Origin of the sequence: Bradyrhizobium sp. CCBAU 45389 (genome assembly GCF_028128625.1) — a bacterium.
In the GTDB taxonomy this organism is placed as follows: Bacteria; Pseudomonadota; Alphaproteobacteria; order Rhizobiales; family Xanthobacteraceae; genus Bradyrhizobium; species Bradyrhizobium liaoningense_B.
Window position 1 is genome coordinate 1 of sequence record NZ_LBIY01000087.1, and the last position, 56,212, is coordinate 56,212.

The 56,212-nt window shown below is 65.2% G+C and carries 52 protein-coding genes and 1 pseudogene (1 of these 53 cut by a window edge); 26 read left to right on the forward strand and 27 right to left on the reverse strand.

Annotation, left to right across the window (positions count from 1 at the left end; genetic code table 11):
* Window positions 1-325 (reverse strand): annotated as a pseudogene (locus tag XH79_RS16890) (hypothetical protein); the annotation flags it as partial.
* A 37-nt stretch (window positions 326-362) separates the two neighbouring features.
* Window positions 363-1,655, reverse strand: coding sequence for an adenylosuccinate synthase (locus XH79_RS16895; RefSeq protein ID WP_212345201.1), 1,293 nt, complete (start codon window positions 1,653-1,655; stop codon window positions 363-365).
* 425 nt (window positions 1,656-2,080) lie between these two features.
* Between XH79_RS16895 and XH79_RS16900 the strand changes: the two genes are divergently transcribed.
* The 3 genes from XH79_RS16900 to XH79_RS16910 all read left to right on the forward strand — a co-directional run bounded on the left by XH79_RS16900 (window position 2,081) and on the right by XH79_RS16910 (window position 5,323).
* A complete protein-coding gene (locus XH79_RS16900) occupies window positions 2,081-3,013 on the forward strand; it encodes a DMT family transporter (protein ID WP_271582339.1) in 933 nt (310 codons plus the stop codon).
* A gap of 165 nt (window positions 3,014-3,178) precedes the next feature.
* The gene (locus tag XH79_RS16905; RefSeq protein ID WP_271582340.1) at window positions 3,179-4,114 is read left to right on the forward strand and encodes a DMT family transporter; all 936 of its coding nucleotides are present in this window, start codon (window positions 3,179-3,181) and stop codon (window positions 4,112-4,114) included.
* A 234-nt stretch (window positions 4,115-4,348) separates the two neighbouring features.
* Complete coding sequence (locus XH79_RS16910) at window positions 4,349-5,323, forward strand: Bug family tripartite tricarboxylate transporter substrate binding protein (protein WP_212345192.1); 975 nt, start codon at window positions 4,349-4,351, stop codon at window positions 5,321-5,323.
* Between the two features lie 39 nt (window positions 5,324-5,362).
* Here the strand turns inward: XH79_RS16910 and XH79_RS16915 are convergent, their stop codons facing one another.
* Complete coding sequence (locus XH79_RS16915; protein WP_271582341.1) at window positions 5,363-6,157, reverse strand: Crp/Fnr family transcriptional regulator; 795 nt, start codon at window positions 6,155-6,157, stop codon at window positions 5,363-5,365.
* Between the two features lie 579 nt (window positions 6,158-6,736).
* Window positions 6,737-8,422, reverse strand: a complete 1,686-nt coding sequence (locus XH79_RS16920) for a methyl-accepting chemotaxis protein (RefSeq protein WP_271582342.1) — start codon at window positions 8,420-8,422, stop codon at window positions 6,737-6,739.
* Between the two features lie 252 nt (window positions 8,423-8,674).
* Here XH79_RS16920 and XH79_RS16925 point away from each other — a divergent pair, with 252 nt between their 5' ends.
* From XH79_RS16925 to XH79_RS16945, 5 genes are all read left to right on the forward strand, one after another.
* On the forward strand, window positions 8,675-9,718 hold the full coding sequence (locus XH79_RS16925; protein ID WP_212345184.1) for a C-terminal binding protein: 1,044 nt from the start codon (window positions 8,675-8,677) through the stop codon (window positions 9,716-9,718).
* A gap of 82 nt (window positions 9,719-9,800) precedes the next feature.
* Window positions 9,801-11,141 (forward strand): ABC transporter substrate-binding protein, encoded by a 1,341-nt coding sequence (locus XH79_RS16930; RefSeq protein ID WP_271582343.1) that lies wholly within the window; start codon window positions 9,801-9,803, stop codon window positions 11,139-11,141.
* A 156-nt stretch (window positions 11,142-11,297) separates the two neighbouring features.
* Window positions 11,298-12,257, forward strand: a complete 960-nt coding sequence (locus tag XH79_RS16935) for a carbohydrate ABC transporter permease (protein WP_212345178.1) — start codon at window positions 11,298-11,300, stop codon at window positions 12,255-12,257.
* Window positions 12,250-13,152: a carbohydrate ABC transporter permease gene (locus tag XH79_RS16940; RefSeq protein ID WP_212345175.1), complete on the forward strand. Its 903-nt coding sequence runs from the start codon at window positions 12,250-12,252 to the stop codon at window positions 13,150-13,152. Before XH79_RS16935 ends, XH79_RS16940 begins: the two co-directional genes overlap by 8 nt.
* Before the next feature lie 85 nt (window positions 13,153-13,237).
* Window positions 13,238-14,593, forward strand: a complete 1,356-nt coding sequence (locus XH79_RS16945; RefSeq protein ID WP_271582344.1) for an esterase-like activity of phytase family protein — start codon at window positions 13,238-13,240, stop codon at window positions 14,591-14,593.
* Window positions 14,594-14,791: 198 nt separating this feature from the next.
* Here XH79_RS16945 and XH79_RS16950 read toward each other — a convergent pair whose 3' ends face one another.
* The 6 genes from XH79_RS16950 to XH79_RS16975 all read right to left on the reverse strand — a co-directional run bounded on the left by XH79_RS16950 (window position 14,792) and on the right by XH79_RS16975 (window position 20,176).
* Window positions 14,792-15,622, reverse strand: coding sequence for an energy transducer TonB family protein (locus tag XH79_RS16950; RefSeq protein ID WP_271582345.1), 831 nt, complete (start codon window positions 15,620-15,622; stop codon window positions 14,792-14,794).
* A complete protein-coding gene (gene exbD, locus XH79_RS16955) occupies window positions 15,622-16,068 on the reverse strand; it encodes a TonB system transport protein ExbD (RefSeq protein ID WP_271582346.1) in 447 nt (148 codons plus the stop codon). The genes XH79_RS16950 and exbD overlap by 1 nt, the downstream gene beginning before the upstream one ends.
* A gap of 3 nt (window positions 16,069-16,071) precedes the next feature.
* The gene (gene exbB / locus XH79_RS16960; RefSeq protein ID WP_271582347.1) at window positions 16,072-16,848 is read right to left on the reverse strand and encodes a tonB-system energizer ExbB; all 777 of its coding nucleotides are present in this window, start codon (window positions 16,846-16,848) and stop codon (window positions 16,072-16,074) included.
* Window positions 16,849-16,871: 23 nt separating this feature from the next.
* Window positions 16,872-17,375 carry a heme utilization cystosolic carrier protein HutX gene (gene hutX, locus XH79_RS16965; protein WP_271582348.1) on the reverse strand — a complete coding sequence of 168 codons (504 nt, stop codon included), beginning with the start codon at window positions 17,373-17,375 and terminating at the stop codon, window positions 16,872-16,874.
* Between the two features lie 25 nt (window positions 17,376-17,400).
* Window positions 17,401-17,736: an antibiotic biosynthesis monooxygenase family protein gene (locus tag XH79_RS16970; RefSeq protein ID WP_271582349.1), complete on the reverse strand. Its 336-nt coding sequence runs from the start codon at window positions 17,734-17,736 to the stop codon at window positions 17,401-17,403.
* A gap of 97 nt (window positions 17,737-17,833) precedes the next feature.
* The gene (locus tag XH79_RS16975) at window positions 17,834-20,176 is read right to left on the reverse strand and encodes a TonB-dependent hemoglobin/transferrin/lactoferrin family receptor (RefSeq protein WP_271582350.1); all 2,343 of its coding nucleotides are present in this window, start codon (window positions 20,174-20,176) and stop codon (window positions 17,834-17,836) included.
* Window positions 20,177-20,437: 261 nt separating this feature from the next.
* Between XH79_RS16975 and XH79_RS16980 the strand changes: the two genes are divergently transcribed.
* Genes XH79_RS16980 through XH79_RS16995 form a run of 4 tightly spaced genes read left to right on the forward strand, consistent with a single transcriptional unit; the run spans window position 20,438 to window position 23,489 of the window.
* Window positions 20,438-20,644: a hemin uptake protein HemP gene (locus XH79_RS16980; protein ID WP_245003978.1), complete on the forward strand. Its 207-nt coding sequence runs from the start codon at window positions 20,438-20,440 to the stop codon at window positions 20,642-20,644.
* Window positions 20,645-20,650: 6 nt separating this feature from the next.
* Window positions 20,651-21,601 carry a heme/hemin ABC transporter substrate-binding protein gene (locus tag XH79_RS16985; RefSeq protein WP_212345151.1) on the forward strand — a complete coding sequence of 317 codons (951 nt, stop codon included), beginning with the start codon at window positions 20,651-20,653 and terminating at the stop codon, window positions 21,599-21,601.
* Window positions 21,598-22,689 carry a FecCD family ABC transporter permease gene (locus XH79_RS16990; RefSeq protein ID WP_271582351.1) on the forward strand — a complete coding sequence of 364 codons (1,092 nt, stop codon included), beginning with the start codon at window positions 21,598-21,600 and terminating at the stop codon, window positions 22,687-22,689. Before XH79_RS16985 ends, XH79_RS16990 begins: the two co-directional genes overlap by 4 nt.
* Window positions 22,686-23,489 (forward strand): heme ABC transporter ATP-binding protein, encoded by an 804-nt coding sequence (locus XH79_RS16995; RefSeq protein WP_271582352.1) that lies wholly within the window; start codon window positions 22,686-22,688, stop codon window positions 23,487-23,489. Before XH79_RS16990 ends, XH79_RS16995 begins: the two co-directional genes overlap by 4 nt.
* Before the next feature lie 47 nt (window positions 23,490-23,536).
* On the opposite strand, the gene XH79_RS17000 is transcribed toward XH79_RS16995, so the two are convergent.
* On the reverse strand, window positions 23,537-25,216 hold the full coding sequence (locus XH79_RS17000) for a mucoidy inhibitor MuiA family protein (protein ID WP_271582353.1): 1,680 nt from the start codon (window positions 25,214-25,216) through the stop codon (window positions 23,537-23,539).
* A 167-nt stretch (window positions 25,217-25,383) separates the two neighbouring features.
* The gene (locus XH79_RS17005; protein WP_212345140.1) at window positions 25,384-26,004 is read right to left on the reverse strand and encodes a response regulator transcription factor; all 621 of its coding nucleotides are present in this window, start codon (window positions 26,002-26,004) and stop codon (window positions 25,384-25,386) included.
* Between the two features lie 200 nt (window positions 26,005-26,204).
* On the opposite strand from XH79_RS17005, the gene XH79_RS17010 reads away from it, so the two are divergent.
* The gene (locus XH79_RS17010) at window positions 26,205-27,242 is read left to right on the forward strand and encodes an AraC family transcriptional regulator (RefSeq protein WP_271582354.1); all 1,038 of its coding nucleotides are present in this window, start codon (window positions 26,205-26,207) and stop codon (window positions 27,240-27,242) included.
* A gap of 3 nt (window positions 27,243-27,245) precedes the next feature.
* Here the strand turns inward: XH79_RS17010 and XH79_RS17015 are convergent, their stop codons facing one another.
* Window positions 27,246-28,457: an NnrS family protein gene (locus tag XH79_RS17015; RefSeq protein WP_271582355.1), complete on the reverse strand. Its 1,212-nt coding sequence runs from the start codon at window positions 28,455-28,457 to the stop codon at window positions 27,246-27,248.
* A 129-nt stretch (window positions 28,458-28,586) separates the two neighbouring features.
* On the opposite strand from XH79_RS17015, the gene XH79_RS17020 reads away from it, so the two are divergent.
* On the forward strand, window positions 28,587-29,297 hold the full coding sequence (locus XH79_RS17020) for a Crp/Fnr family transcriptional regulator (protein ID WP_271582356.1): 711 nt from the start codon (window positions 28,587-28,589) through the stop codon (window positions 29,295-29,297).
* Window positions 29,298-29,405: 108 nt separating this feature from the next.
* Here XH79_RS17020 and XH79_RS17025 read toward each other — a convergent pair whose 3' ends face one another.
* Both XH79_RS17025 and hemN read right to left on the reverse strand, forming a co-directional pair.
* Complete coding sequence (locus XH79_RS17025) at window positions 29,406-29,603, reverse strand: DUF1858 domain-containing protein (RefSeq protein WP_212345129.1); 198 nt, start codon at window positions 29,601-29,603, stop codon at window positions 29,406-29,408.
* A gap of 192 nt (window positions 29,604-29,795) precedes the next feature.
* Window positions 29,796-31,148, reverse strand: a complete 1,353-nt coding sequence (gene hemN, locus XH79_RS17030; protein WP_271582357.1) for an oxygen-independent coproporphyrinogen III oxidase — start codon at window positions 31,146-31,148, stop codon at window positions 29,796-29,798.
* A gap of 158 nt (window positions 31,149-31,306) precedes the next feature.
* On the opposite strand from hemN, the gene XH79_RS17035 reads away from it, so the two are divergent.
* The 3 genes from XH79_RS17035 (at window position 31,307) to XH79_RS17045 (ending at window position 33,763) form a co-directional block, all read left to right on the forward strand.
* Window positions 31,307-31,513 carry a hypothetical protein gene (locus XH79_RS17035; RefSeq protein ID WP_212345125.1) on the forward strand — a complete coding sequence of 69 codons (207 nt, stop codon included), beginning with the start codon at window positions 31,307-31,309 and terminating at the stop codon, window positions 31,511-31,513.
* A 225-nt stretch (window positions 31,514-31,738) separates the two neighbouring features.
* Entirely contained in the window at window positions 31,739-32,833 is a 1,095-nt protein-coding gene (nirK, locus tag XH79_RS17040) for a copper-containing nitrite reductase (protein ID WP_212345123.1), read from the forward strand.
* Window positions 32,834-32,887: 54 nt separating this feature from the next.
* On the forward strand, window positions 32,888-33,763 hold the full coding sequence (locus XH79_RS17045; RefSeq protein ID WP_271582358.1) for an SUMF1/EgtB/PvdO family nonheme iron enzyme: 876 nt from the start codon (window positions 32,888-32,890) through the stop codon (window positions 33,761-33,763).
* 201 nt (window positions 33,764-33,964) lie between these two features.
* On the opposite strand, the gene XH79_RS17050 is transcribed toward XH79_RS17045, so the two are convergent.
* The 3 genes from XH79_RS17050 to XH79_RS17060 form a co-directional block, all read right to left on the reverse strand.
* Window positions 33,965-34,600 (reverse strand): GNAT family N-acetyltransferase, encoded by a 636-nt coding sequence (locus XH79_RS17050; protein ID WP_271582359.1) that lies wholly within the window; start codon window positions 34,598-34,600, stop codon window positions 33,965-33,967.
* Between the two features lie 22 nt (window positions 34,601-34,622).
* Window positions 34,623-35,273 (reverse strand): 3-oxoacid CoA-transferase subunit B, encoded by a 651-nt coding sequence (locus tag XH79_RS17055; protein WP_211407130.1) that lies wholly within the window; start codon window positions 35,271-35,273, stop codon window positions 34,623-34,625.
* 68 nt (window positions 35,274-35,341) lie between these two features.
* The gene (locus tag XH79_RS17060; protein ID WP_027573157.1) at window positions 35,342-36,049 is read right to left on the reverse strand and encodes a CoA transferase subunit A; all 708 of its coding nucleotides are present in this window, start codon (window positions 36,047-36,049) and stop codon (window positions 35,342-35,344) included.
* 325 nt (window positions 36,050-36,374) lie between these two features.
* On the opposite strand from XH79_RS17060, the gene XH79_RS17065 reads away from it, so the two are divergent.
* From XH79_RS17065 to XH79_RS17085, 5 genes are all read left to right on the forward strand, one after another.
* Window positions 36,375-38,315, forward strand: a complete 1,941-nt coding sequence (locus XH79_RS17065) for an AsmA family protein (protein ID WP_271582461.1) — start codon at window positions 36,375-36,377, stop codon at window positions 38,313-38,315.
* A 217-nt stretch (window positions 38,316-38,532) separates the two neighbouring features.
* Window positions 38,533-39,918: an ABC transporter substrate-binding protein gene (locus XH79_RS17070; RefSeq protein ID WP_212026833.1), complete on the forward strand. Its 1,386-nt coding sequence runs from the start codon at window positions 38,533-38,535 to the stop codon at window positions 39,916-39,918.
* A 94-nt stretch (window positions 39,919-40,012) separates the two neighbouring features.
* On the forward strand, window positions 40,013-40,885 hold the full coding sequence (locus tag XH79_RS17075; RefSeq protein ID WP_232953877.1) for a carbohydrate ABC transporter permease: 873 nt from the start codon (window positions 40,013-40,015) through the stop codon (window positions 40,883-40,885).
* Window positions 40,882-41,733 carry a carbohydrate ABC transporter permease gene (locus XH79_RS17080; RefSeq protein WP_018641536.1) on the forward strand — a complete coding sequence of 284 codons (852 nt, stop codon included), beginning with the start codon at window positions 40,882-40,884 and terminating at the stop codon, window positions 41,731-41,733. The genes XH79_RS17075 and XH79_RS17080 overlap by 4 nt, the downstream gene beginning before the upstream one ends.
* Window positions 41,734-41,849: 116 nt before the next feature.
* Window positions 41,850-42,836 (forward strand): hypothetical protein, encoded by a 987-nt coding sequence (locus XH79_RS17085; RefSeq protein WP_271582360.1) that lies wholly within the window; start codon window positions 41,850-41,852, stop codon window positions 42,834-42,836.
* A gap of 36 nt (window positions 42,837-42,872) precedes the next feature.
* On the opposite strand, the gene XH79_RS17090 is transcribed toward XH79_RS17085, so the two are convergent.
* The 7 genes from XH79_RS17090 to XH79_RS17120 form a co-directional block, all read right to left on the reverse strand.
* Window positions 42,873-44,900, reverse strand: a complete 2,028-nt coding sequence (locus tag XH79_RS17090) for a methyl-accepting chemotaxis protein (protein WP_271582361.1) — start codon at window positions 44,898-44,900, stop codon at window positions 42,873-42,875.
* 14 nt (window positions 44,901-44,914) lie between these two features.
* Complete coding sequence (locus XH79_RS17095; RefSeq protein ID WP_442869955.1) at window positions 44,915-45,898, reverse strand: TRAP transporter substrate-binding protein; 984 nt, start codon at window positions 45,896-45,898, stop codon at window positions 44,915-44,917.
* 101 nt (window positions 45,899-45,999) lie between these two features.
* A complete protein-coding gene (locus XH79_RS17100; RefSeq protein WP_212345112.1) occupies window positions 46,000-46,812 on the reverse strand; it encodes an ABC transporter permease in 813 nt (270 codons plus the stop codon).
* A gap of 4 nt (window positions 46,813-46,816) precedes the next feature.
* Complete coding sequence (locus XH79_RS17105; RefSeq protein WP_271582362.1) at window positions 46,817-47,731, reverse strand: ABC transporter permease; 915 nt, start codon at window positions 47,729-47,731, stop codon at window positions 46,817-46,819.
* A complete protein-coding gene (locus XH79_RS17110; protein ID WP_271582463.1) occupies window positions 47,728-48,900 on the reverse strand; it encodes an ABC transporter ATP-binding protein in 1,173 nt (390 codons plus the stop codon). Before XH79_RS17110 ends, XH79_RS17105 begins: the two co-directional genes overlap by 4 nt.
* 75 nt (window positions 48,901-48,975) lie before the next feature.
* On the reverse strand, window positions 48,976-50,436 hold the full coding sequence (locus XH79_RS17115; RefSeq protein ID WP_271582363.1) for a glycerol-3-phosphate dehydrogenase: 1,461 nt from the start codon (window positions 50,434-50,436) through the stop codon (window positions 48,976-48,978).
* 131 nt (window positions 50,437-50,567) lie between these two features.
* Window positions 50,568-53,255 carry a sensor domain-containing protein gene (locus XH79_RS17120; protein WP_271582364.1) on the reverse strand — a complete coding sequence of 896 codons (2,688 nt, stop codon included), beginning with the start codon at window positions 53,253-53,255 and terminating at the stop codon, window positions 50,568-50,570.
* 202 nt (window positions 53,256-53,457) lie between these two features.
* On the opposite strand from XH79_RS17120, the gene XH79_RS17125 reads away from it, so the two are divergent.
* Entirely contained in the window at window positions 53,458-54,561 is a 1,104-nt protein-coding gene (locus tag XH79_RS17125) for an NAD(P)/FAD-dependent oxidoreductase (protein WP_271582365.1), read from the forward strand.
* 113 nt (window positions 54,562-54,674) lie between these two features.
* Here the strand turns inward: XH79_RS17125 and XH79_RS17130 are convergent, their stop codons facing one another.
* The gene (locus XH79_RS17130; RefSeq protein ID WP_025034152.1) at window positions 54,675-54,854 is read right to left on the reverse strand and encodes a YdcH family protein; all 180 of its coding nucleotides are present in this window, start codon (window positions 54,852-54,854) and stop codon (window positions 54,675-54,677) included.
* Between the two features lie 329 nt (window positions 54,855-55,183).
* Between XH79_RS17130 and XH79_RS17135 the strand changes: the two genes are divergently transcribed.
* The 3 genes from XH79_RS17135 to XH79_RS17145 all read left to right on the forward strand — a co-directional run bounded on the left by XH79_RS17135 (window position 55,184) and on the right by XH79_RS17145 (window position 56,009).
* Window positions 55,184-55,390, forward strand: a complete 207-nt coding sequence (locus tag XH79_RS17135; protein ID WP_018641547.1) for a YdcH family protein — start codon at window positions 55,184-55,186, stop codon at window positions 55,388-55,390.
* A 127-nt stretch (window positions 55,391-55,517) separates the two neighbouring features.
* Window positions 55,518-55,736 (forward strand): hypothetical protein, encoded by a 219-nt coding sequence (locus tag XH79_RS17140; protein ID WP_212345103.1) that lies wholly within the window; start codon window positions 55,518-55,520, stop codon window positions 55,734-55,736.
* Window positions 55,737-55,757: 21 nt separating this feature from the next.
* Window positions 55,758-56,009 carry a hypothetical protein gene (locus XH79_RS17145; protein WP_018641549.1) on the forward strand — a complete coding sequence of 84 codons (252 nt, stop codon included), beginning with the start codon at window positions 55,758-55,760 and terminating at the stop codon, window positions 56,007-56,009.
* A gap of 109 nt (window positions 56,010-56,118) precedes the next feature.
* Here the strand turns inward: XH79_RS17145 and XH79_RS17150 are convergent, their stop codons facing one another.
* Window positions 56,119-56,212 carry the final stretch of a GGDEF domain-containing protein gene (locus tag XH79_RS17150; protein WP_212345102.1) on the reverse strand. 614 nt of this gene lie beyond the right edge of the window, so the window shows 94 of its 708 coding nt (coding positions 615-708); the start codon falls outside the window, past its right edge — the gene reads right to left on this strand; it ends in the stop codon at window positions 56,119-56,121.

The following is a 56,212-nucleotide window of genomic DNA, read 5'->3' on the forward strand; positions in this document are numbered from 1 at the left end:
CGGGCGGGCCGGCCTCGGTGGCCCGGGTGCTGGCGCGACGGAAGGCATCGCCGCTGCCGCCGGTGCTGCGGCCGCCGCCACCACCGCCGGGGCGCGAGGCGTCGCGGGCACGCTGGGCCGCCTCTGATTCGACCTTGCGGACGGCCTCTTCCAGCGACAGCCGTTCGCGGGTGATCTCGGATTCGGAGAGCGGCGGCTGCACGCTGCGCAGCTGCGCGATCAGTGCCGTGCGCGCCCGCTCATAGAGCGCGCGACGGCTTTCGCCGGGAGCGTTGGGGTCCAGGGCGGCAATAGCGCGGGCGATCAGCGGATAGTAATCAGCCATTTCTACTCAACTATACGCGCGTCCCGGTAAGATATCGTTAAGCCTCAAACGGATTTTGCACCAGGATAGTATCTTCGCGTTCGGGGCTGGTGGAAAGCAGCGCGACCGGGCACCCCACCAATTCCTCGATCCGGCGGACATATTTGATGGCCTGGGCCGGCAGTTGGGCCCAAGACCGTGCATTGGCGGTCGGCTCCTTCCAGCCCTCGATGGTCTCGTAGATCGGCTCGACCCGGGCCTGGGCGCCCTCGCCGGCCGGGAAATGGTCGATCTCCACGCCGTCGAGCTTGTAGCCGGTGCAGACCTCGATCGAATCGAAGCCGTCGAGGATGTCGAGCTTGGTCAGCGCGAGGCCGTTGATGCCGCAGGTGCGGACCGCCTGGCGGACCAGCACGGCGTCGAACCAGCCGCAGCGGCGGGGCCGCCCGGTGTTGGTGCCGAACTCGCGGCCGCGCTCGCCGATCTTGCGGCCGATCTCGTTGTCCTGCTCGGTCGGGAACGGACCCTGGCCGACGCGGGTGGTGTAGGCCTTGCACAGGCCGAGCACGTAGCCGACGGCGCCCGGCCCGAGGCCGGCGCCGGTCGCGGCCTGCGCCGCCACCGTGTTGGACGAGGTGACATAGGGATAGGTGCCGTGGTCGACGTCGAGCAGCGCGCCCTGCGCGCCCTCGAACAGCATGCGCTTGCCGGCGCGCCGCTCGATGTCGAGCAGGCGCCACACCGTCTCGACATAGGGCAGCAGCTGCGGCGCCAGCGCGCTCAATTCCTTCAGGATCTCCTTGCCGTCGAACTCCGGCAGGTTGAGACCGCGGCGCAGCGCATTGTGGTGCGCCAGCAGCCGGTCGATCTTGTGCGGCAGGGTGTTGAGGTCGGCGAGGTCCATCAGGCGGATGGCGCGACGGCCGACCTTGTCCTCGTAGGCCGGGCCGATGCCGCGGCGCGTGGTGCCGATCGCGGTTGCCGCATTCGCGGATTCGCGCAGGGCGTCGAGCTCACGGTGCAGCGGCAGGATCAGGGTGACGTTCTCGGCGACGCGCAAGTTTTCCGGGGAGACCGCGACGCCCTGCGAGCGCAGCTTGGTGACCTCGTCGAGGAAGGCGGCGGGATCGAACACCACGCCGTTGCCGATCACCGACAGCTTGCCCTCGCGCAGCACGCCGGAGGGCAGCAGCGCAAGCTTGTAGGTCTTGCCGTTGATGACCAGCGTGTGGCCGGCGTTATGGCCGCCCTGGAAGCGGACGACGATGTCCGCCTGCTCCGACAACCAGTCGACGATCTTGCCCTTTCCTTCGTCGCCCCACTGGGCGCCGACGACGACAACGTTGGCCATTCGCGGGTAATCCCTGTTCAATCTGTCTTCAGGAGGCATGATCCTCGCGGAAAACCGGTGCCCACTTTTCCGGGATCATGCCTGACGCCCAGCCGATCCGCGGCCCAGGACCGCTCGCACGCAAGGCAGCCAACCGGATAAAGGAAGCGGCCCCTCTAGGCAAGCAAGAACGGGGCTTTTTCGAGGTCCCGAGGCCGGTCCAAGCCCTTGATATCCCCTTAAAATCTCGCAACCTTTGGGGCCGGCGCCGGGGCTTCGACCAAAGCCTGAGAAGCCGCCTCCGCCGCTGCATGGTCGCGATGCATCCGCCCCCCGTTGATGCAACCGCGATTTCCGTGTCTTTGAGCCAGGCCGGGCGATTGAAGCCGGCCCGGACATCGCCGGGCCGGGGCCTCGGCGCATGATGCGGGGCCATAACAACCACAATGTCCGCCACCGGCCAGACCACGAGCGCCGACACATCCGGTCACAACTGGGTCGCCAACCAGCCTTACCTGCTGCTCAGCATCACCGCGCTGTGCTGGGCCGGCAACGCCATCGTCGGGCGGCTCGCCGCCGGCCACATCCCGCCGGTGACACTGTCGTTCCTGCGCTGGCTGTTCGCCTTCCTGCTGGTCCTGCCGTTCGCCTGGAAGCATCTGGTGCAGGACTGGCCCGCGATCCGTGGGCGGCTCGGCCTGATGGTCACGCTCTCGATCACCGGCATCGGCGCCTTCAACACGCTGCAATACTGGGCGCTGGAGCATACGCAGGCGCTCAACACGCTGCTGCTGCAGTCGGCCGCGCCGCTGCTGGTGGCGCTGTGGTCGCTGGTCATCCTCGGCATCCGCCTCACCGCGGCGCAGGCCTTCGGCGTGCTGCTGTCGATGTGCGGCGTGCTGACCATCCTCCTGCACGGCGACTTCACCACGCTGTCGAACATCGAGTTCAACAAGGGCGATCTGATCTTCCTGCTCGCGCTTCTGATCTTCGCGCTCTATTCGGTGCTGAGCCTGAAGCGGCCGGCGATGCACGGCCTGTCGTTCCTCGCCTTCACCTTCGGCGCCGGCGCCGCGTGCCTCATCCCGCTCCAGATCTGGGAACTCTACGCGCGTCCGGTGATGAAGCTCGATGCGCCGAACCTGCTCACGCTGTTCTATGTCGCGGTGTTCCCCTCGACCCTCGCCTATCTCTGCTTCAATCGCGGCGTGCGCCTGATCGGCGCCAACCGCGCCGCGCCGTTCTTCCACGTGGTGCCGGTGTTCGGCTCGATCATGGCGATGGTGTTTTTGGGCGAGCACCCGCAGGTCTTCCACTTCATCGGCTTCGCGCTGGTGCTGTCCGGCGTGTTCGCAGCGTCGAGGAAGCAGGCGAGCTAGTTTATTCCCTCTGCCCGTGGGAGGAGCGAAGCACGCACTGCATCAAGGACGCGTCCAACATATTAGCCGCGGGCGCCGCTCCTCGGCCTGCTCGCGCATTGTAGCATTGCGGCGGCGTGACTTGTGTCATCACGACAATCCGGCGCAAGCTCGTATCCGACGCCAATGACGATTGCTTCGCCCGCGCCACCGGCCGCCAATCCGGCCAGCTGGCTCAACAACCAGCCTTATCTGCTGCTCAGCCTGAGCTCGCTGTTCTGGGCCGGCAACATCGTGCTCGCGCGCCATGTCGGCGCGCATGTGCCGCCGCTGACGATGACGACGATCCGCTGGTTCGGCGTGTTCCTGATCCTGTTGCCGTTCGCCTGGCCGCATCTGAAGCGCGACTGGCCCGCTTTGCGCAGGAGCCTGCCGCTGATGCTGTTCCTGTCGCTGGTGGGATTCGCCTTCAACAACGCGATCTCGTACTGGGCGATGCAGTACACCGAGGCGCTGAATGCGCTGCTGATCCAGTCGGCAGGCCCCCTGTTCGTGGCGCTGTGGTCGCTGGTGCTGTTCGGCGTGCGGCTGACCGGCGGGCAGCTCGCCGGCATCGCGATCTCGCTGCTCGGCGTGCTGATCATCATCCTGCGCGGCGATCTCGCGGCGCTGGCCAGCATCAGCTTCAACCGGGGCGATCTCATGTTCGCCTACTCGCTGATCGCGTTCGGCCTCTACTCCGCCTTCATCCCGCGCCGGCCCAAGATCCACCAGCTGTCCTTTCTGTCCTTCACCACCTGCTGCGGCGCGATGATGCTGCTGCCCACCGCGATCTGGGAAGCAATGAGCGGCCGCGTCCTGCATTTCGATGCGCTGACGCTGGCAACGCTGGGCTACATCCTGATCTTCCCGTCGACGCTGGCTTATCTCTTCTTCAACCGCGGCGTCGCGCTGATCGGCCCGAACCGGGCCGCACCGTTCTTCCATCTGGTGCCGGTGTTCGGCTCGGCGATGGCGATCCTGCTGCTCGGCGAAAAGCTGCAGCCGTTTCACCTGATCGGCTACGCCCTGGTGCTCGCCGGCGTCGTGATCGCCTCACGCCAGGGTTCTGCTGCGAAGTAAATTCCGCAAGGCGGACACGCGATAAGTCTCGTGTCCCGGACGCGATGCAACGCGAAGCGGTGCAGCGCAGAGCCGGGACCCAGTCTGCCGCAAATGTGGGCCCCGGTTCAGCAGCGCATCACTAACGTGCTGCGCTGCGCCCGGGGCACGAGACCTCGCGACAAACTCCCGCCTTCCGATTCCAGCGAAGAGAAGCTAGGTTCCCCGCCAACGAAAAAGAGGGAACGTCCAGACATGCTTTCAGCGTTGATTCGAAACCTGCGCATCATCGGCACGGCCGCGCTCTGCCTCGCCGCGTCCGCCGCTCAGGCCGACAATTACCCCAGCCGCAACATCACGCTGGTGCTGCCGTTCGCGGCCGGCAGCGGCACCGACACCACGACGCGGCTGATCTCGCAGCATCTGTCGCAGGCGCTCGGCGTCGGCATCGTGATCGAGAACAAGGCCGGCGCCAACGGCATGATCGCCGCGACCTTTGTCGCGCGCGCCGCACCCGACGGCTACACGCTGCTGGTGACGACCAACACCACGCATTCGGCCAACCCCTATCTGCTCAAGAGCCTCACTTACGATCCGGTCAAGGATTTCACCCCGATCGCGCGCACCGGCGATCTGCCCTTCATGCTGGTCATTCATCCTGACGTCCCCGCCAAGACCGTCGGCGAGCTCGTCGCCTACGGCAAGGCCAATCCGGGCAAGCTGAGCTACGCCTCTGGCTCGTCCTCGGCGATCGTGTCGGGCGCGACTTTCGCACACAATGCCGGGCTCGACCTGTTGCACGTGCCCTACAAGAGCTCGCCGCCGGCGCTCAACGACGTCATGGGTGGCCGCGTCTCGATGATGTTCGTGGACATCCTGACCGGCCTGCCGCACGTCAACGGCAACGCGCTCCGCGCTCTCGCCGTCACCACCAAGGACCGCTCGCCGCTGGTGCCGAACCTGCCCTCGATGCAGGAGGCCGGCGTGCCCGATTTCGACATCTCGTCATGGCAGGGCTATTTCGGTCCCGCCGGCATGCCGAAGGAGATCGTGACGCGGCTCAACGCCGAGATCCGCAAGATCGTCGAGAAGCCGGAGATCAAGGCGCAGCTGGCGACGCTCGGCATGGACGCCTTCTCCGGCACGCCGGAGCAGCTCGGCACGTTCGTGAACGAGCAGCTGGTGCTGTGGGAACGGCTGATCCGGGACGCGGGGATCGAGAAGCAGTGAAAGCAGGATGGAAAGCTTTTGAGGCGACGCGCAAGCGCCTCATATGGCGTCACTCCGCTCGCTTGGCCATATGCCCTTGCGCACCCGCGACGCAGGGGTCGGGCCAGGCGTCGAGAAGATCTGCTCGACTTCGCGGCGCATCGTATCGTGGCATTCGCAGGCCGCGGCCGCGAGCCGCAGCCGGTCGACCTCGATTTGCCCCCGTCGCTCCGATCTAATCGCTCCGGACGCACGCAGATTGCGCATCAGCAGCGTCACCGTCGTACGTCGGACACCGAGTATCTGCGACAATGCCTCCTGCGTGAGGGGGAGAACGTCATGATCGAGGCGGTCGCGAAGGTGGAGCAGCCAACGCACCATGCGGGCCTGGACCGGATGCAGCGCATTGCAGGCCAGCCCGAACTGAAACTGGACCAGCATCGCCTTGACGTGAGTCTGGACCGCGTGGCGGATCGCGGGGCTCTGATTGAAGGCGGCGTGAAAGCGTGTCGCGGGCATCCGCGAGGCGATGCCCGCCGCACGAACGACGGCGGTAATCGCCGAAGGCGACGATCCCAGCACGGAGAGACTCCCCACAGCCCCCTCGCGCCCGACCGCTGCGGTGGCAACCGTCTGCCCGTTCGCCATATCGATCATCAACGAGATGGCCCCGCTATGGGGGAAGATGACGTGGTCGACCCGATCACCCGGTCGCGACAGCACCGCATCCTGATCGAGCGTGACCACCTCAAGCTCGGGCGCGAGTAGATCAAAGTCCGCCGACGGCAGTGAGACCAAAAGGCGATTGCGAACTTCGCCGGAATGAATCACTGCGGCCGACTCGCTGGGAGGCATCCAGCGCCTTCGCCATTCGAGGCGGCGCGGAACGGCAGCCCTATCATTTGCTTGAAACTACCTTCTGTACGCACAACAACATGCAATTCACCCAGAGTCGCTTTTCCTCATCGTCGGCCTCGCGATACGCGCGAGCAATGCCCAACTCGATTTGGATGCAGGCGCGCGCGACAAGAAACAATTGCAAAATGCGTATGGGTAACACCGTAGTGCGGTGCACAAGTTCCAATTTCCAGCATGCGGCAAAAGCTGCTGCCATCCCGAAAGGGAGTCGAATTGGCCCGCAGCACATCGTAATCGTTCGACAATGCACGCAAGCGGGCATCGAGAAGCAGTGAGAGTCACAGGACGCCGTCATCGTCCGCCTTGTGCGCAATAGCGCGCCGGGGCGGGCGATCCAGTATTCCAGAGACAGCGAGGCTAGAGCCGAGAGGCCGCGGCGTACTGGATGCCCCGCCCCCGTGCGCAATTGCGCACCAGGCGGGGCATGACAGACGACAAATTCAGACAAACTCAAAAGAAAAAGGTGGGCACGACGCTTTCGCGTCTTTGCCCACCCTGCGAATTCAGCGCGAGAATTTACGCCGCACGGACCTTGGCGAGGAAGCCGTCCACCGCGTTGCGCAGCGCGCCGGACTGACTGTCCAGCTCGCGGGCGTTGGTGAGCACGGTTCCGGCCGCGGAGCCGGTCGCTTGCGCGGCCGAGGTGACGCTGCCGATATTGGCGTTGATCTCGCTCGAGCCGGCCGCGACCGACTGGATGTTGCGGGCGATCTCGCGGGTCGCTTCGCCCTGCTGCTCGATCGAGGCGGAAATGCCCGCGGTGATCTCGCTCATCTCGGCAATGGTCTGGGTGATACCGCCGATCGCGGCGACCGCATCGCTGGTCGAGGTCTGCATCGCCGCGACCTGGGCCGAGATTTCCTCGGTGGCCTTGGCGGTCTGGTTGGCCAGCGCCTTGACCTCGGAGGCGACGACGGCGAAGCCGCGGCCGGACTCGCCGGCGCGTGCCGCCTCGATGGTGGCGTTGAGCGCCAGGAGATTGGTCTGCGCCGCGATCGAATGAATGAGCTTGACCACCTCGCCGATCTTCTCGGCGCCGGTGGAGAGCTCCTGCACGGTGGCGTTGGTGCGCTCGGCATCGCTGACGGCACGGCTCGCAACCTCGGTCGAGCGCGTCACCTGGCGGGAGATTTCCGCAACCGAGCTCGATAGCTCCTCGGCGGCGGCCGCGACGGTGCCGACATTGCCGGAGGCCTTTTGCGAGGCAGCGCCGACCGTCGCGGCTCGCGAGGAGGCATCGCTCGCGGTCGCGGTCATCGATTGCGCCGTGGTCTGCATGCCGGCTGCGGCCGAGGAGACCGAGCGGACGATGCCGTTGACGCTGCGCTCGAAGTCGTTGGCGATCTCTTCCATCGCGCTGCGACGCTCCGCCGCGGCGCGCTCCTTGGCGTCCGCCTCGGTCTTCTCGAGGTCGCGGATGCGGACCGCATTGTCCTTGAAGATCTGGACGGTCGCGGCCATCGTGCCGACCTCGTCGCCGCGGCCGACGCCGGGAATCTCACCCTCGAGCTTGCCGTCGGCGAGATCCTTCATGCGGGCACCGAGCAGCGCCAGCGGACGGCTGATGCTGCGACCGATCATCCAGGCGACGCTGCCGGCGACGATGACGATGCCGAGCATGGCAAGGCCGAGCAGCCAGTAGACCGGGCCCATCTTCTGGTCGATGTCCTCGAGATAGGCGCCCGTGCCGAGATACATCTCGAAGCCGGGGACGGCGACCGCGTAGCCGAGCTTGCGGATCGGCTTGTCCTGGCCGGGCTTCATGTATTCGTAGAACAGCAGGATGTCGCCGTTGGCCTTGACGCCGTCCATGATCTCACGGGACAGCTTGCGGCCGTTCGTCTCCACGTCCATGCGGTTGGCGCCGATCTGCTTCGGATCGGGCGCGAGCTGTGTGACGCCGTCATAGGTGGTGCCGAACAGATAGCCCGAGCCCTTGTCGTAAGTCATCGCGTTGCCGTAGCGGCGCAGCTCCGCGAGCGCGGCGTCCTTGGTCATCTCGCCGGCATTGACCCGCTTCATCAGCGTCGCGGCATAGTTGCGAGCCAGCTCGACGATCGCCTTGGTCTGGTCGATGCGCGCATTCACCATCTCGCGCTTCATCAGATAGCCGGCGAGAACACCGGAGATGCAAAGGCCGAACAAGGTGACGCCGACAAGGATGCCAAGCTTGGGGGCGATCTTCAGATTGCTCAACTTCACGGGATAGCTCCGGCAAAAAAAGGGATACGGGCACGCGAGTGAATCGATCGAAATTGAAACAACTTTTAGGGAGGGACCCTTAGCAAGTTACTTACGCGCCTCCGTAGAAGCCCTGACGCTGCCGACAAAACCGGCAATATTCGCAGGTCCGGACAACCGGCAATTGTACGCACCCGCCTCGATTTCGCGTAAAAGACGCAAAGGCCCGGGAGAAGGCCGGGTCACAACAAGAAACCAAATCGGGAGCAGAGAATGCCGAAATACAGGGTGGTGACGCCGAAGGGTGCGAGCTTCACGGTCGCGGGCAGCGATTATTCCTACGAGCGCGAAGCGCTCGATCCGATCGATGCCGAGATCGTCGAAGCCCCCGCCAACGAGGCCGAGTTCATCGCCGCCGCAAAGGATGCCGACGCCATCTACGCCAAGGGCATCCCGATCACCAAGACCATCATCGACAGCCTGCAGAGCTGCAAAGTCATCACGCTCGGCTCCGTCGGAGTGGACAGCGTCGACGTGAAGGCCGCCACCGCCCGTGGCATTCCCGTCACCAACATTCCCGACACCTTCATCGAAGAAGTCGCCGACCACGCCATGATGCTGCTGCTCGCAGGCTTCCGCCGTCTGGTCGAGCAGGACCGCATGGTGCGCGACGGCCGTTGGGCCGAGGGCCGGCCGGCGCTGCTCAAGATCCCGAGGCTGATGGGCCAGACCCTCGGCTTCATCTCGTTCGGCCGCGTCGCGCGCGCGGTTGCGAAACGCGCGGCGCCCTTCGGCCTGCGCATGATGGCCTACGATCCCTTCATCCAGGAGACGCTGATGTACGACCACGGCGTCATTCCCGCGACGCTCAACGAGGTGCTGTCGCAGTCCGACTTCGTCTCGATGCACGCACCCGCGCGGCCCGAGGTGCACCACATGCTGACCGAGAAGCACTTCCGGCAGATGAAGAAGGGCTCGGTCTTCATCAACACCGGCCGCGGCGCCACGGTGGACGAGGAGAGCCTGATCAAGGCGCTGCAGGAGGGGTGGATCGCGCACGCCGCCCTCGACGTGCTGGAGAAGGAACCTCCGTCGCACAACAATCCGCTGCTCGGCATGGAGAACGTGACCCTGACCGCCCATGTTGCCTCGGCCTCGGCACGGTTCGACGAGGCGCGCAAGCGCCGCGTGGGCTACGAATTGTCACTGGTGCTTCAGGGCATGTGGCCGGTAAGCTGCGTCAATCCGTCGGTGCTGCAGAACACCGCGCTCCGCCGCTGGCAACCCGTCAGCATGGATCGCGGGCCGAACAGCTAGGCGGCCGGCGCGACAAGCGCCGGAACCGGAAGACCCTTCACCGGCGATCAACGCCGGGAAGGGAACATATAGGGAGGTACTGATGAGGAACGACATCACACGTCGTGATGCCTTGGCGCTGGGCCTGTCCGCTGCATCGCTCGTGGCCACCGGTGCTGCAGCGCAAACATCCAATATCAAAGCTGCCGACGTTTCGGCACCCAAGCTCGAGATCGAGAAGGGCGCATCGCTACGCATGCTGCGCCCGGTGCGCTTCGTCCAGGCCGACGAGGACGTGTTCCGCGCCAACGCAGCGAAGTTCACCAAGGACACCGGGGTCGAGGTCAAGGTCGACTTCGTCGGCTGGGAAGACATCAACCAGCAGACCGCGGTGACCTCGAATTCCGGCGCCGGCCCCGACATCATCATCGGCTTCTCCGACGCGCCTCATATCTACATCGACAAGCTGATCGAGCTCACCGACGTCGCAGACTATCTCGGCAAGCGCTATGGCGGCTGGCTGCCGCTGGCGCAACGCTACGGCAAGAAGAACAAGAGCGAGGCCTGGATCGGACTGCCGTTCGGCGCGACCGCGGGTCCGCTGATCTACCGCAAGTCCGCCCTGCAATCGGTCGGCTTCGACAAGGTGCCGGAAGACCATGCCGGAATTCTCGACCTGTGCCGCAAGCTGCACAAGGCCGGCAAGCCGGCCGGTTTCGCGCTCGGCAACGCCAAGGGCGACGGCAACGGCTTCGCCAACTGGGCGCTGTGGTCGCACAACGCCTCGCTGCTCGACGAGGAAGGCAACGTCACCATCAACAGCAAGGAGACGATCGCCGCCCTGAACTGGGTCAAGGAGGTATACCCGACCTTCATCGCCGGAACGCCGTCATGGAACGATGTCAGCAACAACCGCGCCTTTTCCTCGCAGGAGATCTTCCTGACCGCCAACGGCGTCTCGCTGTATTTCTCGCTGAAGAACGATCCGGCGACGAAGGCGATTGCCGAGGACAGCGAGCATCAGCTGCTGCCCAAGGGCCTCGCCAAGGTCTCTCCGATGGCTGGCCTGACGCTGAACGCCATGGTGTTCAAGCATAGCCCGTACCCCAACGCCGCCAAGGCCTTCCTGCAATACATGCTGGAAAAGGATCAGTACGAGCCGTGGCTCAATGCCAACTCCGGCTACTGGTCCCAGCCGCTGGCTGCCTATGCCGAAGCCGCCGTGTGGTCGCAAGACCCCAAGGTGAAGCTGTTCAAGGACACGATGAACAGCACCTATTATGACGGCTACAAGGGCCCGATCTCGACGGCGACCGGCGCGGTCAGTGCCGATTACGTGCTGATCCAGATGTGCGCCTCCGTCGCCACCGGCGCTGCCACGCCGGAAGCCGCGGCCGCGGAAGCCGAGCAGCGCTGCAAGCGCTACTTCCGGCGGCAGCGGTAGAGCCCGTCATTGCAAGCGAAGCGAAGCAATCCAGTCCGTCCCCGCAGCGACAGCCTGGATTGCTTCGTCGCTAAAGCGCAAAATTGCTACGCAATTTTGTCGCGAGCTTCCTCGCAATGACGACGTGGTGAAAGCCTAGAACAGGACAACACATCGATGTCCGTGACCACCCTCTCCTCCTCCGCCGCACTAGCGCGGCGGCAGCCGAACTGGATCGTGCGGCTGTTCGACTACAAGCCGTTCCTGATCGCGATGTGCCTTGCGCCGGCGCTCGGGCTGCTTGCCGTCTTCCTCACCTATCCGCTCGGCCTCGGCGTCTGGCTCGCCTTCACCGACACCACGATCGGCCGGCGCGGCATCTTCGTCGGCTTCGAGAATTTCCAGTATCTGCTGACCGACCCCTTGTGGTGGAACGCGGTGTTCTACAGCGTGTTCTACACGGGGGTCGCGACCTTCGGGAAGTTCGCGCTCGGCTTCTGGCTGGCGTTGCTGCTCAACAACCATTTCCCGTTCAAGAGCCTGCTGCGCGCCATCGTACTGCTGCCCTGGATCGTGCCGACGGTGCTCTCGGCGCTGGCGTTCTGGTGGATCTACGATCCGCAGTTCTCGATCATCTCGTACCTGCTGGTCGACGTGCTGCATTGGAAGTCGAGCAATATCGACTTCCTCGGCTCGCCCTGGCCGGCGCGGTTCTCGCTGATCGCCGCCAACATCTGGCGCGGCATTCCCTTCGTCGCGATCTCGTTGCTGGCGGGCCTGCAGACCATCTCGCCCTCGCTCTACGAGGCCGCGATGCTCGACGGCGCCAGCGCCTGGCAGCGCTTCCGCTACATCACCTTCCCGATGATGATGCCGATCCTCGCCATCGTCATGACGTTCTCGATCATCTTCACCTTCACCGATTTCCAGCTCGTCTACGCCATCACCCGCGGCGGCCCCGTGAACTCGACGCACCTCTTGGCGACGCTGGCGTTCCAGCGCGGCATCGCCGGCGGCGAGCTTGGCGAGGGCGCCGCCATCGCGGTGTCGATGATCCCGTTCCTGGTGTTCGCGACGCTGTTTTCCTATTTCGGCCTGGCGCGCCGCAAATGGCAGCAGGGAGAGGCCAATGACTGACACCGTCGCGCAACCGACCACCGTCGCCGACGCGAAAGCGCCGCCCGACACCATGGCCTGGGATTCCGGGCTGCGACGGCTGATGATGATCTACCTGCCGCTCGGCTGCTTCGTGCTGATCCTGCTGTTTCCGTTCTACTGGATGGCGATCACCTCGTTCAAGCCGAACGCGGAGCTGATGAACTACAAAGACAACAACCCGTTCTGGATCTCCTCGCCGACGCTAGCCCACATCAAGCATCTGCTGTTCAACACCGCCTATCCGCACTGGCTGAAGACGACGATGCTGGTTGCGATCGGCTCGACCACGCTGTCGCTGATCGCGAGCACGCTGGCGGCCTATGCGATCGAACGCCTGCGCTTCCGCGGCAGTCCCTATGTCGGCCTCGGCATCTATCTCGCCTATCTCGTGCCGCCCTCGATCCTGTTCATTCCGCTCGCGACCGTCGTGGTGCAGTTCGGCCTGTTCGACTCGCCGATTGCCCTGATCCTGGTCTATCCGACCTTCCTGGTGCCGTTCTGCACCTGGCTGCTGATCGGCTATTTCAAGTCGATCCCCTACGAGCTCGAGGAATGCGCCCTGGTCGACGGCGCGACGCGGCTGCAGATCCTGCGCCGGATCACGCTGCCGCTGGCGGTGCCCGGCCTGATCTCGGCCGGCATCTTCTCCTTCACGCTGTCCTGGAACGAGTTCATCTACGCACTCGCCTTCATCCAGAGCGGCGCCAACAAGACCGTGCCGGTCGCGATCCTGACCGAGCTCGTCACCGGCGACGTCTACCAATGGGGTGCGCTGATGGCGGGCTCGCTGCTCGGCTCGCTGCCGGTCGCGATCTTCTACTCGCTGTTCGTGGACTATTACGTGTCGTCCCTGACCGGCGCGGTCAAGGAGTAGATCGCGACTGCGGCGTTTGGCCCGATTTCACAAAACTGCAACATGCGATCCGCATAAGGCGTGCGTCCGTTAACAGGAGACGCACATGCGCGCGACTTTTCTCAGCACCGTCGCAACGATCATTCTCACCGCGAGCACGGCGCTCGCGCAGAGCGAAGGCGAATTCCCGGCCAAGCTCGCCGGCCACGTGGTGATGCCGGCCGCCACCTTCATCGACGCGCCCGCCGACGCGCCGGCCGATCTCAAGACCTCGGGCAAGTACACCACCGGCAAGCGCGTCGACGCGCTCGGCACCGTCATGGGCAAGTCCTATGAGCGTCCGACCGGCGTGTCGCTGCCGTTCAAGGGCCAGCCGCTGCAGGGCCATTCCGGCATCAAGCACATGCCCGACGGCAGCTACTGGGTGATCACCGACAACGGCATGGGCGCGCGCGCCAACTCGCCGGATTCGATGCTGTACCTCAACCGCTACAAGATGGACTGGGCGAACGGCAAGATCGAGCGTCAGGAGACCATCTTCCTGCACGACCCCGACAAGAAGGTGCCCTTCCGCATCGTGCATGAGGATACCCAGAAGCGCTATCTCACCGGCTCGGACTTCGACACCGAAGGCTTCCAGATCATCGGCGAGAATTTCTGGATCGGCGACGAGTTCGGCCCCTACATCCTGAAGGCGGACAAGACCGGAAAGATCCTCGGCGTGTTCGAGACGGTGGCCGACGGCAAGCCGGTGCGCTCGCCGGACAACTGGGCCGTCGCGACGCCCGGCGCGCCCGGCGCGACCTACACCAACGTCAATCTCCGCCGTTCCAAGGGCTATGAGGGCTTCGCCGCGTCCAAGGACGGCAAGTTCATCTACGGCCTGCTCGAGGGGCCGCTGTGGGATGCCGACAAGAAGGACTGGGAGAAGGTCGACGGCAAGGAAGCCTCCCGCATCCTCGAATTCGACGTCGCCGCCGAGAAGTTCACCGGCCGCTACTGGCAATATGTGTTCGAGCAGAACGGCAATGCCATCGGCGACTTCAACATGATCGATCAGGCCGCCGGCCTCATCATCGAGCGCGACAATGGCGAAGGCACCGCCGACAAGGCCTGCCCGCAAGGCCAGCGCGGCGAGAACTGCTTCCCCGACATCGCCAAGTTCAAGCGCATCTACAAGATCGAGCTCTCGGACGCCAATGTCGGCAAGCCCGTACGCAAGATCGGCTACATCGACCTGATGAAGATCCAGGATCCCGACAAGAAGGCAAGGAAGCCGCTGAATGACGGCGTCTACACCTTCCCGTTCTTCACCATCGAGAACGTCGATCGCGTCGATGACACCCACATCATCGTGGGCAACGACAACAATCTGCCGTTCTCCTCCAGCCGCGATCCCAACAAGGCCGATGACGACGAGTTCATGCTGCTCGAAGTCGCGGACTTCCTGAAGGCGAAGTAAGCTGACGCTCTCTCAACACGGTCATCGCCCGGCTCGACCGGGCGATCCAGTACGCCGCAGCGCCAGCGATTGAGCCGTGAGGCCTCGGCGTACTGGATGCCCCGGTCCCGTCTCCGCCAAGGCTACGCCGGGGCCACAAGTGTACCCGGCCCGCCGGAGCTTTAGCGAAGGCGGCAAGCCGGGGCATGACAGAGGCCGCTACCGGATCGAGAACGAGATCGGCACGGTGAAGCTCATCGTGGCGTGCGTGATCTCCGCTGGAAACGCAGGAAAGGGCTGCGCCCGGCGGACCATCGCCATGGTCTCGGCGTCGAGTGCCGAATAGCCGGACGAACCGGCAAGGCGGCTGCCGAGAACCTGGCCGCTGCGACTGAGCGTGAAGCTGAGCCGCGCGACACCGTTCTCGCCGGCGGCTTTCGAGGCCGGCGGATATTGCTTGAAGCGTTGCAGATGCGCCGCCACCATCTGGTTATAGGACGCGATTGCCGCCGCCGATGCGCCCGCGCTCACGGCCGATGCGGCCGGAGCCTGCCGCTCTGCGCGCCCCGAGGCCGTGGTGCGTGGGGCCGGCGTCGCATGGCTCGGCTTCTTCGCCTCGGGGCGAACCACCTTCGGCTTGACCGGCTCAGGCCTGGTCTCGGTGACGACCTTGGCGGACTCCGCCTCCGCCGGCTTCAGCTTCTGCTCGGGCGGCGCAACGACCTCCGGCTTGTCCTGCGGAGGCGTCGGCGCAAGGGTCTCTTCAACGGCCTGCGGGGCCGCCCGATCCGGTGGAGAAGCGTCCGCCTGCTCCATCACCGGCCCCGGCGCGAGGTCGAGCGGGGTCGACTGCGGCGCCGACGTTACCGGCGACATATCCACCATGATCGCCGGCAGGCTGACGCCCTCGTCCGGTTGCGACCTAAGCCAGTTCGACGCCAGCAATGCAGCGGCGACATGCAACGCCACGATCACTGCCCCCGACACACCCCAGCGCGTGGTCTCACGCTCTCGGAGCGGCTCGTGCAGGGCGAAGGCGTTCGCGGCCATCAGCTGCGTCCGTCGAGGCCGACGAGGGCGACTTTGAGATAGCCGGCGTTGCGCAGGGTGTTCATCACCTCCATCAGGTCGCCATAGGAGACGGCCTTGTCGGCGCGCAGATAGATACGCTCGTCCTTGCGGCCCTTTGTGACGGCATCGAGCGAGGTGCTGAGAGCGTCGCGACCCACGATGTCTTCGCCGACCGCGACCGAAAGGTCCGGCTTCACCGTGACGAAGACCGGCTTGTCCGGCCGCGGCGCCGGCTCGGCGGCAGTTGCCGGCAGCTCGACGCCGATGTCGACGGTGGCCAGTGGGGCTGCCACCATGAAGATGATCAGCAGCACCAGCATCACGTCGATGAACGGCGTGACGTTGATCTCATGGGTGACGTCGAGATCGTCAAGGTCGCCGCGCTTGCGCGGCGATCCGGTGCGTGCGCCGAGCTTCGCAGCCATGGCCTACTCCGCCGCCCGGGCCAGGCGGAACTCCCTGTGGTCGCGCTGACGGCTGACCAGCAGCATCAGCTGCGCCGAGGCGTCGCCGAGCAGAGCCCGATAATTGGCGATACCGCGGACGAGATGATTGTAGATCACCACCGCCGGAATCGCGGCGACGAGGCCGAGCGCGGTCGCAAGCAGCGCCTCCGCAATGCCCGGCGCGACCACGGCGAGGCTGGTGGTGTGGCTCTCGGAGATGCCGATGAACGAGTTCATGATGCCCCAGACCGTGCCGAACAGGCCGACGAAGGGTGCGGTGGCGCCGATGGTCGCGAGCACGCCGGTGCCGCGCGCGATCTGACGGGACATCGCTGCCTCGACCCGCTCCAGCCGCAACGCGATGCGCTCCTGGAGGCCGTCATCGACGATGCCGCCGGAGAGCTCTGCCTCCTTCGCGCAGGACTGGATGAGCTGGGCGACGGCATCGTGCGCATCTCCGGTCCGCTCCGCCGCCTCCGCCAGCTTCATCCTGCCTTCGAGCGCGCGCGTGCGCTCGACGGCGAGCGCGCTCTTGCGGCGGAGCTCGATGCTCTTGGCGAGCCACACCGTCCACGTCACCAGCGAGGCGATGGCGAGCCCCACCATCACTGCCTTCACGACGATGTCGGCGCCGAGAAACATGCCCCAGGGCGACAGATTGCGCGGCAACAGCGCCTCGTCGATCGCCAAGGCCGGCGCCGGCGCGAGCGTCAGCGCGGTTGCCAGAATCACGTGCCGAAGCCCGAAATTGCTCTGCATCCTGATCTCCCGACAGAAAGAAGCTACGCCGCGATCCGATCTGCGAGCTGACGGAACCGCTCCAGCTGGTCGGCACGCAGCGCCCGGGTCTCGTCGCGGCCGACGAAGACCTTGAACATGATGCCGCCGTCGGCATTGACGAAGGCGATGAAGGCCGAGCTCTTGCCCATGAAGGGCCGCTCGACGAAGGCAACGGCCGCACAACGCTCGTGGCGGAGATGGCCGTGCAATCCCTTCGGCTGCATCAGGTTGAAATAACCGCGGCCGACCTCGCCCACCGGCACGGCTCCGGTGAACTCGAAGATCGCATCATCGGTGTGGACGATCAGCGTGACCTCGCCCCACGCCGCGATGTCCTGCATGGCCGCGGCGAAATTCTCGCCGCCGCCGATGCGCACCATGGACGGCGGCAGCGCCTCGATCACCGCACGCGGTGTGACCTTGCGCTCGCGAGCGACGTCCTCGATCACCGCGCCGGGATTGTCGGCCATATGCGCTCTGAGATCGGCAAGATCCTTGCTCAGCATGTCCTGCTCCTCCGCCTGCCGCGATCTAAGCAGCCGCGTTCGTCTTGCGCTCGGTCATGATGACCTCGAAGCCCTCGAACTTGGGGTGGCCGAGATAGAGGCTTTCCCCGGTCTTGTTGTCGGCGCGCGCATGGGCGCGGCGGAATTCCTCCGACTTCGTCCAGGCCTCGAAGGCCGCCTTGTCGACCCACACCGTGTGCGAGGAATACAGCGTGTGGTCGTCAGTGACCGGTCCCTTGAGCAGATGGAATTCGACGAAGCCCGCCATGCTGCCGAGATAGGATTCACGGGTGCGCCAGACGGTCTCGAACGCGGCTTCCGAGCCGAGCTTCACCTGGAAACGATTCATGGCGATGAACATAAAGGTCTCTCCTTGTTGAAGACGAAAACGCGCCGAAGCCGCGCTGGAGCATCAGCGCGGCCCGGCGGATGTTTATGGTGTTGCGGCGCCTCTCGGCTTACGCACCTCCGAAGTGGATCTTCATGCCGGCCTTGTAGACCCGGCCCGGGCCCGGGCTCGACCACAGCACGTCGTTCTGCGACGTGCCGTCGGTCGAGCTGCCGGGAATGGCATAGGGCCGGTAGTACTGGTTCAGGAGGTTATCGATCGAAGCCGTGAACACGATGTCCCTGGTCGCATTGTAGGTCAGGTACAGGTTGACCAGCTCGTACCCGGTCGCAGGCAGGTAGCCGGCGGGCACGTCGTTGTTGGGACCGTACGAAGCCCACTGCGCCGACAGGATCAGCGTGCGGTCGAGCAGGCGGACACCGCCGGTCGTGACGACCTTGCGCGGGGTGATGGTCGCAAGCCCGATATTGGTCGCGACGTTCTTGCCCTGGATGTAGTGGCCGGCGACGCCGACAAACCAGTTGCCGGCATCGTACATCGTCTCCGCCTCGAAGCCCTGGATGCGGGCCCGCGCGATGTTCTGATACTGGTAGTATTGCGCGAACGAGCCAACACCCGGGAACGTCACGAAGCCAAACGAGACAAGGTCGATATAGTCGCTGACGTCGTTGCGGAACAGGTTGATCTTGCCGCGGAACGAGTCGGACGCGGTGAAGATGTTGTCGTATTTCAGGTTGAAGCCGACTTCCTTGTTCTTGCCGACTTCGGGACGAAGGTTTGGGTTGGGCAGGAAGCAGAACAGGCCGACGGTGCCGTCCGGACAGGGGAAGAGAGCCGGTCCGCCACCGGTCGCATGAGCGCCGGAGATCACGGTTTCAGTGATCGACGGAGCGCGGTAGCCTTCGGCATAGCTGACATAGGGCTGGAAGCCGGCGACGGGCGTGACACCCAGGGTGATCTTGGGCGAGAAGCGATCGCCACCACCGCTGGTCTTACCGGAGTCCAGATCATAGCGGTCATAGCGGATCGCGCTCACCGCCTCGAACCAGGTGCCGTAGTTCTGCTTCAACTGGACGAAACCGCCCGACACGGTGCGGATGCCGCTCGGCGTGGTGATGTTCGAGTTGCCGCGGCTGTCGGTCGTGATCACGTCGTCCTGGAAGGCGTCGACGCCCCAGGTAACGGCATTGCGCCAGTCGCCGACGTTGAAACGCGTGGTGTTATTGACGTCGATGCCGTACGTATTGAGGACATAGCCGCGCTTGTCGCCGACGCAGCCGGAGATGTTGTTGCCGAAATTGCCGGTACCACAAAGGGCCGCGCCCGACGTCGAATAGTGATAGGTCTTGGTCTGGTCGTTGTCGACGCGATTGCCATAGACCGACATGTGCCAGTCGAACAGATTGTCGCTCGGCAGCGAATAGTTCCAGGTGATGGTGCCGGTGTAGTTCTTCGCATCGGAGGCGTAGACCGACGAGCCCTGATAGAGCGCGCGCTGGGCCGGGGTCGCCACCGGGCCGCGATTGAACTGGCCGATATCGTATTGATAGTCCTGGAACGCGGCACCGAACTTGACCTCGTGACCGAGGGCGGGGCGCACCGTGAGCTTCATCAACCCGGCCTCGACCTGGTTGCCGGTGTTGCCGATCTCGGTGCCGTTGCCGTCCTTGTAATTGCCCTGCGTGCGGTAGACCGCGCCGCCGAAGATATCGACCTCGGGGGTCGCGCGCACGCCGCCGAAGACAGAGCCGAGGCCACGGTTGTTGTTGGAGCCGTAGGAGCCGGAGAGATCGACGCCCCAGCGCTCGCCGGGACGCAGCACGTCGTCGATGTCCTTGGTACGGAACGAGACCACACCACCGATCGCGCCGGAGCCGTAGATGTTGGCGGTGGGGCCGCGCACGATATCGACGCCGCCGATCAATTCAGGATCGAGGAAGAAGGAGCCGTTGGCGTTGTGACCGGTGCGCTGATAATTCTGCCGCGCCCCGTCGACGACGACTGCGACGCGGCCGAAATCCTGCAAGCCGCGGATGTTGATGACCGTCGCGGGATCGTCACCGCGCTCCTGGAACGACACGCCGGGCACAGCATAGAAGATGTCCGACAGCCGGTTTGGCTGGATTCCCTGGATCTGGTCGAGCGTGATCGAGCTGACCGGCGCGAGCGCATCGATGGCGCGCTCCTTGGTCTTGGTTGCGGCGACGGTGATGGTGTCGAGCACCTGAACCGGCGCCGTGCTGCCGGCTTGGGCGCGGGCGTTCAGGGCTTCAGGCGTTGCCTGCTGCGCGACTTGCGGATTGGACGGCTTGCGCCTGGCCTGTTTCGGTGACGCGTTTTCAGCCTGCTGCGAAGCGGTCTGCGCAAAGCCGCTTGCCGGCATCACTGCCGCAATTGAAACCACCGACGCGCCCAAAATCAGGGCGCGCGAATACCTAGCCCCGTCAGCCATATCAGCCCCAGCCTGCACTTCACTTCAATTTTGTTTGTCGTCTGGCTGGCGTGCGCCGCACGACGCGGCGACTGGCTGGCTGATTTTATCAAGGCGCGGACATCCGTCCGCTGCCATATTTGGTTACGTGGCAACACTCTGACGGTCAATGACCGCAGGTTGCAGTTTATATCAATTGTAAATTGGCGCCGTTGGAATGCGCCTGATGGCGCCTATACAAGCAGGCAGCATCTGAATTTACGAAAGCGCATCACACCCAATATGTCGGCCACATCAGGAGACAAGAGCGGCGATGCGGCAGGGCCGACACAAAGCCCTTCTGCAACAACGAGAACACTCACCATGCGAGGAGGCCGGATCGACAGCCGCGAGCTGTTCGCGCATGAGCGCGAGATCATCATCGCACATGGCGAGGACAGCTATCGGCTTCGCCTGACCTCGCAGAACAAGCTGATCCTGACGAAGTAACCTGTAATGACATTTTGTCGCACCCTCGCGAACCTCATGCTCACCGCCACCATCGCGGTTGCGTCCAGCGCACATGCCGCAGGCATCACGGTGCATGACGCGCGTGATCGCGATGTCGCGGTCATCGATTTTGCCCGCACGGTCTCGATCGGCGGCGCCATCACCGAGATCCTCTATGCGCTCGGGCTGGAAAGCCGGCTGGTCGGCGTCGACACCACGAGCCTCTATCCGGCCGCGGCGCTGCACGACAAACCCAACGTCGGCTACATGCGCCAGATCTCGGCCGAGGGCGTGCTCGGCCTCAACCCGACGCTGATCCTGGCGATCCAGGGCTCGGGCCCGCGCGAGACCATGGACATCCTGGAGACGGCGAAGGTGCCGCTGGTGCTGGTGCCCGAGACCTTCTCCGAGGAAGGGCTGATCGGGAAGATCAAGCTGGTCGGCCACGCCATGGGCGTCGATGCGCGCGCTGAATGTCTCAGCGCCGCGGTCGGCGCCGATCTCGCCCAGCTCCGCGCGCTGCGTGCCAAGGTGACGAAGCCGGTGCGCGTGATGTTCGTGATGTCGCTCCAGAACGGGCGCGCGATGGTCGCCGGCCACAAGACCGCGGCCGACGAAATCATCCAGCTCGCGGGCGCCGCCAACGCGGTCGACGATTACGACGGCTACAAGGTGATCGGCGACGAGGCGATCGTGGCCGCAAAGCCCGACGTCGTGCTGTCGATCGAGCGCGGCAAGGATTCGCTGCAGGCCGATGCAGTCTATGCACATCCCGGCTTTGCGCTGACCCCGGTCGCGGCCAACAAGAGCTTCATCACCATGGACGGCCTCTATCTGCTCGGCTTCGGGCCGCGCACGGCGGCGGCGGCGCGCGATCTCTCGGTCAAGCTGTATCCGGCCTTGGCCGATGGCGGCGCATTCACGTCGGCACTGTCGGCGGCGAATTGCCGGCAATGAGCGTGGCGGTCGGGACCGGGGCACGGAGCCTGCGACGACCTGCAGGACGGCGGTCCGCATCGTTCGCGATCCCCCTTCTGGTTGCGGCGCTGCTCGCCACCGCCATCGTTGCCCTGACGGTCGGTGCAGCCGGCATTCCCCTGTCCCGGCTTCCTGCTGCGCTCGGCTTCATCAGCAACACCACCGCCGATGCCATGACGACGCGCGACCAGCTCGTGCTGTGGTCGATCCGCATCCCCCGCATCGCCGCGACTGCGATGGTCGGCGGGCTGCTGGCGGCGGCCGGCGCGATCATGCAAGGACTGTTTCGCAACCCGCTGGCCGATCCCGCCCTCGTCGGCGTCTCCAGCGGCGGCGCGCTCGCGGCCGCGAGCGCAATCGTCTTCACGGATTCACGCTTCGGCGAGGCTTTGCGCTTCCTCCAGACCGAGCTGCTGCCGCTCGCCGCCTTCGCGGGCTCGCTGGCGACCACCGCTATCCTCTACGGCATCTCCAGCCGCTCGGGGCGGACCTCGATCGCGATCTTCCTGCTTGCGGGCGTCGCCATCACCGCGATCGCCAACGCGGGCATCGGACTTCTCGTGTTCATCGCCGATGATCGCCAGCTGCGCGACATCACGTTCTGGATGCTCGGCTCGATGAGCGGCGCGACCTGGGCCAAGGCCACCGTCCTTGCGCCGGTCCTTGTTGTCGGGCTCGCAGCCTGCGCCTTCATCGCCCGCGGCCTCGATCTGCTGGTGCTTGGCGAGGCCGACGCGTTTCACGGCGGCGTCGATGTCGAGCGCCTCAAGCGCATCTCGATCGTCATGGTCTCCGCCATGACCGGCGTCGCGGTGTCCATCAGCGGCGTCATCGGCTTCGTCGGCATCGTCGTGCCGCATCTGCTCCGCCTCGTCATTGGACCTGCGCATCGGCTGCTGCTACCCGCCTCGGTGCTGCTCGGCGCCATCCTGATGGTCGGCGCCGACACGCTGGCGCGCACCATCGTCGCGCCCGCGGAAATGCCGATCGGCATCCTAACCGCCGCCGTCGGCGCGCCGGTTTTCCTCGGCATCCTGCTGCGGCAGCGCGGGCTCGCCGCGCTATGAGCGCCGTGATCGAGGCGCGCGGCCTGGTCAAGCGCGCCGGCCGCGCGACGTTGCTCGATGGCGTCGGCCTGACCGTTGCCGCCGGTGAGATGGTCGCCATCATCGGCCCGAACGGCGCCGGCAAGTCGACGCTGCTGCGGCTGCTCTCCGGCGATCTCCGCCCAAGCGAGGGCGAGGTGCGGTTGAAGCAGCGCGACATCGGCAGCTACACGCCGCGCGAGCTTGCCGCGCGCCGCGCGATGCTGTCGCAGCACATCAATGTCACCTTCCCCTTCACCGTCGAGGAGATCGTGCTGATGGGCGCGGGCGAGCGCGGCGTGCGTGATGCCGCTCCGCTGGTCGACGCGGCGCTGGACGAGGTGGGCCTTTCGCATTTCCGCGAACGGCAATTGCCGACGCTGTCCGGTGGCGAGCAGCAGCGCGCCCATTTCGCCCGCGTGCTGGTCCAGCTCGCCTGCGGCGAGGCCGAGCATGGTCCCGGCCTCCTCCTGCTGGACGAGCCAACCTCGAGCCTCGATCTGCGCCACCAGATCGACCTCGTCGAAGCGGCGCGCCGCCGCGCGGGCAGCGGCACCGCGGTGATCGCGATCCTGCACGACCTCAATCTCGCGATCCGCTTTGCCGACCGGCTCGTCGTGCTGAGCGGCGGCCGGCTCGCCGCGGACGGCCCGCGAGCCGAGGTCGTCACGCGCGAGATCATCCGCGATATCTTCCAGATCGACGCCGTCGTCCACCAAGCCGACGGCGTGCCGTATGTGCTGCCGCAGTCGATGCGGGCGAGCTCGACGCAGCCACGGTGAAGGTGCACTCCCTCGCCCCGCAAGCGGGGCGAGGTGACGGGTGGCCCCTACCCCGCCGGCACGATCACCATGCTCTTGTCCTTCGGCCAGCGGATGCGCCAGGCGAAGGTGATGTCCTTGACCTCGCCGGGCTTGGCGTCGAACGACCATTCCAGCACGCCGCGCTTGTCGCGGATGTTGCTCGCGGTCGGCGGTGTGGTCGAGGGCAGCATCTCGACGACGATGTCCTCGCTCTCGCTGACCGGCAGCTGGTCCTCGATCGCGACCTTGATCGGGAAATCGTGACCGTTGCGGATCGTGGTCTTGAAGGAGCGCTCGTCGGTCTTCGACGTCGTCACGAGCAGGCCGGCCGAGCCTTCGTTGCGCTTGAGCACGGCGCGCTCGATCTTGATCTTGTCGTCGGCACCGAAACCGAGCCGCACGATGTCGTCCTTGGCCGAAGCTGCGAGCTTGCCGCGGCCGACGAAGACGCCGTCGCGATAGATCGCGACCTTGCCCGGCAGCAGCGTCGTATCGTCGGTCTGCTTGAAGCTCGCTTCGAGGAAGGCGGTGGTATCCATCACCGGGGCTGCGCGGACTGCAAGATCGGCCGGCACATTCATAGACGCGATTTTCAGGCTCTTGGCGCCTTCGGCGGCGCCGAGACTGACGCGGCCGGGGATCTTGAAGGTCGCCTGGAAACCGCCGATCTCGGCAATCGCCTGTTGTTCATCGGCGCGTTCACGCGGCTCGGCTTCGAGGGCCTTGGACATAGGCATAACTCGCGCAGAACGCTCCTGCATGACTGGCGCGGGCCGCGCCAGATCCGAGGCCGTACCGAGCGCCATCGGCTTCGGCACCTGCGGATATTGCGCGACCAGCGAACCCAGCTCCGGCGCATTGCCGCCGCGGCTGATGCGGACCGTGGAGACGCCCAGCGTCACGTTCGACCAGTCCTCGCCGGTCGATTGCGTGATTTCGGCGCGACGAACCAGCTCCAGCTGCGGCTTGCGGTCCTTGGCGCCGGTGTCGAGCCGGGCGTCATAGAGCGGCAGCCAGCGCGCATTGCGCACATTATAGGTGACCCGCAACGTCGCCTTGGTCGCGGCTGAGGCGGCAACGTCCATGCGAACCTCGAGCTTGCTCGGCGGCTTGGCTTTACGTTCGACGTCGAGCTCGGCGATCTGCCGGTCGATCTCGCGCATCTTGCGCGTGGCGTCACGGATGGCGGTATCGGCGCTCGAAATCTCCTCGCCGACCGCAGCAAAGGCCGTGCGCCATTCGGCAATCGGCCGCGCCTCGCCCTTCTCGCCGATACCCACGGGGGACGCTTCCGCAAAGTGCTCCGCGAATTTGCGCCGTGCATTGGCCGAGTCGATCGCGCCCTGCAGGTCGGCGCGCTGGTCGTTCAGAGCCTCGATCCGCTTGTCCAGCTCAGGCAGGTTGACCGGCGCGGCGCGCGGCGGCCGCGCATCGATCGTGCCGATGGTGAGCTTTGCACCGCCCTCACCCTCGACGCGGAGGGAGGATGTATCGAGACCGAGCGGAAAGTCCTTGGCCACCAGCGTCGAATCTCCAGACGGCAAATCGACCGTTATGACGCGGGTGACGGTGGCGCCATCAGGGTAAACGGTGACGGTGTCGATCGCCGAATTGGCGCCCAGATCGGCGGCCCATGACGGTGACGCCGCCGCCATGGTCACCAGAACCAGGCTCGTCGTTGCCAAACATCTTGCGGTGATGCGCATAAAATCCCTCCTGCCGGTATCGCCGCGCCGCCAGCCGGACGCGCGATCAAATGCCTCGCCAACATGGTTGGACGCGGCAGGGAAGGAACCGGTTCGATTGGGGTTTCCGTGGGGCGCCGCTGCGGCGGCACCATGGCCACGGAACGCGGGCACGCGCCGTGGAGACCTCAGGCCTGAGCGGGCGAGCCCTTGCCGAAGATGCGGCGGAGCAGATCGGTCACGTTCTTGGCGCCGGCCTTCTTCAGGATGCTGGCGCGATAGCCCTCGACAGTCCGGGCGCTCAGATGGATGCGCCGGGCGATCTCCTTGTTGGTGAGGCCGGCGGCAAGATGCTCGAGCACGTCGCCTTCACGCTCGGTCAGGGGCTCGCAGCCGGGCAACCAGCGCTGCCGGCTCGAACCGGGCTGGGCGACCTCGTCGATGGCGGCATCGATCCGGCCAACGATGTCGTGGGTTCGGAACGGCTTTTCGATGAAGTCGGTCGCGCCGCTCTTGATCGCGTCAACCGCCATGGCGATGCTGCCGTTCGCCGACGTCACCAGAACCGGCGCCATGCAATTCTCCTCGCGCAGCCGCTTCAGCACCTCGAGGGCGGAGCGATCCGGCGGCATCTCCAGCAGCACACACGCGGGCATCCGCTCCCTTGCTTCCGAGAGCAGAGAAGCGCCATCGGCAAAGCAGATCACGTCATAGGCGCCCTGTTGGAGCGCATTGGAAAGTTGTTCGCGGGAGGCGGCGTCGGTGTCGATGACGAATACCTCGCCCTTGGAAAGCATGTTCCCCGGCATATCCCGATCCAGCAATGTCTTGGTCAAATGACCCGAGACGGCCGGGGGCCCCGTCGCGCCCCGCCGTCATGCGCACGGCATTCACGCCCGTGCTTCGGTTTCCCTTATGTATGTTCCGTCCTGTTCCCGGATTTGACGGATCGGGACAGAAACTTTACATTTCGGGACATCTGCGGGAATGGCTGGCAGGAACGGTTCGCATGACCGACCTCATTCGCAGCGCAGGCTTGAGCTATTATCCGGAGGTCGCCCGGGCAGTCGGGCTCGACCCCAGGCAGATGATGCGCAAGGTCAGGCTGCCGCTGGCCGTACTGGACAAGCCCGATACACCGATTGCAGTCGCCAGCGTGCGCCGCCTGCTCGAATTGTCGGCAGAGGCTTCCGGTGCCGAAGATTTCGGCCTGCGCCTCGCCGAGCGCGGCGGCCTGACCAATTTCGGCGCGGTCGGCCTGATCGTACGCGAACAGGCGACCGTCGGTGAAGCGATCGAGGCGTTCTCGCGATTCATTCACATTCATCACGACGGCATGAAGCTCGACGTCGTCAGGGACAGGCAGACCGTGACCATCACGCTGCACCTGCGCGGCCGGCAGCCGCGCGCGCCGCGGCAGTCGATCGACATGGCGCTCGGCAGCGTCCACCGCATCATCCAGTCGCTGTTCGGCAGCGATTGGCGGCCGCAGGAGGTGCACCTGCATTATCCGCCGCCGCACGACCGCAAGCGCTACCGCGACTTCTTCGGATGCCGCGTGACCTTCAAGGCGGATGACGATGCGATCGTGCTGTCGGCGCACGACATGGAGCGGCGAATTCCGAGCGCGCATCCCCTGATCGCGAATTATCTGCGAAAGCGGATCGAGGCGATCGAGACCCGGCCGGCAAGCTGGGAGGAGAAGGTCGACGAGGTGGTGCGGACCCTGCTCGCCAGCGGCGATTGCACGGTCGAGCGGGTGGCCGAGCATCTCGCCTGCACCCGCCGCACCGTCCACCGCCACCTCGCCGCATCAGGCACCAGCTTCTCGGCCATCCTCGACGCCCAGCGCGCCGATCTCGTGATGCAGCTGATCGACGATCCCGACCGGCCGCTGGCCGATATCGCCGCGCAGCTCGGCTTCTCCGCGCAAAGCGCGATGGCCCGCTGGTTCCGCGGCCGCTTCGGCTGCACCATCACCGCATGGCGCAAGGGCGTGCGGCCGCTGGGAAAGCCAATCGAAACCGCTCCCGCATCGGCCGCCTAGGACTCAGCGTGCCGGGGCCGGCACGCCCATGATGGCGAGGGCGCGCCGCGGGCTGCCGGCGAGCAGCGGGCCGAATGCGACGGCAAAGCCGAGGAACGCGGCGACCCAGCCGAAGGCCGCGACATGCAACAGCACGTCACCATGCGCAGGCACGACCACTGCGCAGACCCGCGCCAGCGCCGCGACGACGATCGCGACATAGATGGATTGCGTCGCGGGCGAGGCGGTGAGCGCCTGCCCGGTATGACCAAGGCTTGCACGCGTCATCACCGCGAGCGTCATGGTTCCGGCCGCGCCCGCCATCCAGGCATGAATGCCCGCGCTCGGCGGCAGTTCGCCGAAGGCGGCCAGGGCATTCAGGATGAAGCCGAACGGCACGAAGACGTAACCGACATGCAGGATCAGCAGCAGCCGCTCGCGCGTGGTGCGATCACCGGCCCAGCGCGCAAGCCGAACCAGATGCAGCACGCCAACCACAGCCATTAGAACACCGGTGACCATGTTCAGCGGCGCCGCGATCCATGCGATCAGCGCCAGTGCGCTCGCTCCGATCACCGCGCCGTCAAAACGTCCGAACGGCACCGGCAGGCGTCCGGGATTGAACTTGACCAGCCAGTTGCGGGTGAAGCTCGGAATGATGCGGCCGCCGATCAGCGCGATCAGCAGCATCACGACACTGACGCCGACGCGGATGCTGACATCGGCCGCGCCTTCGTAATGTGCTTCGAGATGAAAGCCGACATTGCCGGAGAGCAACATGAGCACCAGCACCACCACCGGCAAATTGCGCCAATTGCCGCCCGCGATGATCTCGCGCGTCGCAGCGGCGACGACCAGCGCCAGGAAAGCGGCATCGACGATCAGCGCGAAGGCCCAGCCGATCTCGGCCGACAGCGTCACCGCAACGCGCCCGGCGAGCCAGACCACCAGCAGTGCTGCCAGCGAGGTCCCCTGGATCGGCAGCCGCCCGGTCCAGTTCGGGATCGCCGTGAACAGGAACCCGGTGATGACAGAAGGCAGGAAGCCATAGAGCATCTCGTGGACGTGCCAGTCGCGCGGCGCGAAGGCCGATGTCACCGACAATTCACCGTAGAACATCGGCAGCCAGGCCAGAATCGAGAGCCCGGCCTGGATGGCGGCGAGCAGGAAAAAGGGCCGAAAACTGTTTGCGAACAGCGGCCAGCCCGCAAAATTGCGGGATCGGGCGCCAGCCATGGGGCAACTCCTATCAATTCAGACTGTTGTTTGGAAAAATACTGCCGTCCCGGACGGCCGGTTTTGCGCTATCGCAAATTGCAGGACGATTGCAGGTGCCATCACACTCCCGAGCGCCAAGGAGGCAGAATGGCCAAGGTCGACTCATCGCTGGTTGCGCATTTGCCGCTGTTTGCCGGGGTCAAGCCGGAGGACCTCGAGGAGATCCTGCGCGAGGCCCGTTCGGCACGCTACCCGAAGAACACCGCCATCTTCGAGCAGGGCGCGGACGCGCAGTCGTTCTTCCTGCTGCTGCACGGCCATGTCCGCGCGGCCAAGACCACCCCGACCGGCGAGCAGATCGTGGTGCGCTATGTCGCGCCCGGCGAGACGTTCGGGCTCGCGATGGCGATCGGAGCCGCGCACTATCCGGCCACCGCGATGGCTGTCGACGACAGCGTGGTGCTGATCTGGCCGAATTCGGCCTGGCCGCGGCTGGTCGAGCGGTTTCCCTCGCTCGCCGCCAACACGCTCCAGACCGTCGGCGCGCGGCTGCAGGAGAGCCACACCCGCATCCTGGAAATGTCGACCCAGCAGGTCGAGCAGCGTGTCGCGCATGTGCTGCTGCGCCTTGCCAAACAGTCCGGCAAGAAACTCGACCACGGCATCGAGATCGATTTCCCGATCAGCCGCCAGGACATCGCGCAGATGACCGGCACCACCCTGCACACCGTGAGCCGCATCCTGAGCGGCTGGGAGAGCCAGGGCCTCGTCGAGAGCGGCCGTCAGCGCATCATCCTGCGCGAGCCGCACAAGATCGTCGTACTGGCGGAACGGACGGCCGACAGCGGCCCGGCGTGAGCGCCGCACCGCTGTCGTTGAAGATAGGGGTGAGGATGCCTCCGCTTGCGGCGGAAGCTTGCCCCTCACCCGGGAGTTCGCACGCGCCCGCGCGAACTCCAGATCGTCTCACGCCGGCACGCAGTCGCAGAGCGCAGCGAGGAATTTGTCGCGGTCGATGCCGTGCTCGCGGCAGGCGTCGTCCACCGTGTGGAAGGTTGCGATCGGGCAGCCGACGCAGGCCAGCCTGAAAGCAAGAAACACGCGGATCGTGTGCGGCGCCGTGCGCATGATGTCATCGACCAGGTCGTCGGATCGAAAGGGCATGGACAACTCCGTTCCGAAGCGACGATAGCCGAGCGGGTGCCGGTTTCTTTGCTGAAGCGCAAGCTGTTGCCGGTTCCTCAACTCGTCATTCCGGGGCGCGCGAAGCGCGAACCCGGAATCCATCGCGCAGCGGATGATAGGGAGAAATGGATTCCGGGCTCGCGCCAAGAGGCGCGCCCCGGAATGACGCGGCTACACCGCCCTGCTGTGCAACTGCTTTCCCGGATCCAGATGCGCGTCGAACGCGGCGGCGACGCTGCGGACCAGGAAGCGCGAGTCGTTTGCGACTGCGATCCGATCGCCGTCCAGCCGCACGACGCCGTCCGAGATCAGCGGCTTCAGACGCGAGGCCGATTTGAGCATCGCCTTCGGCTCCGCGCCGTGGCGCGCGCAGATGTCGCCGAGATCGGCGCTGAACTCGCACATGATGCGCTCGATGATGTCGGCCCGCAGCCGGTCGTCGTCGGTGAGCCCGTAGCCCTTGGCAGTGGCGAGCCGGCCACTGGTGATGCTTTGCGCGTACGCGCCGATCTGCACCTCGTTCTGCACGTAGCCCTGCGGCAGATGCCCGATGGCGCTGGCACCGAAGCCGAGTAGAACCTCGCCTCGGTCGGTGGTATAGCCCTGGAAATTGCGCCGCAGCGTCCGCTCCTCGAAAGCCACGGCCATGGCGTCGTCGGGACGCGCAAAATGGTCGAGCCCGATCTGCACGTAACCGGCCTCCTTCAGCGCATTGGCGATCGCGCAGGCCTGATCGTGACGCGCAAGACCGTCGGGCAGCACCGCCTCGTTGATCATCCGCTGGTGCTTCTTGAAGGCAGGCACGTGCGCATAGCCGAACACCGAGAAGCGGTCGGGCCCGAGCTCGAGCGCGCGCTGGACGGTATCGAGGCAGGAGGCGACGGTCTGATGCGGCAACCCGTAGATCAGGTCGAAATTGAGTCCCGCGATGCCCGCACGCCGGAGCATGTCGACGACGGACGCGGTCTGCTCATAACTCTGCACACGGTTGATCGCGCGCTGCACGACCGGATCGAAACTCTGCACCCCCAGGCTGGCGCGGTTGACGCCGGAGAGCCGCATCGCCTCGACCATGTCGGCGGTCAGCGTCCTCGGGTCGATCTCGACCGCGATCTCCGCCGACGGCAGCACGAAGAACGAATGGCGCATCGCCGCCATCAACTCGGCGAAGGCCTCCGGCGCCATGATCGTGGGCGTGCCGCCGCCGAAATGGATGTGTTCGACCTTGATGCGGCGACCGATGGTTTCGGCGACCTGCGCGATCTCGCTGCGCAGTGTCCGCTGGTAAGCCGCGATCAGCTCGTCGCGGCGCACGATCTGGGTATGGCAACCGCAATACCAGCACATCTCGCGGCAGAACGGCACGTGCAGATAGAGCGACGCGCTGGTGCCGGCAGGAAGCTCCGACAGCCACCGGGCGTAGGTATCGGCGCCGATCGCCGGCGAGAAGTGCGGCGCGGTCGGATAGCTCGTATAGCGCGGCAATCTCTCTTCGCCGTAGCTCGCTGCGAGATCAGTCCTCATGTCTTACCCATTCGTAAATCGATGCCGGCGTCGCGCGGCAAATCCCGGATGGCATTGAATTACCCGTTTCCTGGCGAGCGACCTTGCGCTCGCTCAAAGTCCGAGCGCCTGATCTGGCCGATGATGACGTTTAATCACCGCTATCCTGGAGATAGGCCATGGCGTCGTTCGCGCTCGATCTCGTTCTCTGGCTCGCCGGCATTCGCGGCCACATCCCGCGCTTCGACGATTTCCGTCCTGTCCCTGCCGCGCCCGCAACCGGCGCAAATCATCTCGCGCGCGTTCTGGCCCTCATGGCCGCCGTCTTCGCCGCATTGTCGCTCGCGGTCTGGGGCACGGTCTGGATGGCGATACACCTGCTCTGATCGAGCAGATCCATCCGTTCACGAGCGAATGCAACTGAACATGCGAACGACTTGCGCCGCTGACGACGCGCGATCCTAGCCATCGTCGATGCGGCTTCGGCGCAGCTCCTAAGGAATTTACCGGAGGCTAAACCGGCAGAAGCTTGTCGCAGCGCAAACACTCTTGCCGCAACAGGCGCACACTGCATCCGTCATCAAGACCATTTCAGATGAAGGATGCTTCCAATGTTCACCCGCAGAGCCGCATTGATCAGCGCCGCCGCGACCGCCCTGATGCTGGCGACACCCGCCCTGGCGGCCGACGATCTCAAACTGCCGCGTCAAAAGGTCGAGCTGGTTGCTCCGCCGTTCGTGCACGCGCACGAGCAGGCAACCAAGCAGGGCCCCAAGATCATCGAGTTCAAGCTCACGATCGAGGAGAAGAAGGTCGTCATCGACGAGAAGGGCACCACTTTCCAGGCCATGACCTTCAACGGCTCGATGCCGGGTCCGTTGATGGTCGTGCATGAGGGCGACTACGTCGAGACGACACTGGTCAATCCCGCGACCAACACCATGCCGCACAACATCGACTTCCATTCGGCGACCGGTGCGCTCGGCGGCGGCGCGCTCACGCTGGTCAATCCCGGCGAGCAGGTCGTGCTGCGCTGGAAGGCGACCAAGACCGGCGTGTTCGTCTATCACTGCGCGCCGGGCGGCCCGATGATCCCCTGGCACGTGGTCTCCGGCATGAACGGCGCCGTGATGGTGCTGCCGCGCGAGGGACTGAACGACGGCAAGGGCCACGCGCTGAAGTACGACAAGGTCTACTATATCGGCGAGCAGGACATGTACGTGCCGCGCGACGAGAAGGGCAATTTCAAGTCCTACGACTCGCCGGGCGAAGCCTTCACCGAGACCGAAGAGGTGATGAAGAAGCTCACGCCGACCCATGTCGTGTTCAACGGCAAGGCGGGCGCACTCACCGGCAAGAACGCGCTGACCGCCAATGTCGGCGAGAACGTGCTGATCGTGCACTCGCAGGCCAATCGCGACAGCCGTCCGCACCTGATCGGCGGCCATGGCGACTATGTCTGGGAGACCGGCAAGTTCGGCAATGCGCCCGAGGTCGGGCTCGAGACCTGGTTCATCCGCGGCGGCTCGGCGGGAGCTGCGCTGTACAAATTCCAGCAGCCCGGCATCTACGCCTATGTCACGCATAACCTGATCGAGGCCGCCGATCTCGGCGCCACCGCGCACTTCAAGGTCGAAGGCAAGTGGAACGACGATCTGATGATGCAGGTGAAGGCGCCTGCGGACATCCCGGCCAACACCAACTAGACGCGACGAGGGGCCGGTGATCACCGGCCCCTTCTTCCTTTCGGGGGGACGACCATGCTGATCGCATTCAAGCTGAAGCTGCTGCTCGCCTGCGGCGCCGGGCTCGCAGGGCCGATCGCGATGGCGCCCCTGGTCTCGGATATGGCGGTCCACGGCACGGCGGCGGAGCCCGCGATCGTCAGGATCACACCGGGCAATTTCTCCTATCGCGAGGCCGGCGATTTCACGCGTGGCGGGCAGCAGGCGGAAGTGCCGCTGCGCGCGATGCGCTTCGAGAAGCCGCTGCACATCATGCGGAATCAGGTCTCGTCGTCCGACTATCAGATCTGCGTGCAGGACGGCGCCTGCCGCGCGCTCGATCGCGGCGTGGCGGTCGCCATCGATCGGCCCGCGGTGCAGGTGAACTGGCACGACGCCGAAGCCTATGCCGGCTGGCTGTCGCGCAAGACCGGCCAGCACTACCGCCTGCCGAGTGACGAGGAATGGGCGTTTGCGGCGGGCTCCAGATTCAAGGACGATGGCGCGCCGGTGGACCAGGACAATCCTTCGAAGCGCTGGATCAGCCGCTACGAGCGCGAGTCCGAGCGCGATCCCTTCGACACTGCGGCCCATCCGTTCGGCAAGTTCGGCGCGAACGAGCATGGCATCGAAGATCTCGCCGGCAATGTCTGGGAGTGGACTTCGACCTGCTTCGTGCGCTCGCGGATCGACGAGGCCGGCAATGCCGGCCGGCCGACCGTAAATTGCGGCGTGCGTGTCGCCGAAGGCGCGCACCGCGCCTATGTCACCGACTTCATCCGCGACGCCCGCGCCGGCGGCTGCGCGCAAGGCGTGCCGCCCGCCAATCTCGGCTTCCGCCTGGTGCGGGAAGAGCGGACGTGGATGGCGAACGTGTCGGTGCGGTGGGGCAAGGTGTGGGCGAGGTCGTGATCGACTGTCGTGGAATCGCGCCTATGCCTCTCCAACGTCGTCCTGGCGAAGGCCAGGACCCATAACCACCGAACCAGGTTTGGCGAAGGCTGGTCGTTCGGGACGATTACCGTCCGCGATCGATGGACCTCGCGGTATGGGTCCTGGCCTTCGCCAGGACGACAGCGAGAAATTGGCTACCGCTTGGCGCCCACAACCTGCTCACATTGTCCGTGCAAACATGCGAAAGCCGGGCGCGCCGATGATCGCTTCGAACGCAGGATCACGCTTCTCTTCCGCGAAGGCAAAACCAGCCTTGGTGTAGGCGCGTTCGGCCGCCTCGTTACCGATCAGGAACGAGATCGTCGCCCGTCTAAATCCAGCCGCCCGCCCCTTCTCCAGCGCGTGGACAATCAGCGCCTGCACGAGACCGCGGCCGCCATAGGCAGGATCGGTCGCGACATGCTCGATCATCCAGTCGCCCTCTCCGCCCTGGACCCAGCAGGCGCGGGTATAGGCGCCGCGCCGGCGGATGGCTTCCAGCTCCGGCGCGGCGAGCCCGGTCGCGGCCGCGACTTCCTCGATCGCGCGCCAGGCTGCAGGTCCCGTACCGGCTGCGGGCAGCGCACACAGCGCTGCGGCCGGCTTGCCGTCGACCTCGACGACCAGGAACTGCGAGACGTGCCACATCGACACGGCGCGAGCGACCGCGATGCGCGCGATGAAATCGCGGCACTGCGCTTCGGGCCAGCCAAGCGCGACGTCGAACCAGCCGCGCGAGCGATAGCCGCGCTGCGCCGACAGGATGGTTTGAACGATGAAACCGGCGTCTTCGGGACGCGCAGACCGTATCGTCATGCGCGCCCCATTCTCGAAGACCTCAGGTGTTCTTCAGCGCGACGCGGAATTCAGCTTCGGTCTTGGACTTGACCTCGTCGAGCGAGACACCGTCGGCGAGCTCGATCAGGGCCATGCCACCATCGCCGTGCTTGTCGATGGTGAAGACGGCAAGATCGGTGACGACCATGTCGACCACGCGCTCGCCGGTCAGCGGCAGGTTGCACTGCTTCAGCAGCTTCGGGCCGTCCTTGGCCGAATGCTCCATCACCACGACGACGCGCTTGACCCCGGCGACGAGATCCATCGCGCCGCCCATGCCCTTGACCATCTTGCCGGGGATCATCCAGTTGGCGAGATCGCCGTTCTGGGCCACCTGCATGGCGCCGAGGATCGAGAGGTCCATGTGGCCGCCGCGGATCATGCCGAAGGAATCCGCGCTCGAGAAATACGAGGTCGAGGGCAGCTCGCTCACGGTCTGCTTGCCGGCGTTGATGAGGTCGGCGTCCACCTCGTCTTCATAGGGGAACGGGCCCATGCCGAGCATGCCGTTCTCGCTCTGCAAGGAGACGTCCATGCCGTCGGGGATGTAGTTCGAGACCAGCGTCGGGATGCCGATGCCGAGATTGACGTAGTAGCCATCGCGCAATTCCTTCGCGGCGCGCGCAGCCATCTGTTCACGGGTCCAGGCCATCGTTGTGCTCCTGTCGATTCTTTAGTGGCGCATGATCTGATCGGAAAACCGGCTTCCACTTTTCCGGATCATGCGCTGGTGCGCGGGCGGGTGTTGCGGAATTCGATGCGCTTCTTGGCCGTGCCGACCTCGACGATGCGCTTCACGAAGATGCCGGGCGTATGGATGTGGTCGGGATTGAGTTCACCGGCCGGAACCAGATGCTCGACCTCGGCCACCGTGATCTTGGCGGCGGTCGCCATCATCGGGTTAAAGTTGCGCGCGGTCTTGCGGTAGATGAGGTTGCCGGCGGTATCGCCCTTCCAGGCGTGCACGATGGCGAGGTCGGCGAACAGGCCGCGCTCCATCAGGTACTTCTCGCCGTCGAACTCCTTCACTTCCTTGCCTTCGGCGATCAGCGTGCCGACGCCGGTCTTGGTGTAGAAGGCCGGGATGCCGGCGCCGCCGGCGCGGATGCGCTCGGCCAGCGTGCCTTGCGGGTTGAATTCGAGTTCCAGCTCGCCGGCGAGGAATTGCTGGGCGAACAGCTTGTTCTCGCCCACATAGGACGAGATCATCTTCTTGATCTGGCGGGTTTCCAGGAGGCGGCTGAGCCCGATGCCGTCGACGCCGGCATTGTTGGAGACGACCGTCAGGCCCTTGACGCCGGATTCGCGGATCGCGTCCGACAGCTCCTCGGCAATGCCGCAGAGGCCGAAGCCCCCCGACATGATCATCATGTTGTCTTTCAGAATGCCGTCGAGCGCCGACTTGGCGTCGGGATAGACCTTGTTCATACAGGAAACCTTCGGCTTGGAGGCGTCGCGCCATCATTGGCGGCGATTATTAGGCGAAATCCTCCAAAGCCGTCAATGATACGGGGTTCTCCGCTCCGCGGGGCGGTGGTAGAAGCTGCCCACGGCGTGGGCAGAGCCGCCCGCGGCCTTGAAAGCGACAAGAAAACCCATCAAGTTGCGGCACTTAACTAGCAGGACTTGTAACCTAACAAGACTTGTAACCTGACCAAACTTGTAGCCTAACAAACCTTGGGCGTGGGGCGCGCAGGTCTCCCGGCCGCCCTGCTGGACCAACAACCAACCCGATCAGGACATGCCATTGACCATGGCCCAAGGAATGAAGCGCCTCGGGACGCCGATCGCGGCGCTGCTCGGCATCGCGCTGATCGCCCTGATCGCAACCTCATGGCTCATCAACCGCGACGCGCTGCGCAAGGCAGTGGAAGCGCAGATCCGCGACGTCACCGGCCTCGAGCTCAATGTCGCGGGCAGCATCGACATTTCGGTGCTGCCGGCGAGCTACATCTCCTTCCATGACGTCGGCCTGAAGGGCGGCGGCACCAGCGATCCCGCGCTCCATGTCGACGTGCTCACCGCCAATCTGCGGCTGCTGCCGCTGCTGCTGCAGCGCTTCGAGATCGCCGACCTGACGCTGCTGCGGCCGCGCATCCATGTCAGCCTCAAGCCGGACGGCGAGAGCAACTGGACGCCCTTCATCCAGACCATTGCGCGCACCATGAAGCCCGGGGCCGACAACCAGGTGTCGTTCTCCGAGATCCGGATCCAGGACGGCGTGCTCAATTACGAGGACGCCGCCACCCACGCCACCGAGAAGTTCGAGGACATCGACCTGTCGCTGGCCTGGCCGTCGATCTCGCGCTCCTTCGCCGCGACCGGGCAGTTCGACTGGCGCGGCGAGCGCGTCGACGGCTCGATCAGCTTTTCCGATTTCGTCGCCGCCCTCTCCGGCGACCGGTCCGGTCTGAAGGCGCGGATCGCCAGCGCGCCGCTCAAGCTCGCCTTCGACGGCAGCGTCGCCAACCGCACCAGCCCGATGATGGAGGGCACGCTCACCATCGACAGCCCGTCCCTGCGCAACGCGCTGCGCTGGACCGGACAGCCGCAGCCGGCCAGCGGCGGCTTCGGCCGGTTCGCACTGAAGGCGCGCGCCAATGTGGTGGGCGCCTCGATCGCGCTCACCAATGTCAATGTCGAGCTCGACGGCAACACCGCCGAGGGCGTCATGACCTACGCCAATAACGGCCGGCAGACGCTGCAGGCGACGCTCGCCGCCGACGCGCTCGACTTCACACCTTATATTTCGACCTTCCGCCTGCTCGCGAGCGGCGCCCGGGACTGGAACAGGCAGCTGTTCGACCTCAACGGGCTGTCGACCACCGACCTCGACATGCGCCTGTCGGCGGCGCGGCTGACGGTCGGACCGACGAGGCTCGGCCGCACCGCGATCGGGGCCAATTTGCGCAACGGCACGCTGGCGCTCTCGGTCGGCGAGGCCCAGGTCTATGGCGGCATCGCCAAGGGCTCGTTCGGCATTGCGCGCTCCGACAGCGTCGCCGACATCAAGGCGCAATTCCAGTTCACCGACGTCGACCTGCAGGCCTGCGCCACCGAGCTGTTCGGCCTCAACAAGCTGTCCGGCCGCGGCAACATCAACGTCTCGCTCGTTGCCTCCGGCTCGAGCCCGTTCGGCCTCGTGCAGTCGCTCGACGGCAGCGCCACGGTCACCGGCCATGACGGCGCGATCTCGGGCTTCAACGCCGAGCAGCTGTTGAAGCGGCTGGAACGGCGGCCGTTGTCGGGCGGCGGCAATTTCCGCAGCGGCTCGACCCCTTACGACAACCTCACCATCGCGGTGAAATTCTCCGACGGCATCGCCACCGCCGAAGACATCCGCGTCGAAGGACCGGCGGCGAAGATCACGCTCACCGGCACAGCATCGGTACCGACGCGCGAATACGACATGAAGGGCGTGGCGAGCCTCAACAGTGCGTCGGGCTTCGAATTGCCGTTCGTGGTGCAGGGGCCCTGGGACGATCCCCTGATCTTCCCCGATCCGGAAAGCCTGATCCGCCGCTCGCCGGCCTCCGCGCCGCTGCTCGACATGCTCAAGGACCGCAAAGGCAGCGATGCCGTGCGCTCCGCGATCGAGCGCATCACCGGCGCAGGCAAGCGTCCCGCACCGGCGGAATCGCCGACGGCGGAGAACGCGAAAGAGAACCCCAAGGACAACGCCAAGTCGAACTAGTGCCGCCTCATCGGGCGCCGATCGGCCGGCAACGGCCGACCATCGCGAATTGATCCGGCCGAATTGATGCGGCGATTGGATCGATGCGCACGTCAAGCATCTCCTCCGGCGAAAGGCCCACGACTAAGGTCTGACAAGATGCGTTGATTGCGCTACCACCATGCGCTAGTGTTTTATGCGACCGGTTAAAAACACCGGCCGTTTGAGGGAGAAAAACGTGAAATCCAAGGTTATTGGCGCAGTGTCATTGGCGGTCGCTGCGGCTGGGCTGTTTGCCGCCACCGCACCTGCCTTTGCGCAGCAGAAGACGATTACGGTCTGGTGGGGCAAGGGCTTCTACCGCTCCGAAGACGACGCGCTGATCGAGACGATCAAGAAATTCGAAGCGAAGACCGGCATCAAGGTCGAATTGTCGCAGTACGCGATCCAGGACATGATTCCGAAGACGGTCGCCGCGCTCGACGCCGGCACCGTGCCCGACGTGGCCTATTCCGATTCCTACGACGTGCAGGCGCAGGGCAAGTGGGCCTACGAGGGCAAGCTCGAGGACCTCTCCGACATCATGGAGCCGATCAAGGACCGGTTCGTCCAGAACACGCTCGATGCGTCGATCCTCTATAACAACGTCACCAAGAAGAAGGCCTATTACGGCTTCCCGCTGAAGCAGCAGAGCATGCATGTCGAGATCTGGAACGACATGCTGGAGAAGGCCGGCTTCAAGCTCGCCGACATCCCGACCGACTGGTCGGGCTACTGGACGTTCTGGTGCGACAAGGTGCAGCCGGCGATCCGCAAGGCGACCGGCCAGCGCATCTATGCCGTCGGCCAGCCGATGGGCGTGGAATCCACCGACGCCTTCCAGTCGTTCTACACCTTCATGGACGCCTATCACGTCAAGCTGGTCGACGACGACGGCAAGCTCCTCGTCGACGACCCCAAGGTTCGCGAGAACCTGATCAAGGCGATGAAGGATTACACCGACACCTACATCAAGGGTTGCACGCCGCCCTCCTCCACGACCTGGAAGGATCCGGACAACAACGTCGCCTTCCACAACAAGACCATCGTGATGACCCACAACTTCACGATCTCGATCGCGGCGAAGTGGTTCGAGGACTCCCAGAACCAGGCGCTCACCCAGGAGCAGCGCGACGCCGGCAAGAAGGCCTATGAGCAGGACATCGTGACGGCGTCCTTCCCGAAGGCGCCGGATGGTTCGACCATCCGCTACCGCTCCGACGTCAAGACCGGTCTCGTCTTCACCGCGGCCAAGAACAAGGCCGAGGGCAAGCAGTTCATTGCCTTCCTGCTCCAGGAAGAGAATGTCCGCCCCTATATCGAGGGCGCGCTCGGCCGCTGGTTCCCGGTGACGAAGGCAAGCCAGGAAAGCCCGTTCTGGCAGGCCGACAAGCACCGCAAGGCCGTCTACAGCCAGTTCACCGGCGGCACCACCGCGTTCGACTTCACCAAGAACTGGAAGTTCACGATCCTCAACAACGAGAACATCTGGGCCAAGGCCATGAACCGGGTCGTCAGCGAGAAGGTCCCGGTCGAAAAGGCTGTCGACGAGATGATCGCCCGCATCAAGGAAGTTGCGGGTTAAGTCCGTCCTCCCCTCTCCCCGCATCGCGGGGAGAGGTGTAAGAACAACACCGGCCGCGTTTCGCGGCCGGCTTCTCTTTGAAGAGTCCTAAAGAATGGCGATCACGCTCTCTGGCGATCAGGCACTCCCCGGCCCGCCCCTGTCGTCGCGGCTGACCCCGGCGCAGGTGTGGGGCATCATCCTGCTCGCGCCCTATCTGCTCGTTTTCCTGGCCTTCGTCGTCTATCCCGTCTGCTACGGGCTGTGGCTGGCGCGCGCTCCGGCGAACTACGTCGCGCTGTACAACGACCCGATCTTTGCGCGTGCCGCCGTCAACACGCTGATCTTCCTGGTCATCGGCATCAACATCAAGATGATGATCGCGTTGGTGCTGTCCGGCTTCTTCGCGGTGCAGCGCACCTGGATCAAATGGCTCTCGGTGATCTTCATCCTGCCCTGGGCGGTGCCGTCGATTCCGACCATCCTGTCGGTGCGTTTCATGCTCAACCCCGAATGGGGCGTCATCAACCACCTCATCTTCTCCTTCACCGGCGATGACGGCCCGAACTGGCTGAACGATCCGACCGTGGCGCTCAGCATGGCGATCGGCGTGCACATCTGGAAGTCGCTGCCGTTCTGGACGCTGATCCTGATCACCGGACGTCTTGCGATCTCGCACGATTTGTTCGAGGCCGCCGAGGTCGACGGCGCGAGCTGGTGGCAGAAATTCCGCTTCATCACCTGGCCGTCGATGCAGACGCTCTATGTCACCTGCACGCTGCTCTCGATGATCTGGACGCTGGGCGATTTCAACAGCGTCTACCTGCTCACCGGCGGTGGCCCGGCCGACCTCACGCACGTGCTGGCGACGCTCGGTATCCGCTATCTCCGGCTCGACCAGCTCTCGCTCGCGATGGCCTCCATCGTCTGCGCGATGCCGTTCGTCCTGCCGCTCGTGTACTTCATGATGAAACGGTTGTCGCGATGAAGCTTCCCTCTCTCCGTGACGTCGCGACGGAAGCGCGGCTGCTCCTGATCGGCATTCCCGTCTTCCTGTGGACGATGATCCCGATCTACCACATGTTCCTGTTCGCTATCTCGCCGAAGGAGGACGCGTTCTCGGGCAAGCTGTGGCCGGACCATCCGACGCTGCACAATTTCGAGATCGTGTTCAAGCAGCAGCATTACTTCCTGCGCGATTTCTACGTCCAGTTCTGGAATTCGACGCTGATCGCGGCGGCCGTCGGCGTGCTGACGCTGTTCATCGCCACGGCCGCGGCGTTCTCGATCTCGCGGCTGAAGGTGCCGGGCGGGCGCATGGTGTTGAACCTCGCGCTCTTCACCTATTTCATCCCCGCGGCGTTCCTCGCGGTGCCGATGTATCGCACCATGGGCAATTACGGCCTGCTCAACAATCACTGGTCGCTGATCCTGGCCATGGTGACGATCGCCTCGCCTTACGCGATCTGGGTGCTCAAGCAGGCGTCCGACAAGCTGCCGGTCGAGCTGGATGAAGCCGCGGTCATGGACGGCGCCACCACGCTGCAGATCTTCCGCCTGGTCTATCTGCCGCTGATGATGCCCTCGCTGGTCGCGATCGGCACCTATGCGGTGCTGCTGGCCTGGAACGAATATCTCTACGCGTTCCTGCTGCTCTCGAACGACCGCGAGATCACCCTCCCCGTCGCGCTCGGCAACTTCCTCGCCGCCGACGACTCGCCGTGGGAGCTGCTCATGACCACCGGCTTCATCTACGCGCTGCCGCCGGCCGCGGTCTATTACGCCTTCCGCCGCTACATGGTGGGCGGGCTGACGGCAGGTGCGGTGAAGTCCTGACGCGACAGGACGCATCGAGGCGCCGCAAGCAAAGCGCTTGAGCGACGACGCGGGCAATTGCGGGTTGTCTGCGTCTGCTCTAACTTCCGTGCCCCAATATTACGGGGCACGGCATCATGCGCAGCAACGACGCGATCCATCTCGGCCTGATGCTGCTGGCGCTCGCGGCCGCCTATCTGGTGCCGTTCGAGCTGTTGCTGCTGGCCTATGTCGTGCTCGGCCCGGCGCATTATTTCACCGAGATCTCGTGGCTGCATGATCGCAGCTACTACCTGCCCCATCGGGGGATTGCCTTGGTCCTGGCCATCGTCGCCGTGGTCGCGGCGCTGATCGACAACGCCTCGTGGTTCGGCTTCGCGATGTGGGCCGCGCTGGTCGTCTGCGCCATGCTGGCGGCGACCGCCACGGCGATCGAGAGCATGCTGCTGTTCATGGTGGCGATCGCCCTGTCCGCGATCATGTATTCGAGCGGCTCCTCGCTCGCCGTGATCGGTATCCTGATTCCGACGCTGATTCACGTCTCGCTGTTCACGCTGATCTTCATGGTGCTGGGCGCCTACCGGTCCGGCAGCCGCGTGCAGGCCGCGCTGGTGGTGGTCTATCTCGCCGCAATCGCCGCGATCCTGCTGCTGCCCCCCACCGCCGAAATCCGGATCGCAAGCTTTGCCCGGGTGGGGCAGGATTATTTCGGCAATGTCGGCCCGGCCCTCGGCCGGCTGTTCGGCGTGCCTGGTCTCGTGCTCGACACCAGGCTGACCAGCCTGCTCGCCTTCGTCTACACCTATCATTACCTCAACTGGTTCATCAAAGCCGACGTGATCCGCTGGACCGAGGTTCCGAAGGCGCGGCTGGCGACAATGGCCGCCGCCAGCGCGGCGTCGACCGCGCTCTATTTCTACGACTATGCGTTCGGCTTCACCTTCCTGCTGGCGCTGAGCCTGATCCACATCCTGCTGGAGTTTCCGCTCAACAGCCTCGCGCTGCGCCAGCTCGGCGCGGCCATGCAAAGCGAGGTACGCGCCTTTCATGCCGCACGCACGGCAACGGCTGCGCCTCGGCCTGCGAAGTCGAGAGCCTCGAAACGAACGACGCGGCCACGGTGACGTGCATGGAGAAGGATGGCGACGCGCAGATGCGCCTCATCCAGCCTTGCGTACAGTCTGGAGAAATTCCGCCACGTCCTTCTTGAGCGCGCGTGCCTGATCCTGCAAGGCCGAGGCGGCCGTGAGTGCGGCTTCGGCGCCGGCATCAGTCTCGCCGGCCACGGTGCGGACGGCGCCGACCTGGTCGGTCACGGCCGCTGTCCCGTTCGCGGCCTGCTCGACATTGCGCGCGATCTCGCTGGTTGCGGCCCCCTGCTCCTCGACGGCGGATGCAATCGTCGTCGCGATCTCCGTCATCTCGGCGATGGTTCTGCCGATCTGACCGATCGCAGCGACCGACTGTCCGGTCGAGCCCTGGATTTCGGCAACGAGCCCTGCGATCTCCTCGGTGGCGCGCCCGGTCTGGGTTGCGAGGCTCTTCACTTCATTGGCGACCACGGCAAAGCCCTTACCTGCATCGCCGGCCCGTGCCGATTCGATCGTGGCATTGAGCGCAAGGAGGTTGGTCTGGCTCGCGATCGCCTGGATCAGCTGGACCACCGTACCGATCCGCTCGGCCGAATCCGACAGCGCCCGCATCAGCGCTTCGGTCCGTGAGGCCTCTTCCTTGGCCTGATCCGATACCGATACGGAGCGCGCGACCTGGCTGGAAATCTCCTTGATCGAGGCCGCGAGTTCATGCGTCGCCGCCGCAACGGTCTGCACATTCTCGGACGCCTGGGCCGACGTCGCGGCGACCTGCTCGGCAAGCGAGCGACCGCGCTCGGCGACGCGGGCGAGACTTCCGGCGCTCTGTCCCATCTCCTCGGCACGGCTCGAGACGCCGCCAATGACGCCCTCCATGCCGCGATCGAAGCGGTCGGCGAGCTGCGCCATCATCGCCGCACGTTCCGTCTCGGCTGCGGCGCGCTGCGCGGCAGCGTCCTGCTCCATGCGCCGGACGGTCTGTGCGCTCTGGCGGAACACCTCGACCGCGCCGGCCATGTGACCAATTTCGTCGCCGCGCCCGCCGCCCGGGATCGCTTCGTCGAGCTCACCCGCCGCAAGGCTCTGCATGCGCAGGGTCATCTGGCCGATGGGACGCGACACGCTGCGTCCGATCAGCCAGGCCAGCAATGCGCCGAGGACGAGCGCGAACGCGGCCACCGTGAACACGAGATTGCGGGTTTGCTCGACGGATTCAGCCGTGAGCCGGCTCTGCTCGGTGCGCGTCGCGCCGAGGGCCCGGCTGATCTCGGCCGCCTTGGCATCGATCGCGCTGCTGGATTTGACGAGCTCGGCCTGCGCCTTGCGCAGCTCGCTCATCGCGGCGGACAGCTCCGTCAGCGTCGCCGATTGATCGGCAAGCACCTTCTTGAGGGCCGCGATCAGATTCTTCAGTCGCGGCGCCTCGACATCGGCGATCTCCGCCTCGCTATCGGCCACCGCCGCCAGCGCATAGCCGATCGTCATCCCGGCATCGTCGGCGTCGACCTGGGCCTGGGTGATGGTGAAACGCAGCACCGAGACGCGCATCGCATCCACCGTGCCGGCCAGACGCAGCGGCTGCAGCAGACGGTCGGGCTGGTTCGCGAGCGCGACGTTGATCGCACCGACGTCGAGGCCTGCCGAGGCGCCGAGGGCCTCGCTCTTTGTGCTTGCAGTGCGCAGACGATCGACGGCGGCGGCGACCGCCGTGAAGGATTTTCGATAGGTCCCGAGCGCATCCACCAGCGCGCCGCGGCCGGCGGCAATCGCCGGCAGGCGGGCGAATTGCTGATCGACCTGATCGAAGGTCTGGGCAAAGCCGTCGATCGCCTTCATGGCGCTGTCGCGGTCGCCGATATTGCGCGTGCGGACGAATTTCTCGACGGTGACGTTCGACGAGAGCAGCGCGGCGTGCACCCTCGCCATGCCGGCATCGCCGTCGGCGCTGGTGACGAGCTCTCCGACGGTGCCACCGATCTCGGACAGCCTCATGACGGCAAGCAGCGCCAGCACGCAGAGGAAACCCAGGACCAGCGCGAAGCCGCCGAAGATGCGCGGGCGGATGCCGATGCGCGACAGAAGCAATGACAGGTTCATGATGTTTCCCGCGATTACGGCGTAGCCCGGATCCGGGCGAGCAGATCCTTGCCGAAGCGCTTCTCGAACTCAGGCTCCAGGGGCTTCACGGCATCGATGAAGGGTTGGCGGTCGACCTTCTCGATGATCTCCATGCCGGCCTTGCGCAGCTCCTCGAGCTTCTTTGTCTCCTCCGCGACGCCACTCTGCCAGGTCGCCTCCGCACCGGCCTTGGCTGCGGCGATGAGGGCGGCCTGGTCGGCGGGCTTCAGGGCCTGGAACGCCTCGCGGTTGGCGACGAAGGCGATCGGCGCGAAGAAATGCCCGGTCAGGCTGGCATATTTCTGCACTTCCTCGAGATGGCTGGTGGCAATCGTCATGACCGGGTTCTCCTGCCCGTCGATGCGGCCATCCTTCAGCGCGGAGTACACCTGCGTGAACTCCATCGGCACGACCTCGGCGCCCAGCGCCTTGAAGGTCATCTGATAGACCTCATTCGGCAGCACGCGGATCTTCAGGCCGCGGAGGTCCGCAGGAGAATGAATCGGCCGCTTCGAGTTGGTGACGTTGCGAAAACCCTGCTTGCCGATCGCGAGCAGCACCAATCCCTTGTCGGCAAAATGCTTGGCGAACAGCGCGCCGACCGGCCCCTCTGCGACCGCCTTGGCCTGCGCCGCATCGCGGAACAGGAACGGCACGTCGAACACGCCGAACTCCGGCACGGCCGAGCTGACCACCGAACCGGACAGCGTCGCCATGTCGACCACACCACTGCGCATGGCGGCAAGGATCGCCGTCTCACTGCCCAGCGCGTTGCCCGCGCGCGCATCGAGGATGACGCGGCCCTGTGCGATCTCGGCGAGCTTGCGGCGGAATTCGTCGGAGCCGATCTGCTGCGGCGACTGCGGCGAGCCATTGTAGAGCAGCGACACCATCTGCGTCGCACCGGCCGACGGCCGAACAGCAAGACAGAGTAACGCCAGAACCGTGCTGGCCACGCCAATATAAAGCCGCTTCATCGCCCCTCTTCCCCAAGCGAGGCGACGATAGCCAGATAAGCTATATGAATTATTAACTATGTCAGGTGGTGCCTGAGCACCATACATGGCATGTCGGACGGCTACAGCGGCGCGGCGCTCTCGCCCTGCGAGCTCGACAGTTTCGAGGCCAGCGAGGCGATGACGATGACGACCGCGATCAGGGCGATCACCAGCGTGCAGATCGCGTTGATCTCCGGCTTCACCCCCAATCGCACCTCCGAATAGATCCGGATCGGCAGCGTCGCCGAGCCGGGACCGGTGGTGAAGCTCGCAATCACGAGATCGTCCAGCGACAGCGTGAACGCCAGCATCCAGCCGGCGACGATCGCGGGCGCGATCAGCGGCAGGGTGACGGCGACGAAGGCGCGGACCGGGTTGCAGCCGAGGTCCATCGCCGCCTCCTCCAGCGAACGGTCGAGCGAGCCGAGACGGGACTGCACGACCACGGCGACGAAGCACATCGTCAGCGTGGTGTGGGCGATCGTCACCGTCCAGAAGCCGCGCTCGGCGTTGAGCGCCACGAACAGCAGCAGCAGCGACAGACCAGTGATCACCTCCGGCATCACCAGCGGCGCATAGAGCATGCCGGAGAACAGCGTTCGGCCGCGAAAGCGCTCGCCGCGCGACAGCGCCACCGCCGCGAGTGTGCCGAGCAGCGTGGCGATGGTCGCGGAGGAGACCGCAACCCGCAGGCTCATCCAGGCCGCCTCGATCATGGCGCGGTCGTTGAAGAGTTCGCGATACCAGCGCAGCGACCAGCCGCCCCACACCGTCACCAGCCGCGAGGCGTTGAAGGAGTAGAGAACGAGGATCAGGATCGGCAAATAGAGAAATGCCAGCCCGAGCGCCAGCGAGGCGATGTTGAAGCGGGACAGGCGGGAGACTTTTCGCATCGCCCTACCGTCCCTGTTCGAGCTGCCGCTTCTGCAGGCGCTCATACAACAGCAGCGGCACCAGCAGCACGATGAGCAGCACGATGGCCGCAGCGGAGGCGACCGGCCAGTCCTTGTTGGTGAAGAATTCGAGCCACAGGGTCTGGCCAATCATCAGCGAGTTGGAGCCGGCCAAGAGATCAGGAATCACGAACTCGCCGACGATGGGAATGAAGCACAGCAGCACCCCGGCACCGACGCCGGGCAGCGACAACGGAAAGGTGACGAGCCAGAACACCTGCCAGGGCGGCGCGCCGAGATCGGAGGCCGCCTCCTCCAGCACCGGCTCCATCTTGGCGAGCGTGGCGTAGAGCGGCAGGATCATGAACGGCAAATACGAATAGACGATGCCGATATACATCGCGGTGTCCGTGGAGAGCCACACCACGGGCTGGCTGACCAGATGCAGCGAAAGCAGGATCTGGTTGAGCAGGCCATCATGCTGGAGGATGTTGATCCAGGCATAGATGCGGATCAGGAACGAGGTCCAGAACGGCACGATCACCAGCACCATCGCCACCGCCTGCCAGCGTTTTGGCAGCCGCGCCATCCCATAGGCAATGGGATAGCCGATCAGGAGCAGCAGCGCCGTCGCCGTGACGGCAACGGTGAGACTGCGCACATAGGCGAACACATAGATGTCGTCGGAGCCGAGCGGCCGGAAATTGTCGATCGACAGCGCAGCAAAGGCCGCCTTGAGCGCATCCCATCCCGCCGTCAGGTCGAATACGGGCTCGTAGGGCGGCTGCGCGATCGCGGTCTGCGACAGGCTGATCTTGAGCACGAAGGCGAACGGCACCAGGAAGAACAGCGCCATCCAGACATAGGGCGCGATGGCGGCAAAGCGCGCCGGTCGCGCGAAGATACGGCGGGAGCTCATGACGGCAGCACCACGCAATCGTCGGGCGTGAACCAGGCGACGACGTGCTGGTTCAGGCTGTAGGCGTCGACGTCGATACGCGCGCTGTTGGCGACCGAAGCCTGCAGCATCCCGCCGGTATCGAGCTTCACCTTGTAGGTGGTGGTGCCGCCGAGATAGCAGATGTCGGCGATCACGCCGTCGAGGGTGTTGATCGCCGTCTCGCGACCGGCCTCGCTCGCAGGAGCGCGGCGCGACAGCTTGACCTTCTCGGGGCGGATCGCGACCGCGAATTTTCCCGCGCCGACCGGCTCGCGCGGCTCGGCCACCACCAGCGCACCCGCATCACGCGTGCCAATGACCAGACGATGACCGTCGCGCAATCTGGACTCGCCGTCGAACAGATTGATGTCGCCGACGAACTCCGCGATCCAGCGCGAGCGCGGCGCCTCGTAGAGCTCGCGGGGGCTCGCGACCTGGGCAAGCTTGCCTGATTTCATCACGCCGATCCGGCTCGCCATCGTCATCGCCTCCTCCTGGTCGTGGGTGACGATGATGAAGGTCATGCCGAGCCGCCGCTGCAGCTCCATCAGCTCGCCTTGCGTGCTCTCGCGCAGCTTCTTGTCCAGGGCTGCGAGCGGCTCGTCGAGCAGCAGGAGTTGCGGCCGGCGCGCCAGGGCGCGGGCGAGCGCGACGCGCTGGCGCTGGCCGCCGGAGAGCTGGTCCGGCTTGCGCTTCTCCAGGCCTTCGAGCTTCACCAGCGCGACCATCTCGGCCACGCGCGTCGCGATCTCGGCGCGCGCCATGCCGGCACGCTTCAGGCCGAAGGCGATGTTGTCGCGCACCGACAGATGCGGGAACAGCGCGTAGTTCTGGAACATCATGTTGATCGGGCGCTCGTGCGGCAGCGCCTGCGCGATGTCCTTGCCGCCGAGCAGGATGCGTCCCTCGTCCGGCGCCTCGAAGCCGGCGAGCATGCGCAAGAGCGTGGTCTTGCCGCAGCCACTGGGGCCCAGCAGCGCAAAGAACTCGCCGGCCTTGATGTCGAGCGAGACGCCATCGACGGCCCGGAACGTCCCGAAGGTCTTGGCGACGCCCTCGATGCGCAGCAGCGGCTGCCCCGCCGCGGGAAATGCATCTCCGGCGGCCGCTTCGGCCGCGACGTCCGTTCCGGGTAACTCTTCCGCCATAATCCCTGCCAACCCCGATTCCGCCGCACGCTAGCGGCCGATCGGTCTTTGCTCAACCGCTTCTGGGGAGATCGTTCACATCACATTCGCCATGAACGCCGCCAGCCTGTCACGATCCGCCGCAGGCATGGTCAGGCCCAGCTTGGAGCGGCGCCACAGGACGTCGTCGGGAAAGCGCGCCCATTCGTGGGTCATCAGGTAGCGCACCTCCGCGCCGGTCAGCTCGGGTCCGAAGGCGGGGCCTAGCTCTTCGCGCGTCTTCGCCTCGCCCAGCACGGCGGGCAATCGCGAGCCATAGGCCGCGACCAGGCGCTGGGCCTCCGGCTCCGACAGAAGGCGCCAGCGGTCGCGCGCGAGGTCGACCTCGGTGTCGAAACCGTCCCAGGCGAAATCGCCGCCGGGCAGCGCCGCGCTGGCGGTCCAGGGCGGCGACATCGGATAGAACGGGGTCAACTTCGTCACCGCCCGCTCCGCGCGCAGGCGCGAGGTGGTGACATCGCCGCCGAACATCGTCAGCAGCGGCGCCTTGCGCCGGCGCGCATGGAACAGCGTCGTGCCCTCGCGCCCGCGCGCGGACGCCAGCGCCAAATTGACACCGGAGACCGTGCGGACCACGTCGGTCGGGCCGACTCGCTCGCGGAAGTAGCGGCTGGCAGCCTCGCAGAGATAACTGACGTCGGCGCCCGGCATCGCGACGATGGCGGGATCGCCGGTGAAGGCGTGCGTGACCGTGCCGATCAGCGTGAAGTCCCGCTCGAAGGGCCGGGCGAAGATCAGCCGGCCATCGTTGTTCTGAAAGACGTAGACGTTTTCAGAATCGAACAGGCGCGGCACGACGATCTGGCTCATCTGCATGGCCGCCATCGGGGCTTGCTGCTGCCGCAGCACGGTGTCCGCGACCATCGGGGTCCAGGCGCCGGTGGCGTTGGCCAGCGCCCGCGCCGTGACGATACGGCGATAGCCGCGATCGACCACAGCGAGCCGCCAGGTCTCGTCCCGATCGGCACGGACGCAGCGCGCCCCGGTCCGGATCGCAGCGCCACGTTCGGCGGCATCCAGCGCCGTGAGCACCACCAGGCGGGAATCGTCGACGACGCAGTCTGAATATTCGAACGCCGTGCCGAACGGACGTTTCAGCGCGTTGCCGACCGGATGATGCGTGATGTCGAGGGTCGCCGACGGCGGCAGGCCGCCCCGGTTCGTGAGGCCGTCATATAGATACAGACCGGCGCGCAACAGCCATGGCGGACGTTCGTCGGAATGCGCGGGAATCACGAAGCGCATCGGCCGGACCAGGTGCGGCGCGATCCGGAGCCAGATCCGGCGCTCGGCGAGCGCACGGCGCACCCGCCAGAAGCCGCGGCGCTCCAGCACCGACAGGTCGCCATGGATCAGCCGCGGTGTCGCCGACGACGCAGCGCCGGCGAGATCGCCCTGCTCGAACAGGATGACACGCAGGCCGCGGCCGGCCGCATCGCGAGCGAGGCTGACACCGTTCAGGCCGCCGCCGATGATCGCAAGGTCGTAGTCCGCCATGAAACCGTCGAGAGGGAGCGAAGCCCTCTCATCACTAGAGCCATTTCCGTTCCGATGAAATCGGAACGGCTCCAGATTTTTTGTTTCAGCGCGTTTTCCTGGCGCGAACCGGTATCCACTTGGGAAACGCTCTAGCCGGTCTTGAGCGCAAGCTCCATGGTCTCGGTGCGGCCGACGAGATCGGCATATTTGCCGATCGGCAGGGGCTTGCCGAGCAGATAGCCCTGCACACCGTCGCAGCCCTCCTTGGCGAGGAAGGCGAGCTGTTCGAGCGTCTCGACGCCCTCCGCGACGATCGACATTTCGAGGCCGTGGCCGAGATCGATCACGGCACGCACGATCGCCGCCGATTGCGGGTTGCGGCCGAGATTGATGATGAAGGCGCGGTCGATCTTGATCTTGTCGAACGGGAACGCCTGGAGGTAGCTCAGCGAGGAATAGCCGCTGCCGAAATCGTCCATGGAGATGCGCACGCCGAGCGCCTTCAGCCGGCGCAGCAGCGCAAGGCCCCGGTCGAAATCCTCGATCAGCACGCCCTCGGTGATCTCGAGCTCGAGCCGCCCGGGCGCAAGCCCCGTCTCGATCAGGATGGAATGGACGAGGCCAACCACGTCACCGTGCATGAACTGCGCCGGCGACAAATTGACCGCAACCTGGAGCGGCTTCGGCCAGGACGCCGCCTCGCGGCAGGCCTCGCGCAGGATCCACTCGCCCATCTCGACGATCAGGCCGCTCTCCTCGGCGATCGGGATGAATTCGGCCGGCGAGACCTGGCCGCGCACCGGATGCTGCCAGCGCGCCAGCGCCTCGAAACCGATGATCTCGCTCTCGGCGACGCTGTGGCCCGCGGCTCCCTGCGGCTGGAAGGCGAGCGAGAGCTCGCCGTTCTTGATCGCCATCGAGAGGTCCTGGTGCAGCACGCGGCGGTCGCGGATCTGCTGGTCCATCTCCGGCTGGTAGAGGCTGATGGTGCCGCGCGACTTCTGCTTGGCGCGGAACAGCGCCGCACCGGCATTGGCGAGCAGCGAAGCGCCGTCGGTGCCGTTGTGCGGGAAGATCGACATGCCGGTGGTGACGCCGGCGCGGACCGGCCGGCCGTCGATCTGGAAGTCCTGCGCGACGGCGTCGCCGATCTGCTGCGCCAGGGCGAGGCCCGCCTCCGGCTGCTTGCCGTCGATGATCAGGCCGAACTCGTCGCCGGACAGGCGCGCCACCACGCCGCCGCGGGCGGAGTCCTGGAGCCGCTGCGCCACCTCGATCAGGAGCTTGTCGCCCAGCGCATGGCCAAAGACGTCATTGACCTCCTTAAGCCCGTCGAGGTCGACGCAGAGGACGGCGAACTCCTCGCCGGTGCCTTCGCAGGCCTCGATCATCTGGGTCAGCGCCTGCAGGAAGGCGGCGCGGTTCGGCAGGTCGGTGAGGCCGTCGTGATAGGCCATGTGCGCCATGCGCGACTCGGTCTGCCGGCGGTCGGTGACGTCCTCGTGGGTCTTGATCAGATATTGCGGCTCGCCGGCATCGCTGAGCACCGTGGCGCGGCGGGTCAGGAACAGCCGCAGGCCGTCCTTGGTGGAGATCGGATGCTCCTCGGTGATCATCCCGCGCTTCTTGATCGCCGCCTCGTCGCGGGCGATGATCAGCTTGGCTTCCTTGGGATTGAAGATGTCGGACGCGGTGAGGCCCGTGGCTTCCTCGCGCCGGCGGTTGAGGATCGTCTCGGCGCTGCGGTTGGCGAGCAGATAGCGGCCGTCCTTGACCTGCTCCACGATCAGCGCGACCGGGATATTGTCGACCACAAGCTCCAGGAACTTCTTCGTGCTCTCCAGCTCCTGCGACAGCGAACGGCGGTCGGTGATGTCCTCGAACACCAGCAGCAGGAATTCCGGCTTGTTGCTCTCGTTGCGGACCACGATCCGGATCGAGGCCACCATGCGCCGCTCGCCGCCGCGGTCGACCTCGAATTCATTGCGGAACTGACCATCCGGCGCCCCCAGCGCCGCCCGGTCGGCCGCCTCGATGCTCGCTGCCGAGCTCGGCGCAAACAGCTCCCGCGCATTCTTGCCGACGGCGTAGTCCCGCGACAGTCCCCAGAACCGCTCATAGGCGCTGTTCGCGAAGATGTAGCAACCGTCGTCGATGTTCTTGGCGGCCACGCAAGCCGGCACATGGTCCAGCACCGATTCCAGGAATTGCTTGGTGGAGGCGAGCTGCCGCGACAGCTTGCGCTGGTCGCTGACGTCGAGATGAGTCGCGACCGATCCGCCGTTCGGCAGGATGAAATATTTCACCAGGATGGCCCGCCCGTCGGACAGCTCGGTGATCAGGCCGTTGGGGCTTGCCGCCTTCTCGTAGAACTCGTCGTCCGAGACGCCGCCGAGGACGTCCCGTTTGCGCCTGAGCTCGAGGAGGTCGTAGCCGTTCATACCGGCCCAGAGGTCCGAGCGGGTCAGGCCGTAAATATCGAGATAGCGGTCGTTGCAGAAGATGATGCGCCGCTGCGCATCGGTCATCACCACGCCCTGGTTGAGATTGTTCATGGCGGAGGAGACGAAGGCATTGCGCCGTAGTTGCAACCGACGGGTCCGGCGCAGCGCCGAATGGACCCACAGCGCGACGGCCGCCAGGAACGCGCAGACGACGATGCCCGCGATCAGGACTTCCCAGATCAGGTTGGGATCGAGCTGGCCGAGATAGCTCGGCGGGGCGAGGCTGTCCGAGAGCGCAAAGGCGCGCGCGGGCGCGACCGCGCCGGCCAGGCACAGGACGGCCTGCACAGCAATCGGAAGCGTGCTGCCCACGTGCCAGTTCTTCTCAGCCATCAGCCACCCGCGATTTCAACGTCGGATTGTCTGGCCTCGCGGGTTTGGATCGGGTAAACGCCTGTACGCGCAACAGAAAAATGTGACGCCAAATACGGCAATTGCCCTGACATGATAAATGCTTCCTTAACGGAAAACGGCCCCGGGCCCTCGTTCTCAGGTTCATTGGCCCCGGCGCTTCCAGCCGACGTCCTGCACAACCATGGATAAGGTCGACTGCATCGTCATCGGAGCCGGCGTGGTCGGGCTTGCGGTGGCCCGGAAGCTCGCCCAGGCCGGGCGCGAGGTGATCGTGCTCGAGGAGGCCGAGGCCATCGGCACCATCACCTCCTCGCGCAACAGCGAGGTGATCCATGCCGGCATCTACTATCGCGCCGGGAGCTGGATGGCGCGGATGTGCGTCAGCGGCAAGCACGCGCTCTACCGCTATTGCGGCGAGCGCGGCATCCCGCACAAGAATTGCGGCAAGCTGATCGTCGCGACCAATGCGAAAGAGACCGAGAAGCTGCAATCGATCAAGGCGCACGCCGAGGCGAATGGCGTGCTCGACATGCAGCTGCTCACGGGCGAGGCCGCACGCGCGCTGGAGCCAGCGCTGGCCTGCGACGCCGCGCTGCTCTCGCCCTCGACCGGCATCATCGACAGCCACGCCTACATGCTCTCGCTGCGCGGCGAGGCCGAGGAAGCAGGCACCGCCTTCGCGTTTCACACTCCGCTGGTCCGCGCCAAGGCGGCGGCCGGCGTGATCGAAGTCGAGGCCGGCGGCGAAGCGCCGATGACGCTGCAATGCGGCCTGCTCGTCAACGCTGCGGGACTCGCGGCGACGACGGTCGCGCGCAACATCGACGGCATGCCGCTGGACCGGATTCCGCCGGCCTACCTCGCCAAGGGAAACTACTTCAGCTGCAACGCCAAAGCGCCGTTCTCGCGCCTGATCTATCCGGTGCCCGAGCCCGGTGGGTTAGGCGTGCATTTGACGCTGGATATGGCAGGGCAGGCGCGTTTCGGGCCCGACGTCGAATGGATCGAGACGATCAACTACGAGGTCGACCCGTCACGCGCCGAGCGTTTCTATCCGGCAATCCGCAAGTACTGGCCGACGCTGCCCGACGGCGCGTTGATGCCGAGCTATTCGGGTATCCGGCCGAAGATCGTGCCGCCGGCTGTCGCCACGCAGGACTTCCTGATGCAGGGGCCGCGCGATCACGGCGTCGCAGGTCTGATCAACCTGTTCGGCATCGAATCGCCGGGGCTGACATCCTCGCTCGCGATCGCCGATCACGTCGCCGAGCTCGCAGAGATCTAGGCTCCCACAACGATGATTGCGCGGGCTCTCGCACCCTTGCAGCAGGGATGAGCGCAAAGGCTCTCATCCCTGCCTGAAAGGGTACGATCAACTCAACACTGTTACGGGGGTTACTAGTGGAGCGTATCGCCTTGCTTCAGACGCTCGATCTGGTCCTTGACCATCAACTTCCGGCGCTTCAACTCAACAATTTGCAGGTCGTCTGTTGAAAGGTGCACGAGAGCTTCGTGCAATTCGTTTTCGAGAAGTTTGTGTTTCCGCTCCAATTCAACAAGATGTGCCTGAATTGTCATTCGAAACCTCCTCGGTAGGGTTGAACCTCAGGATTCGATCCGGACAGCGAAGTCTACATCACCGATTCGTTCTGTCGATGGGTATCCGTCGTCCCACCGTCATTTTTGAAAATACATATGTAATGAAGCGTGAGTACGGAACCGCGCGGGAAAAATCCATGATATCAATGCGCTTGCGCAGCGCCGCGGCGCACCGTTGAAATATCTTGCGGGAGATCGGTGCGCGGCAGCCCGAGATCGCTTGCGGTCACGCCGCGCAAGGACGATAATTTCCATAGGGCATCCACAGCCCAGATCACACGCCTATTCGGTTTTCGGCCACCGCAGACATGACCCATGAAGACGAGCGTGAGCTCGAAGCCGAGCTCACCCGGTTGCAGCAGGAACACCGAGATCTCGATGCCGCGATCGATGCCCTGCATCAATCGCCTGCCCCCGACCTATTGCGGCTGCAGCGGTTGAAGAAGCGCAAGCTGTTGTTGCGCGACCGCATCGCGTTCATCGAAGACCAGATCACGCCCGACATCATCGCCTGATCGCGTCCCGCGCGATCGCGACGCCTCACTGCGTCTGAATCCGCTTGACTCAAAAAGAACAAAATAGGAACATTCCTGCACCAACGCCCCAGGAAACGCCCAAGGAAAACTCACAAGGACAACGCAGATGCCGGCACCCGCCCTTTCGGACAACAGCCACTATGAACAGGCCTGCGATCAGGCGATCGCGATGTGCGACGGCAATCTGCGCAGCACCATCAAGGCGCTGATCATGGCCAACGAGTATCTGGAGGCGGAGCTGGAAGAGTTGCAGGCAGCGATTTCCGCCGGCTGCATTCCCGAGACCTCGCGCAGCAAGATGCGGAGCAAGAGCAGCGCCGCTTAGTTTCAACATTGGAGCAACGCCATGTCGGATGTGACCTACTACGTTGCAATGCCCTTTTTGATCGATGCCGACGGATCGCCCGTCGCAGGCGCGGCGGAAGAGTGTCAGTCCTCATCGGCAGCACTCCGGCGCGCCGAGATTCTGGCGCGCGGGGCCGGCCATATCGGCGCGGTCGCCTTCAGCCGCAGCGGCGATCCCATGACCGGCGAATTCGGCGACGCGACACTGCTACGCAAATTCGGCAACGTGCCGGAAGATCTCGCGACCCTCTGATCCCTTTTGGCTTGAGCACGATCTCCGCGCAAACGCGTTCCGCGTTTGTCGCAAGGGAAAACCGCGACGCACTCTGCGCTGACGCGACCCTTCGGGTCCGGATCGTGCTCTAGCGCTCGCTGCTGACGAGCCCGATCGGCGGCTCGTGCCGGCGGCGCGCCTTGCGCACATACATGGCGGCATCGGCCTCTTCCAAGGCACGG

Bases quoted from the DNA above. Each gene is read 5' to 3' on its own strand.
- XH79_RS16895 (WP_212345201.1), bottom strand. From the start codon at position 1,655: ATGGCCAACGTTGTCGTCGTCGGCGCCCAGTGGGGCGACGAAGGAAAG.
- XH79_RS16900 (WP_271582339.1), top strand. From the start codon at position 2,081: ATGTCCGCCACCGGCCAGACCACGAGCGCCGACACATCCGGTCACAAC.
- XH79_RS16905 (WP_271582340.1), top strand. From the start codon at position 3,179: ATGACGATTGCTTCGCCCGCGCCACCGGCCGCCAATCCGGCCAGCTGG.
- XH79_RS16910 (WP_212345192.1), top strand. From the start codon at position 4,349: ATGCTTTCAGCGTTGATTCGAAACCTGCGCATCATCGGCACGGCCGCG.
- XH79_RS16915 (WP_271582341.1), bottom strand. From the start codon at position 6,157: ATGCCTCCCAGCGAGTCGGCCGCAGTGATTCATTCCGGCGAAGTTCGC.
- XH79_RS16925 (WP_212345184.1), top strand. From the start codon at position 8,675: ATGCCGAAATACAGGGTGGTGACGCCGAAGGGTGCGAGCTTCACGGTC.
- XH79_RS16930 (WP_271582343.1), top strand. From the start codon at position 9,801: ATGAGGAACGACATCACACGTCGTGATGCCTTGGCGCTGGGCCTGTCC.
- XH79_RS16935 (WP_212345178.1), top strand. From the start codon at position 11,298: ATGTCCGTGACCACCCTCTCCTCCTCCGCCGCACTAGCGCGGCGGCAG.
- XH79_RS16940 (WP_212345175.1), top strand. From the start codon at position 12,250: ATGACTGACACCGTCGCGCAACCGACCACCGTCGCCGACGCGAAAGCG.
- XH79_RS16945 (WP_271582344.1), top strand. From the start codon at position 13,238: ATGCGCGCGACTTTTCTCAGCACCGTCGCAACGATCATTCTCACCGCG.
- XH79_RS16950 (WP_271582345.1), bottom strand. From the start codon at position 15,622: ATGGCCGCGAACGCCTTCGCCCTGCACGAGCCGCTCCGAGAGCGTGAG.
- exbD (WP_271582346.1), bottom strand. From the start codon at position 16,068: ATGGCTGCGAAGCTCGGCGCACGCACCGGATCGCCGCGCAAGCGCGGC.
- exbB (WP_271582347.1), bottom strand. From the start codon at position 16,848: ATGCAGAGCAATTTCGGGCTTCGGCACGTGATTCTGGCAACCGCGCTG.
- hutX (WP_271582348.1), bottom strand. From the start codon at position 17,375: ATGCTGAGCAAGGATCTTGCCGATCTCAGAGCGCATATGGCCGACAAT.
- XH79_RS16970 (WP_271582349.1), bottom strand. From the start codon at position 17,736: ATGTTCATCGCCATGAATCGTTTCCAGGTGAAGCTCGGCTCGGAAGCC.
- XH79_RS16975 (WP_271582350.1), bottom strand. From the start codon at position 20,176: ATGGCTGACGGGGCTAGGTATTCGCGCGCCCTGATTTTGGGCGCGTCG.
- XH79_RS16980 (WP_245003978.1), top strand. From the start codon at position 20,438: ATGTCGGCCACATCAGGAGACAAGAGCGGCGATGCGGCAGGGCCGACA.
- XH79_RS16985 (WP_212345151.1), top strand. From the start codon at position 20,651: ATGACATTTTGTCGCACCCTCGCGAACCTCATGCTCACCGCCACCATC.
- XH79_RS16990 (WP_271582351.1), top strand. From the start codon at position 21,598: ATGAGCGTGGCGGTCGGGACCGGGGCACGGAGCCTGCGACGACCTGCA.
- XH79_RS16995 (WP_271582352.1), top strand. From the start codon at position 22,686: ATGAGCGCCGTGATCGAGGCGCGCGGCCTGGTCAAGCGCGCCGGCCGC.
- XH79_RS17000 (WP_271582353.1), bottom strand. From the start codon at position 25,216: ATGCGCATCACCGCAAGATGTTTGGCAACGACGAGCCTGGTTCTGGTG.
- XH79_RS17005 (WP_212345140.1), bottom strand. From the start codon at position 26,004: ATGCCGGGGAACATGCTTTCCAAGGGCGAGGTATTCGTCATCGACACC.
- XH79_RS17010 (WP_271582354.1), top strand. From the start codon at position 26,205: ATGACCGACCTCATTCGCAGCGCAGGCTTGAGCTATTATCCGGAGGTC.
- XH79_RS17015 (WP_271582355.1), bottom strand. From the start codon at position 28,457: ATGGCTGGCGCCCGATCCCGCAATTTTGCGGGCTGGCCGCTGTTCGCA.
- XH79_RS17020 (WP_271582356.1), top strand. From the start codon at position 28,587: ATGGCCAAGGTCGACTCATCGCTGGTTGCGCATTTGCCGCTGTTTGCC.
- XH79_RS17025 (WP_212345129.1), bottom strand. From the start codon at position 29,603: ATGCCCTTTCGATCCGACGACCTGGTCGATGACATCATGCGCACGGCG.
- hemN (WP_271582357.1), bottom strand. From the start codon at position 31,148: ATGAGGACTGATCTCGCAGCGAGCTACGGCGAAGAGAGATTGCCGCGC.
- XH79_RS17035 (WP_212345125.1), top strand. From the start codon at position 31,307: ATGGCGTCGTTCGCGCTCGATCTCGTTCTCTGGCTCGCCGGCATTCGC.
- nirK (WP_212345123.1), top strand. From the start codon at position 31,739: ATGTTCACCCGCAGAGCCGCATTGATCAGCGCCGCCGCGACCGCCCTG.
- XH79_RS17045 (WP_271582358.1), top strand. From the start codon at position 32,888: ATGCTGATCGCATTCAAGCTGAAGCTGCTGCTCGCCTGCGGCGCCGGG.
- XH79_RS17050 (WP_271582359.1), bottom strand. From the start codon at position 34,600: ATGACGATACGGTCTGCGCGTCCCGAAGACGCCGGTTTCATCGTTCAA.
- XH79_RS17055 (WP_211407130.1), bottom strand. From the start codon at position 35,273: ATGGCCTGGACCCGTGAACAGATGGCTGCGCGCGCCGCGAAGGAATTG.
- XH79_RS17060 (WP_027573157.1), bottom strand. From the start codon at position 36,049: ATGAACAAGGTCTATCCCGACGCCAAGTCGGCGCTCGACGGCATTCTG.
- XH79_RS17065 (WP_271582461.1), top strand. From the start codon at position 36,375: ATGGCCCAAGGAATGAAGCGCCTCGGGACGCCGATCGCGGCGCTGCTC.
- XH79_RS17075 (WP_232953877.1), top strand. From the start codon at position 40,013: ATGGCGATCACGCTCTCTGGCGATCAGGCACTCCCCGGCCCGCCCCTG.
- XH79_RS17080 (WP_018641536.1), top strand. From the start codon at position 40,882: ATGAAGCTTCCCTCTCTCCGTGACGTCGCGACGGAAGCGCGGCTGCTC.
- XH79_RS17085 (WP_271582360.1), top strand. From the start codon at position 41,850: ATGCGCAGCAACGACGCGATCCATCTCGGCCTGATGCTGCTGGCGCTC.
- XH79_RS17090 (WP_271582361.1), bottom strand. From the start codon at position 44,900: ATGAACCTGTCATTGCTTCTGTCGCGCATCGGCATCCGCCCGCGCATC.
- XH79_RS17095 (WP_442869955.1), bottom strand. From the start codon at position 45,898: ATGAAGCGGCTTTATATTGGCGTGGCCAGCACGGTTCTGGCGTTACTC.
- XH79_RS17100 (WP_212345112.1), bottom strand. From the start codon at position 46,812: ATGCGAAAAGTCTCCCGCCTGTCCCGCTTCAACATCGCCTCGCTGGCG.
- XH79_RS17105 (WP_271582362.1), bottom strand. From the start codon at position 47,731: ATGAGCTCCCGCCGTATCTTCGCGCGACCGGCGCGCTTTGCCGCCATC.
- XH79_RS17110 (WP_271582463.1), bottom strand. From the start codon at position 48,900: ATGGCGGAAGAGTTACCCGGAACGGACGTCGCGGCCGAAGCGGCCGCC.
- XH79_RS17115 (WP_271582363.1), bottom strand. From the start codon at position 50,436: ATGGCGGACTACGACCTTGCGATCATCGGCGGCGGCCTGAACGGTGTC.
- XH79_RS17120 (WP_271582364.1), bottom strand. From the start codon at position 53,255: ATGGCTGAGAAGAACTGGCACGTGGGCAGCACGCTTCCGATTGCTGTG.
- XH79_RS17125 (WP_271582365.1), top strand. From the start codon at position 53,458: ATGGATAAGGTCGACTGCATCGTCATCGGAGCCGGCGTGGTCGGGCTT.
- XH79_RS17130 (WP_025034152.1), bottom strand. From the start codon at position 54,854: ATGACAATTCAGGCACATCTTGTTGAATTGGAGCGGAAACACAAACTT.
- XH79_RS17135 (WP_018641547.1), top strand. From the start codon at position 55,184: ATGACCCATGAAGACGAGCGTGAGCTCGAAGCCGAGCTCACCCGGTTG.
- XH79_RS17140 (WP_212345103.1), top strand. From the start codon at position 55,518: ATGCCGGCACCCGCCCTTTCGGACAACAGCCACTATGAACAGGCCTGC.
- XH79_RS17145 (WP_018641549.1), top strand. From the start codon at position 55,758: ATGTCGGATGTGACCTACTACGTTGCAATGCCCTTTTTGATCGATGCC.